The 56,247-nt window shown below is 55.9% G+C and carries 55 protein-coding genes, 1 tRNA gene and 2 pseudogenes (2 of these 58 cut by a window edge); 24 read left to right on the plus strand and 34 right to left on the minus strand.

What is annotated here, in order from left to right:
- A protein-coding gene (gene metC / locus SK51_RS07910) for a cystathionine beta-lyase (protein WP_023306940.1) crosses the window boundary here: on the minus strand, window positions 1-1,099 show its 5' portion. 89 nt of this gene lie to the left of the window's left edge; 1,099 of the gene's 1,188 nt are visible here — the first part of the coding sequence; the start codon lies at window positions 1,097-1,099; its stop codon lies beyond the left edge, outside the window.
- A 251-nt stretch (window positions 1,100-1,350) separates the two neighbouring features.
- Between metC and exbB the strand changes: the two genes are divergently transcribed.
- Together exbB and exbD are read left to right on the plus strand one after the other, a co-directional pair.
- Window positions 1,351-2,082 carry a tol-pal system-associated acyl-CoA thioesterase gene (gene exbB, locus SK51_RS07915; RefSeq protein ID WP_023306939.1) on the plus strand — a complete coding sequence of 244 codons (732 nt, stop codon included), beginning with the start codon at window positions 1,351-1,353 and terminating at the stop codon, window positions 2,080-2,082.
- Window positions 2,083-2,086: 4 nt separating this feature from the next.
- Window positions 2,087-2,512: a TonB system transport protein ExbD gene (exbD, locus tag SK51_RS07920; RefSeq protein WP_023298601.1), complete on the plus strand. Its 426-nt coding sequence runs from the start codon at window positions 2,087-2,089 to the stop codon at window positions 2,510-2,512.
- Between the two features lie 91 nt (window positions 2,513-2,603).
- On the opposite strand, the gene SK51_RS07925 is transcribed toward exbD, so the two are convergent.
- Window positions 2,604-3,041, minus strand: a complete 438-nt coding sequence (locus tag SK51_RS07925; protein WP_023298600.1) for a hypothetical protein — start codon at window positions 3,039-3,041, stop codon at window positions 2,604-2,606.
- Entirely contained in the window at window positions 3,034-3,438 is a 405-nt protein-coding gene (locus tag SK51_RS07930) for a hypothetical protein (RefSeq protein ID WP_023306938.1), read from the minus strand. The genes SK51_RS07925 and SK51_RS07930 overlap by 8 nt, the downstream gene beginning before the upstream one ends.
- A 102-nt stretch (window positions 3,439-3,540) precedes the next feature.
- On the opposite strand from SK51_RS07930, the gene SK51_RS07935 reads away from it, so the two are divergent.
- Window positions 3,541-4,044, plus strand: coding sequence for an ESA_00282 family adhesion-associated protein (locus SK51_RS07935; protein ID WP_048206639.1), 504 nt, complete (start codon window positions 3,541-3,543; stop codon window positions 4,042-4,044).
- Between the two features lie 43 nt (window positions 4,045-4,087).
- On the plus strand, window positions 4,088-4,576 hold the full coding sequence (locus SK51_RS07940) for a TIGR00645 family protein (protein WP_006811956.1): 489 nt from the start codon (window positions 4,088-4,090) through the stop codon (window positions 4,574-4,576).
- Between the two features lie 80 nt (window positions 4,577-4,656).
- On the opposite strand, the gene SK51_RS07945 is transcribed toward SK51_RS07940, so the two are convergent.
- A complete protein-coding gene (locus tag SK51_RS07945; protein ID WP_023306937.1) occupies window positions 4,657-5,697 on the minus strand; it encodes an aldo/keto reductase in 1,041 nt (346 codons plus the stop codon).
- An 82-nt stretch (window positions 5,698-5,779) separates the two neighbouring features.
- Between SK51_RS07945 and yghX the strand changes: the two genes are divergently transcribed.
- Window positions 5,780-6,667 (plus strand): YghX family hydrolase, encoded by an 888-nt coding sequence (gene yghX, locus SK51_RS07950; protein ID WP_023306936.1) that lies wholly within the window; start codon window positions 5,780-5,782, stop codon window positions 6,665-6,667.
- Window positions 6,668-6,780: 113 nt separating this feature from the next.
- Window positions 6,781-8,328, plus strand: coding sequence for a methyl-accepting chemotaxis protein (locus SK51_RS07955; protein ID WP_023306935.1), 1,548 nt, complete (start codon window positions 6,781-6,783; stop codon window positions 8,326-8,328).
- Between the two features lie 2 nt (window positions 8,329-8,330).
- Here the strand turns inward: SK51_RS07955 and fucR are convergent, their stop codons facing one another.
- On the minus strand, window positions 8,331-9,080 hold the full coding sequence (gene fucR, locus SK51_RS07960) for an L-fucose operon activator (protein WP_023298593.1): 750 nt from the start codon (window positions 9,078-9,080) through the stop codon (window positions 8,331-8,333).
- 76 nt (window positions 9,081-9,156) lie between these two features.
- Window positions 9,157-10,023, minus strand: coding sequence for a glutathione-dependent disulfide-bond oxidoreductase (gene yghU / locus SK51_RS07965; protein WP_023306934.1), 867 nt, complete (start codon window positions 10,021-10,023; stop codon window positions 9,157-9,159).
- A 183-nt stretch (window positions 10,024-10,206) separates the two neighbouring features.
- On the opposite strand from yghU, the gene gss reads away from it, so the two are divergent.
- Window positions 10,207-12,069 (plus strand): bifunctional glutathionylspermidine amidase/synthase, encoded by a 1,863-nt coding sequence (gss, locus tag SK51_RS07970; protein ID WP_023306933.1) that lies wholly within the window; start codon window positions 10,207-10,209, stop codon window positions 12,067-12,069.
- Between the two features lie 52 nt (window positions 12,070-12,121).
- Here the strand turns inward: gss and pgaD are convergent, their stop codons facing one another.
- From pgaD to pgaA, 4 genes are read right to left on the minus strand one after another with little or no spacing between them, the layout of a single operon-like run.
- Entirely contained in the window at window positions 12,122-12,556 is a 435-nt protein-coding gene (gene pgaD / locus SK51_RS07975) for a poly-beta-1,6-N-acetyl-D-glucosamine biosynthesis protein PgaD (protein WP_023306932.1), read from the minus strand.
- Entirely contained in the window at window positions 12,553-13,884 is a 1,332-nt protein-coding gene (gene pgaC / locus SK51_RS07980; protein ID WP_022649386.1) for a poly-beta-1,6-N-acetyl-D-glucosamine synthase, read from the minus strand. Before pgaC ends, pgaD begins: the two co-directional genes overlap by 4 nt.
- On the minus strand, window positions 13,877-15,814 hold the full coding sequence (pgaB, locus tag SK51_RS07985; RefSeq protein WP_023306931.1) for a poly-beta-1,6-N-acetyl-D-glucosamine N-deacetylase PgaB: 1,938 nt from the start codon (window positions 15,812-15,814) through the stop codon (window positions 13,877-13,879). The genes pgaC and pgaB overlap by 8 nt, the downstream gene beginning before the upstream one ends.
- 8 nt (window positions 15,815-15,822) lie before the next feature.
- The gene (gene pgaA, locus SK51_RS07990; RefSeq protein WP_032676509.1) at window positions 15,823-18,261 is read right to left on the minus strand and encodes a poly-beta-1,6 N-acetyl-D-glucosamine export porin PgaA; all 2,439 of its coding nucleotides are present in this window, start codon (window positions 18,259-18,261) and stop codon (window positions 15,823-15,825) included.
- 668 nt (window positions 18,262-18,929) lie between these two features.
- On the opposite strand from pgaA, the gene SK51_RS07995 reads away from it, so the two are divergent.
- Window positions 18,930-19,457 carry a helix-turn-helix transcriptional regulator gene (locus SK51_RS07995; RefSeq protein ID WP_045308383.1) on the plus strand — a complete coding sequence of 176 codons (528 nt, stop codon included), beginning with the start codon at window positions 18,930-18,932 and terminating at the stop codon, window positions 19,455-19,457.
- 61 nt (window positions 19,458-19,518) lie between these two features.
- On the opposite strand, the gene SK51_RS08000 is transcribed toward SK51_RS07995, so the two are convergent.
- Together SK51_RS08000 and SK51_RS08005 are read right to left on the minus strand one after the other, a co-directional pair.
- Entirely contained in the window at window positions 19,519-22,566 is a 3,048-nt protein-coding gene (locus SK51_RS08000) for an autotransporter family protein (protein ID WP_023306928.1), read from the minus strand.
- 114 nt (window positions 22,567-22,680) lie between these two features.
- Window positions 22,681-22,995 carry a lipoprotein gene (locus SK51_RS08005; RefSeq protein WP_003862457.1) on the minus strand — a complete coding sequence of 105 codons (315 nt, stop codon included), beginning with the start codon at window positions 22,993-22,995 and terminating at the stop codon, window positions 22,681-22,683.
- A gap of 175 nt (window positions 22,996-23,170) precedes the next feature.
- On the opposite strand from SK51_RS08005, the gene SK51_RS08010 reads away from it, so the two are divergent.
- The 3 genes from SK51_RS08010 (at window position 23,171) to SK51_RS08020 (ending at window position 26,315) form a co-directional block, all read left to right on the plus strand.
- Entirely contained in the window at window positions 23,171-23,803 is a 633-nt protein-coding gene (locus tag SK51_RS08010; protein ID WP_003862456.1) for a response regulator transcription factor, read from the plus strand.
- A complete protein-coding gene (locus tag SK51_RS08015; RefSeq protein WP_048206640.1) occupies window positions 23,800-25,587 on the plus strand; it encodes a hybrid sensor histidine kinase/response regulator in 1,788 nt (595 codons plus the stop codon). The genes SK51_RS08010 and SK51_RS08015 overlap by 4 nt, the downstream gene beginning before the upstream one ends.
- 401 nt (window positions 25,588-25,988) lie before the next feature.
- Entirely contained in the window at window positions 25,989-26,315 is a 327-nt protein-coding gene (locus SK51_RS08020) for a hypothetical protein (RefSeq protein ID WP_023298582.1), read from the plus strand.
- On the opposite strand, the pseudogene SK51_RS08025 reads toward SK51_RS08020, so the two are convergent.
- The 3 genes and pseudogenes from SK51_RS08025 to SK51_RS08040 form a co-directional block, all read right to left on the minus strand.
- Window positions 26,293-27,111, minus strand: a pseudogene (locus SK51_RS08025) (DUF4225 domain-containing protein). The gene SK51_RS08020 and the pseudogene SK51_RS08025 overlap by 23 nt on opposite strands.
- Window positions 27,112-27,632: 521 nt before the next feature.
- Window positions 27,633-27,708, minus strand: a tRNA-Phe gene (locus tag SK51_RS08035).
- Window positions 27,709-27,803: 95 nt separating this feature from the next.
- Window positions 27,804-28,517 (minus strand): DUF554 domain-containing protein, encoded by a 714-nt coding sequence (locus tag SK51_RS08040; protein WP_003862452.1) that lies wholly within the window; start codon window positions 28,515-28,517, stop codon window positions 27,804-27,806.
- Window positions 28,518-28,698: 181 nt separating this feature from the next.
- Here SK51_RS08040 and SK51_RS08045 point away from each other — a divergent pair, with 181 nt between their 5' ends.
- On the plus strand, window positions 28,699-30,834 hold the full coding sequence (locus tag SK51_RS08045; RefSeq protein WP_023306924.1) for an ornithine decarboxylase: 2,136 nt from the start codon (window positions 28,699-28,701) through the stop codon (window positions 30,832-30,834).
- Window positions 30,835-30,933: 99 nt separating this feature from the next.
- Here SK51_RS08045 and SK51_RS08050 read toward each other — a convergent pair whose 3' ends face one another.
- Complete coding sequence (locus SK51_RS08050; protein ID WP_023306923.1) at window positions 30,934-31,626, minus strand: response regulator; 693 nt, start codon at window positions 31,624-31,626, stop codon at window positions 30,934-30,936.
- Complete coding sequence (locus SK51_RS08055) at window positions 31,616-33,253, minus strand: ATP-binding protein (RefSeq protein WP_022649372.1); 1,638 nt, start codon at window positions 33,251-33,253, stop codon at window positions 31,616-31,618. The genes SK51_RS08050 and SK51_RS08055 overlap by 11 nt, the downstream gene beginning before the upstream one ends.
- A 345-nt stretch (window positions 33,254-33,598) precedes the next feature.
- On the opposite strand from SK51_RS08055, the gene SK51_RS08060 reads away from it, so the two are divergent.
- From SK51_RS08060 to citG, 8 genes and pseudogenes are all read left to right on the plus strand, one after another.
- Entirely contained in the window at window positions 33,599-34,960 is a 1,362-nt protein-coding gene (locus tag SK51_RS08060) for a 2-hydroxycarboxylate transporter family protein (protein WP_022649371.1), read from the plus strand.
- A gap of 17 nt (window positions 34,961-34,977) precedes the next feature.
- Entirely contained in the window at window positions 34,978-35,841 is an 864-nt protein-coding gene (locus SK51_RS08065; protein WP_048206641.1) for a fumarylacetoacetate hydrolase family protein, read from the plus strand.
- Between the two features lie 13 nt (window positions 35,842-35,854).
- Window positions 35,855-36,877: a [citrate (pro-3S)-lyase] ligase gene (gene citC / locus SK51_RS08070; protein ID WP_023306922.1), complete on the plus strand. Its 1,023-nt coding sequence runs from the start codon at window positions 35,855-35,857 to the stop codon at window positions 36,875-36,877.
- Window positions 36,878-36,893: 16 nt separating this feature from the next.
- Window positions 36,894-37,187: a citrate lyase acyl carrier protein gene (gene citD / locus SK51_RS08075; protein ID WP_017382935.1), complete on the plus strand. Its 294-nt coding sequence runs from the start codon at window positions 36,894-36,896 to the stop codon at window positions 37,185-37,187.
- A complete protein-coding gene (gene citE, locus SK51_RS08080) occupies window positions 37,184-38,059 on the plus strand; it encodes a citrate (pro-3S)-lyase subunit beta (protein ID WP_023306921.1) in 876 nt (291 codons plus the stop codon). The genes citD and citE overlap by 4 nt, the downstream gene beginning before the upstream one ends.
- Window positions 38,060-38,069: 10 nt before the next feature.
- The gene (citF, locus tag SK51_RS08085) at window positions 38,070-39,587 is read left to right on the plus strand and encodes a citrate lyase subunit alpha (RefSeq protein ID WP_032676503.1); all 1,518 of its coding nucleotides are present in this window, start codon (window positions 38,070-38,072) and stop codon (window positions 39,585-39,587) included.
- A gap of 2 nt (window positions 39,588-39,589) precedes the next feature.
- Window positions 39,590-40,129 (plus strand): annotated as a pseudogene (citX, locus tag SK51_RS08090) (citrate lyase holo-[acyl-carrier protein] synthase).
- Complete coding sequence (citG, locus tag SK51_RS08095; RefSeq protein ID WP_023306918.1) at window positions 40,107-40,910, plus strand: triphosphoribosyl-dephospho-CoA synthase CitG; 804 nt, start codon at window positions 40,107-40,109, stop codon at window positions 40,908-40,910. Before citX ends, citG begins: the two are co-directional and overlap by 23 nt.
- Window positions 40,911-40,991: 81 nt before the next feature.
- On the opposite strand, the gene SK51_RS08100 is transcribed toward citG, so the two are convergent.
- From SK51_RS08100 to mutY, 4 genes are all read right to left on the minus strand, one after another.
- Window positions 40,992-42,248: a nucleoside permease gene (locus SK51_RS08100; RefSeq protein ID WP_022649364.1), complete on the minus strand. Its 1,257-nt coding sequence runs from the start codon at window positions 42,246-42,248 to the stop codon at window positions 40,992-40,994.
- A gap of 260 nt (window positions 42,249-42,508) precedes the next feature.
- On the minus strand, window positions 42,509-43,585 hold the full coding sequence (gene mltC / locus SK51_RS08105) for a membrane-bound lytic murein transglycosylase MltC (RefSeq protein ID WP_032621902.1): 1,077 nt from the start codon (window positions 43,583-43,585) through the stop codon (window positions 42,509-42,511).
- A 124-nt stretch (window positions 43,586-43,709) separates the two neighbouring features.
- Window positions 43,710-43,982 carry an oxidative damage protection protein gene (locus SK51_RS08110; RefSeq protein ID WP_003862425.1) on the minus strand — a complete coding sequence of 91 codons (273 nt, stop codon included), beginning with the start codon at window positions 43,980-43,982 and terminating at the stop codon, window positions 43,710-43,712.
- 26 nt (window positions 43,983-44,008) lie between these two features.
- A complete protein-coding gene (gene mutY / locus SK51_RS08115; protein ID WP_023306917.1) occupies window positions 44,009-45,061 on the minus strand; it encodes an A/G-specific adenine glycosylase in 1,053 nt (350 codons plus the stop codon).
- A 144-nt stretch (window positions 45,062-45,205) separates the two neighbouring features.
- Here mutY and trmB point away from each other — a divergent pair, with 144 nt between their 5' ends.
- Genes trmB through SK51_RS08130 form a run of 3 tightly spaced genes read left to right on the plus strand, consistent with a single transcriptional unit; the run spans window position 45,206 to window position 47,025 of the window.
- Window positions 45,206-45,925, plus strand: coding sequence for a tRNA (guanosine(46)-N7)-methyltransferase TrmB (gene trmB / locus SK51_RS08120; protein WP_022649361.1), 720 nt, complete (start codon window positions 45,206-45,208; stop codon window positions 45,923-45,925).
- Window positions 45,925-46,251, plus strand: a complete 327-nt coding sequence (locus SK51_RS08125; protein WP_003862421.1) for a YggL family protein — start codon at window positions 45,925-45,927, stop codon at window positions 46,249-46,251. Before trmB ends, SK51_RS08125 begins: the two co-directional genes overlap by 1 nt.
- A gap of 57 nt (window positions 46,252-46,308) precedes the next feature.
- On the plus strand, window positions 46,309-47,025 hold the full coding sequence (locus tag SK51_RS08130) for a YggN family protein (RefSeq protein WP_022649360.1): 717 nt from the start codon (window positions 46,309-46,311) through the stop codon (window positions 47,023-47,025).
- Window positions 47,026-47,092: 67 nt separating this feature from the next.
- Here the strand turns inward: SK51_RS08130 and SK51_RS08135 are convergent, their stop codons facing one another.
- The 6 genes from SK51_RS08135 to SK51_RS08160 are packed head-to-tail and all read right to left on the minus strand — an operon-like array spanning window position 47,093 to window position 50,832.
- Window positions 47,093-47,455 (minus strand): endonuclease domain-containing protein, encoded by a 363-nt coding sequence (locus SK51_RS08135; RefSeq protein WP_023306916.1) that lies wholly within the window; start codon window positions 47,453-47,455, stop codon window positions 47,093-47,095.
- Window positions 47,456-47,511: 56 nt separating this feature from the next.
- Window positions 47,512-48,660 (minus strand): radical SAM family heme chaperone HemW, encoded by a 1,149-nt coding sequence (gene hemW, locus SK51_RS08140; RefSeq protein WP_023306915.1) that lies wholly within the window; start codon window positions 48,658-48,660, stop codon window positions 47,512-47,514.
- On the minus strand, window positions 48,653-49,246 hold the full coding sequence (locus SK51_RS08145; RefSeq protein ID WP_022649357.1) for an XTP/dITP diphosphatase: 594 nt from the start codon (window positions 49,244-49,246) through the stop codon (window positions 48,653-48,655). Before SK51_RS08145 ends, hemW begins: the two co-directional genes overlap by 8 nt.
- Window positions 49,247-49,249: 3 nt before the next feature.
- Window positions 49,250-49,546, minus strand: coding sequence for a DUF167 family protein YggU (yggU, locus tag SK51_RS08150; RefSeq protein WP_022649356.1), 297 nt, complete (start codon window positions 49,544-49,546; stop codon window positions 49,250-49,252).
- Window positions 49,543-50,109, minus strand: a complete 567-nt coding sequence (locus SK51_RS08155; RefSeq protein ID WP_003860024.1) for a YggT family protein — start codon at window positions 50,107-50,109, stop codon at window positions 49,543-49,545. Before SK51_RS08155 ends, yggU begins: the two co-directional genes overlap by 4 nt.
- A gap of 21 nt (window positions 50,110-50,130) precedes the next feature.
- Entirely contained in the window at window positions 50,131-50,832 is a 702-nt protein-coding gene (locus tag SK51_RS08160) for a YggS family pyridoxal phosphate-dependent enzyme (RefSeq protein ID WP_023298569.1), read from the minus strand.
- 17 nt (window positions 50,833-50,849) lie between these two features.
- Here SK51_RS08160 and SK51_RS08165 point away from each other — a divergent pair, with 17 nt between their 5' ends.
- Window positions 50,850-51,830, plus strand: a complete 981-nt coding sequence (locus SK51_RS08165; protein WP_032676501.1) for a type IV pilus twitching motility protein PilT — start codon at window positions 50,850-50,852, stop codon at window positions 51,828-51,830.
- A gap of 10 nt (window positions 51,831-51,840) precedes the next feature.
- Here the strand turns inward: SK51_RS08165 and ruvX are convergent, their stop codons facing one another.
- The 7 genes from ruvX to galP all read right to left on the minus strand — a co-directional run.
- The gene (gene ruvX, locus SK51_RS08170) at window positions 51,841-52,257 is read right to left on the minus strand and encodes a Holliday junction resolvase RuvX (protein ID WP_006811925.1); all 417 of its coding nucleotides are present in this window, start codon (window positions 52,255-52,257) and stop codon (window positions 51,841-51,843) included.
- Entirely contained in the window at window positions 52,257-52,817 is a 561-nt protein-coding gene (locus tag SK51_RS08175) for a YqgE/AlgH family protein (RefSeq protein ID WP_022649353.1), read from the minus strand. Before SK51_RS08175 ends, ruvX begins: the two co-directional genes overlap by 1 nt.
- A gap of 74 nt (window positions 52,818-52,891) precedes the next feature.
- Window positions 52,892-53,839 (minus strand): glutathione synthase, encoded by a 948-nt coding sequence (gene gshB / locus SK51_RS08180; RefSeq protein ID WP_023306913.1) that lies wholly within the window; start codon window positions 53,837-53,839, stop codon window positions 52,892-52,894.
- Between the two features lie 31 nt (window positions 53,840-53,870).
- Window positions 53,871-54,602, minus strand: a complete 732-nt coding sequence (rsmE, locus tag SK51_RS08185) for a 16S rRNA (uracil(1498)-N(3))-methyltransferase (protein WP_003860033.1) — start codon at window positions 54,600-54,602, stop codon at window positions 53,871-53,873.
- A 51-nt stretch (window positions 54,603-54,653) separates the two neighbouring features.
- Window positions 54,654-55,361, minus strand: coding sequence for a deoxyribonuclease I (gene endA, locus SK51_RS08190; protein ID WP_023306912.1), 708 nt, complete (start codon window positions 55,359-55,361; stop codon window positions 54,654-54,656).
- Between the two features lie 94 nt (window positions 55,362-55,455).
- The gene (locus tag SK51_RS08195; protein WP_032621896.1) at window positions 55,456-55,953 is read right to left on the minus strand and encodes a SprT family zinc-dependent metalloprotease; all 498 of its coding nucleotides are present in this window, start codon (window positions 55,951-55,953) and stop codon (window positions 55,456-55,458) included.
- Window positions 55,954-56,012: 59 nt separating this feature from the next.
- Window positions 56,013-56,247, minus strand: the final stretch of a protein-coding gene (gene galP / locus SK51_RS08200) for a galactose/proton symporter (protein ID WP_023306911.1). It continues 1,163 nt past the right edge of the window; 235 of the gene's 1,398 nt are visible here — the last part of the coding sequence; the start codon falls outside the window, past its right edge; its stop codon occupies window positions 56,013-56,015.

Raw genomic sequence — 56,247 nt, forward strand, 5'->3', positions numbered from 1 at the left:
CGAAGTCCACCTCGCCGCCCGGGCGCAGGGCCGCAATCTGCTCCGGCTGATTGGGCAGGATCAACGATTCAAACCCACCCCATGAATAGGCCATGCTGAAGAGGGTAAAGTTATCCAGATAGCTTGCCAGCTCGGCGTCATTCAGGCGCTTCTTAAGAACAAATGAGAACAACCCGCTGCTGCCCGTAAAGTCACGTTGCCAGTATTCGTGGCCCTTGCTGCCCGGCAGCGCCGGATGGTTAACGCGCTCCACCTGCGGATGCAGCGCCAGCCACTGAGCAATTTGCAGGCTGCTTTCGTGATGCTGACGCAGACGCACGCCGAGCGTACGGATGCCCCGGCTGGTCATGTAGGCGGTATCGGCATCCACCATCTGGCCCATCAGGTAGGCGTTTTCACGCAATTGCTCCCAGCAGCGGGCATTAGATACCGCCGTACCGATCATGCCGTCTGAGTGGCCAATCAGGTATTTGGTCGCCGCCTGAATGGAGATATCGATGTCAAATTCCAGGGCTTTAAACAGCACACCTGCCGCCCAGGTGTTGTCGATCATGATGATCGCTTCCGGCGCTATGCTGCGCACCGCCTTCACGATGGCCGGGACATCATGCACTTCCATGGTGATGGAGCCGGGAGATTCCAGGAACACAACGCGCGTGTTGGGCTGAATAAGCCCGGCAATACCGGCCCCAATCAGCGGATCGAACCAGCTGGTGGTGACGCCGAGCTTGCTGAGTATTTTGGTGCAGAAGTCCTGGCTTGGCTCGTAGGCGGTATTGGTCATCAGGATGTGGTCACCCTGTTCAACAAACGCCAGAATGGTATTGGCGACCGCCGCAGCACCGCACGGGAACAGCGCGCAGCCCGCGCCGCCCTCCAGTTCGCACATGGCTTCCTGCAACGAGAAATGGGTTAACGTGCCACGGCGACCGTAAAACAGCCCGCCCTTCGCGCGATTACGCGTGGCGATTTTTTTATCTTCGACGGTATCAAACACCAGCGAGGAGGCACGCTGGATCACGCTGTTGACCGAGCCCTGGGTGTATTTTTTACTGCGTCCTGCCTGCACCAGCGTGGTCTCAAGCTGCTTTTTAGTCATGTTCGCTAACCCTATTTTTATACGTCTGGACGTCCAGACTACCACGATTGTCAGAATGTGCATCCGGATGCTTATCGAATAAGCAGAAAATATTATCAAATATTCGCATAAGAAATTTTTACTGCGTAAGCGCAAGGAAAGTGAGCGAAAATTACGGCACTATGTAAATACTAATGAGAACTACTATCAATTCGACGACGTTTTGATATTATTACGTTCAGATTGTGTGATTTGCGTCCTGGAGATACAGAGTGGGTAATAATTTGATGCAGACGGATCTCTCCGTTTGGGGCATGTATCAACATGCTGACATCGTCGTTAAGGTTGTGATGATCGGCCTGATTCTGGCGTCCGTGATCACCTGGGCTATCTTCTTCAGCAAGAGCGCCGAACTTCTTTCACAAAAACGCCGCCTCAAGCGTGAGCAGAAGCAGCTGACGGAAGCCCGCTCTCTGGATCAGGCTTCTGATATCACCTCATCCTTCCATGCGAAAAGCCTGACTACCCTGTTAGTGAACGAAGCGCAGAACGAGCTGGAACTCTCCGCAGGCAGTGAAGATAACGAAGGCATTAAAGAGCGTACCGGCTTCCGTCTGGAGCGTCGCGTTGCGGCCGTGGGTCGTCATATGGGCCGCGGTAACGGCTACCTGGCGACTATCGGCGCTATCTCCCCGTTCGTCGGCCTGTTCGGTACCGTCTGGGGCATCATGAACAGCTTTATCGGTATCGCCCAGACGCAGACCACTAACCTTGCGGTCGTCGCGCCGGGTATCGCAGAAGCGCTGCTGGCAACGGCTATCGGTCTGGTTGCCGCTATCCCTGCGGTAGTTATCTATAACATCTTCGCGCGCATGATTGGCAGTTACAAAGCCACACTGGGTGACGTTGCCGCGCAGGTTCTGCTGCTGCAAAGCCGCGATCTGGACCTGAACGCCAGCGCCGTTAAACCGGTGCATGCGGCGTCCAAACTGCGCGTAGGTTGATTGTATGGCAATGCGTCTTAATGAAAATCTGGACGATAACGGTGAAATGCATGAGATCAACGTGACGCCGTTTATCGACGTCATGCTGGTTCTGCTGATTATCTTTATGGTTGCCGCGCCGCTGGCGACGGTGGACGTGAAGGTGAATCTGCCTGCGTCCTCCAGCCAGCCGCAGCCGCGTCCGGAAAAGCCTGTCTACCTGTCCGTGAAGGCCGATAAGTCCATGTTCCTGGGCAACGATCCGGTGACGGATGCCTCGGTTATTCCGGCGCTGGACCAGCTGACCGGCGGCAAGAAAGACACCACCGTCTTCTTCCGCGCGGATAAAACCGTCGATTATGAAACCATGATGAAGGTAATGGACACGCTGCATCAGGCGGGATACCTGAAGATTGGTCTGGTCGGCGAAGAGAAAGCGGCCGCGAAGTAAAACGAAGGCGAAGCCGCCTTCCGTGCCGGGTGGCGGCTTCGCCTTACCCGGCCTACAATCTCAGGCTAGCGCCGCCGGGCGAACCACGTTGTCAGCAGTTAGAAGATGTTGTTGACGCCTCTTCATCGAGCGCCACGCAGGTGACGTTTGATGTGCGATAGTTGCCTTCCGAGAGTTTACGGGTCAGGCGCAGGGTGGCTGTCTCGCGTGCCAGCAGGTACTGATAGTTCGTCTCCAGTCGCCCAAGGATCTTCTCTTTAAGCTCAGGGCGCAGCTCAATAATGGCGTTCATCACCGCGCCGTAAATCTCCTCTTTGGCCTGCAAGGCATAAATTTCCCGACGGTTCTGCCATTTCAGGCGCACCAGCGTGGCCGGAATCGAAACCAAGTCCTGCGTTATTCGCGTCATCTCGTCATTTTTTATCTTTTTCAGGGCGTCGAGATTCTGCTTTAAGATAAATTCATCGCTTTTCTTATCATCTAAAGTCAAATAAACGTTATTACCGCTATCATCATTCACGTTAATCATCCCCCAGGTTATAAAAAATGGGATTGCTTTTTTCACGCGTAATTAAGTTAAGCCAAATTTCATTGCCAGCTTCATTTATTTGCTTTGTTTTCTCGGCCATTATTTGACTTAGAGCCTGGGCATCTATTTCCCCTTCGGCCTGTAAATCATTTAGCAGATGAACTAAGGCTTCAATCTTGATGGCACGAAATAACCGTTCTTTTAAATGGCGATCGTGCTCTTCCAGCACCATATTACGGGATTTGCCGGTGCGTGAAACACCAATTAATATATCGGCTTCATAGTCGGAGAGTTTTCTTTTTCCTTGAGTGAAATTCGCCTCTTTATCTGCTTCCGTCGAAGGCTGTTCCACAGGCGTAATGTGGTACTTTGCCGGGACAAGATTGTCGGGCAGCATTTTAATTTCCTTTAATTTCAAAAGGGTGGGGTTGGAAAAAGGGTGAGATTCGTTGACAATATCATGAGGCAATTTTAAAATCAAAAAAAATGGAGCCTACCCATGAACAGCATTTTCTTCACGGTCGTAACGTTACTATTACTGACCGCTGGCGTGCTTTTATTGATGCAAGAGTTCAATAAAACGAAAGTGTCAAATGACGCCAGTGAACCACCGCAGCCTGAATTGATGTCCAAAGAGGAGGGGGAAGATCATTTCTCCGTCTTGATGAACGCCGTGACGCCAGTCTGGTACTGGCGGGTGAATCACGAATATATCGATTTTCTCCATGCGACAATTAAGCGAATGAAAATGGCCGAAATTAATGATACGCCCGGCCTGTTCGACGCGCAGCGCCGCTGTAGCGACCTTAATTCGGCGGTCTATAAATATTACGACAATATCAAAAAGCGCTGTCTGAATGGCGAGAAGGTGTCGTATTCCGATTTAGACGTATTAAATCTGCGCCAGTGTTTTCGCGAGTTTAGCCTGGAAGCCTACCCGGAACTGGTCGCACTGGTCTGGCCGGAGTATGCGTGTCCGGATGTGGATCCCAACGAGGTATAGTTGAGATATACTGAGCGCTGGTTTCGTTTGCAGACAGGATTTTATGGAACGCTTCTTTGAAAACGCAATGTATGCCTCTCGCTGGCTGCTCGCACCCGTCTATTTTGGTCTCTCTCTGGCGCTGGTCGCCCTGACGATCAAGTTCTTCCAGGAGATATTCCACGTCCTGCCAAACATTTTCTCCGTGGCAGAAGCCGATTTGATTCTGGTTCTGCTGTCGCTGGTGGATATGACGCTGGTAGGAGGATTACTGGTGATGGTGATGTTTTCCGGTTATGAGAATTTCGTCTCTCAGCTTGATATCGCCGAGCACAAAGAAAAGCTCAACTGGCTGGGGAAAATGGACGCCTCATCGCTGAAAAATAAAGTCGCGGCGTCGATTGTGGCGATTTCGTCTATTCACCTGTTACGTGTCTTTATGGATGCTAAAAACGTCCCGGATAATAAGCTGATGTGGTATGTGATTATCCACCTGACGTTTGTACTGTCGGCGTTTGTGATGGGATATCTGGATAAGATCAGTAAGAAATAATTTTACAGCGCCCCTCACCCTGCCCTCTCCCCAGAGGGGAGAGGGTTAGGGTGAGGGGCGAAAGCATCGGACCGCACTATTTATTTATCCGACGACGCCTGCCACAAATTCAGCTCACCATCCGCCACGTGCTGGTCAATCCGCGTCAGTTCATCTTCGGTAAAGCACAGGTTATTCAGCGCCTGAACGTTCTCTTCCAGTTGCTCCGGGCGGCTCGCGCCGATCAGCACCGACGTTACACGTGTATCTTTCAACAGCCAGCTTAGCGCCATCTGCGCCATCGTCTGCCCGCGCGCGTGCGCCATCTCGTTCAGCAGACGAAGGCTGCTCAGGTTGGCTTCGGTCAGCATTTTCTCCGTCAGGCCGCGTACTTTTTTCCCTTCGCGCTGCATACGTGAACCGTCCGGAATACCGTTCAGGTATTTCCCGGTCAGCAGGCCCTGCGCCAGCGGGGTAAAGGCGATACAGCCCGTTCCGTTTTTCTCCAGCGCGTCCAGCAGACCAGTCTTGTCGACCCAGCGGTTAAGCAGGTTGTAAGACGGCTGGTGGATCAAAAGCGGGATCTTCCACTCGCGCAGCAATTCGGCCATCGCCGTCGTGCGTTCCGTGGAGTAGGACGAAATGCCGACGTACAGCGCTTTTCCGCTCTGCACCGCGTGTGCCAACGCGGCGGCGGTCTCTTCCATCGGCGTGTTTTCGTCTACGCGGTGAGAATAGAAAATATCCACATACTCCACGCCCATGCGTTTCAGGCTCTGGTCGAGGCTGGCGAGCAGATACTTACGTGAACCACCCGAACCATACGGTCCTGGCCACATGTCGTAGCCCGCTTTGGTGGAGATGATCAGCTCGTCGCGATACCCGGCAAAATCTTCTCGCAGCAGGCGGCCAAAATTTTCTTCAGCGCTGCCTGGAGGGGGGCCGTAGTTGTTGGCAAGGTCAAAATGGGTAATGCCGAGATCGAAGGCCTTACGCAGCAGCGCGCGCTGGGAATCGAGCGCCTGAACGTGGCCAAAGCTGTGCCACAGACCCAGCGACAGCGCCGGTAAGCGCAGGCCGCTTTTGCCGCAGTATCGGTACTGCATGTTTTCGTATCGGCCGGTGTAAGGGTGCCAGGACATGATGTCTCCTTTCTTATCGGTGAATTTTCGAAACAGCGTTTTTATTCTAAGCTTATCAAATCATAAATCATGGAGATAAGCGATGACGCGCCTGACTGCCAAAGATTTTCCGCAAGAGCTGCTTGATTACTATGACTATTACGCCCACGGTAAAATCAGCAAACGCGAATTTCTGAATCTCGCGGCGCGCTATGCCGCAGGCGGCGTAACGGCGCTGATGCTGTTTAATATGCTTAAACCCAACTACGCCCTCGCGGAGCAGGTTAAATTCACCGATCCCGATATTCTTCCGGAATACATCACTTATCCCTCGCCCAATGGTCACGGCGAAGTGCGCGGTTACCTGGTGAAGCCGGCCAAAGCTACCGCGAAAACGCCCGCGGTAGTGGTCGTGCATGAGAACCGGGGGCTGAATCCGTATATTGAAGACGTGGCACGACGCGTGGCGAAAGCGGGGTATATCGCGCTGGCTCCCGACGGCCTGAGCTCGGTGGGGGGATACCCCGGCAACGACGACGAAGGAAAGGTTTTGCAGCAGAAGGTCGACCCGACAAGGCTGATGAACGACTTTTTTGCCGCCATAGAGTTTATGAAAAATCATCCGGAAGCCACCGGGAAGGTGGGGATTACCGGTTTTTGCTACGGCGGCGGCGTATCGAATGCCGCCGCCGTAGCGTATCCGGAACTCGACTGCGCGGTGCCCTTCTATGGTCGTCAGCCGCGGGTGGAGGATGTGCCAAAAATTAGCGCGCCGCTCCTGCTTCATTATGCCGAGCTGGACAAAAATATTAACGAGGGCTGGCCTGCCTATGAGGCCGCGCTGAAATCAAATAATAAGGTTTATGAAGCGTATATCTACCCCGGCGTAAACCATGGATTTCACAACGATTCTACCCCACGCTATGACCAGCCCGCAGCCGAGCTGGCCTGGTCAAGAACGTTAAGCTGGTTTAAAAAATATCTGGAATGATAAGCCCTGCTTAAATAAATCATCACAAAGGGTTATCTTTTCCCCTGTCCCTGCCGATAACGAGGGTAGTACTCGCCTCTGGGCGAATTCACCCTCACGGCAAGGAATACTCAATGAAGATGCTTCGTAATTTCACCATCCGTTTCGTCATGCTGACGGTACTGGGGATCTTTTGTGTCATGTGGGCAGGCGTGGGGCTTTACAGCACCTGGTCTCTGTCTCGTGTTTCTGATGGTAATGACGTTGACCGCCAGCTGGTCAGGCAAATGACGGTGCTGAGCCAGGGCAACGATCAGTATTTCCGTTTCGTCACCCGCCTGAGCCGGGCGATGGAAGCTAAAGCAGCGGGCGGCACGCCGGACCTGGCTCCTGCTCAGCAGGCGCTGGATAACATGAGTAAAAAGCTGGCAGAGATGAAGGCTATCTCCCCGGGCCCGATGGATGAAAAGGTCTCTGCGCAGGTGATTTCCACCTGGCAGGCGCTGCTCGATCGGGGCGTTACGCCTCAGATGGTGCAGGCAAAGCAGGCGACGCTCGAAGGCTATCGTCAGCATGCCAACAACGTTACGCCGCCGCTAAGCCGCGCGTTTGGCGCCGCGGTTGAGAACTTTAACAATTCTGCGGTGAAGGCGCTCGACAGTACGCGCGTTGTGGTCGACAGCCTGACCAGCATGACCCGGACGGTGATTATCACCGCCACGCTCGTGGGTCTGCTGATCCTGCTGTTCACCGACCGCTACCTGGTGGCGCTGCTGGTAAAACCGCTGGAGCGTATCCGTCAGCAGTTCCGCCAGATTGCGCAGGGCGATCTCAGCCAGCCGATTGAGCCCATTGGCCGCAACTGCGTGGGGCAACTGGTTCCGCTGCTGAGCGCCATGCAGGACAGCCTGCGGGAGGCGGTCAGCACGATTCGTTCCGGCAGCGAGAATATCTGGCGCGGGGCAACGGAGATCTCCAGCGGGAATAACGATCTCTCTTCGCGTACCGAAGAGCAGGCCGCTGCGCTGGAAGAGACCGCGGCCAGCATGGAACAGCTTACCGCAACGGTGAAGCTGAACGCCGAAAGCGCGCGCCAGGCCAGCCAGCTTGCGGATGTCGCCTCCAGTACGGCCAGCCGCGGCGGGTCGCTGGTAGACGATGTGGTCACGACCATGAGCGGCATTTCGGACAGCTCGAAGAAAATTGCTGAAATCACTACCGTTATCAACAGCATCGCCTTCCAGACCAATATTCTGGCGCTGAACGCCGCGGTGGAAGCGGCTCGGGCCGGGGAGCAGGGGCGCGGTTTTGCGGTCGTGGCGGGTGAGGTGCGTAATCTGGCCAGCCGCAGCGCGAATGCGGCAAAAGAGATCGAAGGGCTGATTGCGGATTCCGTTGCCCGCGTGGAGCAGGGGGCGCAGCTGGTGAACGATACCGGCACGACGATGGAAGCTATCCTGCGCGACGTGACGGAGGTGACCGTCATTATGAAGCAGATCGCCACCGCGTCAGAGGAGCAGAGCAAAGGTATTTCTCAGGTCGGCGTAGCCATCACGCAGATGGACGGCGTGACCCAGCAGAATGCCTCGCTGGTGGAGCAGGTTTCCGCCGCTGCGGCTGCACTGGAACGGCAGACCGAAGAACTCCAGCGCTCAGTGCAGAAGTTCCGTCTCTCCGCGTAACATCATCGCGTCAGGCCGTCTCTGGCGGCCTGACATTTATCGCTCTGAATAATCTGTGTCACCTGCGACAGCTGACCGATTTTCACTTCGCTTGCCCGCATAAATTTACTTTTGTCGATCAGCAGCAGCGACTGGCTGGCCCGGTTTAACAGCAGCGCCTTAAAGCCCGCGTTGTGCTCGGACGGATCCCAAAGGACGCCATGCTCATCAACCCCTTCACACGAGAAGATAAACAGATCGATCTCCAGCCCTTTAAGCTGCGTCACCAGCGCCGGATTAACATAGCAGCGATACTTACGCTCAAGCGTTCCGCCGGAGCAGATAAGCGTGATCCGCTCGCGCTTTGCCATCTCGTGGCAGACAGGCAGGCTATTGGTAAACACGGTGAGTTCGATATCCGGAAGCTGGCGCGCCAGATGAAAGCAGGTCGAGCTGGCGTCGAGGGCGATGGTCATCCCTTCGCTGATCCAGCCCAGCGCGTGTCGGGCAATATCGGCTTTGTCGGCATAATGGCTTTTCAGGCGTGCGCCAAAGGGTTCACCGCTGTCGCGGCTGTCCGGGTGAATCAGACGCGCACGCCCGTGCTGGCGCAGAAGTTTCCCCTGCTGCTGTAACGACTTCAGATCCCGGCGGATCGTCTCTTTGCTGACGGAGAGCTTTTCAGCCAGGGCATCGGTGGTCAGCCAGTCACTTTTACTCAGCAGGGTGATGATGCTCTGCTGTCGGGTCGCTTTTAGCGTCTGGTCTGACATTCGAGGATCCTTGCGCACGCGTGCTGACTGATTTTTCTCATCGCAAAAGATGGGCGGCGAACCGCCCGGTCATGGGTCAATCCTGACGTTTATCTTCCGTCTGGGTATCGAAGTCGCTCGCTGAATGGCGCTCATGCAGCTGCTCGTTCAGCTCGCCGTTGGTGCGGTTAACAATGCGCCCGCGTTTAACGGCCGGGCGATTCGCCACATCTTTTGCCCAGCGCTGCACGTTGGTGTACTTCCCGGCGTCGAGGAATTCGGCGGCGTTGTAGACGCTGCCCAGCGCCACGCAGCCAAACCATGGCCAGACTGCCATATCCGCAATGGTATATTCCTCACCCGCTACATAACGACCGCGCCCCAGCTGCTTGTCCAGCACGTCGAACAGGCGTTTAGCTTCCATGGTGAAGCGATCGATAGCGTACTCAATCTTCACCGGCGCGTAGTTATAGAAGTGGCCAAAACCGCCGCCGAGGAACGGGGCCGCGCCCTGTAACCAGAACAGCCAGTTCAGGGTTTCCGTTCGTCCTGCCGGATCTTTTGGCAGGAAGTGACCAAATTTCTCGGCCAGATAGAGCAGGATATTGCCGGATTCAAAGACGCGCGTCGGCGGGGTGGTGGAGTGGTCACGCAGCGCCGGGATCTTCGAGTTCGGGTTCACGTCGACAAAACCGCTGGAGAACTGATCGCCCTCACCGATGCGGATTAACCATGCGTCGTATTCCGCGCCCGTCACGCCCAGCGCCAGCAGCTCTTCCAGCATGATGGTAACTTTCTGTCCATTCGGCGTACCCAGAGAGTACAGCTGGAGCGGGTGCTCGCCCACAGGCAGCTCTTTCTCGTGCGTAGCGCCCGAGACGGGACGGTTGATATTGGCGAACGCGCCGCCGTTATTCTGTTTCCATTCCCACACTTTCGGTGGCTGATAGGTGTTATCTGACATGTTGGCCTGCCTTTTTGGTGTTGTGTTGAGGCAGTGTAGCAGGAGATAGGGGAACCGTTTAACGATGCGAGCGTAATGGGCAGGGCGGGTGTATGATAACGCCACCTCTGTCAGTTAATTACAACGTGCAGACGACGACAACCCCACAAAAAAATTGCCGCCTGCCTGTTTTAGGTTGGACACATGCGTAAAGGAACGTTAAGCAGTGACGCACCCTTCGGGACGTTATTAGGTTATGCGCCGGGTGGCGTGGCGATTTACTCTTCAAATTACGGCAGTCTCGATCCGCGGCACTACCCGGAAGACGCGGAATTCCGCAGCTATATCGGCAACGAATACATGGGCCATAAATGGCAGTGCGTTGAGTTTGCGCGCCGTTTCCTGTTTCTCAACCACGGGTTTGTCTTTACCGATGTCGGGATGGCGTGGGAGATCTTCTCCCTGCGTTTTTTACGCCAGGTGGTGAATGACAACATCCTGCCGCTACAGGCCTTTGCTAATGGCTCGAAGCGCGCGCCGCAGGCCGGTGCATTGCTCATCTGGCAAAAGGGCGGTGAATTTCAAGAGACCGGCCACGTCGCCGTCATCACCCAGTTGCTGGACGACAAAGTGCGCATTGCCGAGCAGAACGTTATTCACTCCCCGCTGCCGATGGGGCAGCAGTGGACGCGCGAGCTGCGTCTGAGCGTTGAGAACGGTTGCTATACGCTTCATGATACGTTCAGCGATACCGAGATCCTCGGCTGGATGATCCAGACGGAGGAGACGGAACACAGTATACCTCAGCCGGAGATCGACGGTGAGCTGCTGAAAATCAGCGGCGCGCGGTTGAAGAACAACCGTCAGTTCGACGGAAAATGGCTCAATGAAAACGACGCCCTGCAACAGGCGTACGTTCGCGCGAACGGCCACGTTATTAACAACGATCCCTGCCAGTACTTCACCATTACCGAAAGTGCCGAGCAGGAGCTGATCAAAGCCACCAACGAACTGCACCTGATGTACCTTCATGCCACCGACAAGGTGCTGAAAGACGACAGCTTACTCGCGCTTTTCGACATCCCGAAAATTCTCTGGCCGCGTCTGCGCCTCTCGTGGCAGTGGCGTCGTCACCATATGATCACCGGTCGTATGGATTTCTGCATGGATGAGCGCGGCATTAAGGTTTACGAGTACAACGCGGACTCCGCCTCCTGCCATACCGAGGGCGGGCTGATTCTTGAAGAGTGGGTGAAAAACGGCTATCGCGGCACCGGCCACAATCCGGCGGAAGGCTTGCTGGAGGAGCTGACCGGCGCCTGGAAGCACAGCCACGCGCGGCCGTTCGTCCATATCATGCAGGACAACGATATCGAAGAGGATTACCACGCGCTCTTTATTCAGCGCTCGCTGATCCTGGCCGGGTTTGAAACCAAAATCCTGCATGGACTGGGCGCGCTGAGCTGGGATGCTGCCGGGCAACTGATTGATGATGAAGGCCGTCACGTCAACTGCGTATGGAAAACCTGGGCGTGGGAAACGGCGATCGAGCAGATCCGCGAGGTGAGCGAAACCGAGTACGCCGCCGTGCCCATCCGTACCGGTCACCCGCAAGGTGAAGTGCGCCTGATTGACGTCCTGCTGCGCCCGGAAGTGCTGGTCTTTGAACCGCTGTGGACGGTGATCCCAGGTAACAAGGCGATCCTGCCGGTGCTGTGGCAGCTGTTCCCGAACCACCGTTACCTGCTGGATACCGATTTTGAGGTGAATGCGCTGCTGAAACGGACAGGCTATGCCGTTAAACCGATAGCCGGACGCTGCGGGAGCAATATCGATCTGATCGGCGCCCAGGATCAACTGCTGGACCAGTCCAGCGGCAAGTTTGTTGACCGCAAAAATATCTACCAGCAGCTATGGTGCCTGCCAAAGGTTGACGGCAGATACATACAGGTCTGCACCTTTACCGTGGGCGGAAACTATGGCGGAACCTGTCTGCGTGGGGATGACTCGCTGGTGGTGAAGAAAGAGAGCGATATTGAACCGCTGATTGTGGTGAAGGATAAATAACGTCTCCCTGTTATAAAAAAGCCCCCGCAGGGTATGCTGCGGGGGCTTTTTATTACTCTTCTTCCTCGACCTGCTGCTCGCTGATCTTCAGATCAATGATGCGGCCGATCTGGTCATGATAGACCGTCAGCAGGTTGTACTGGCTCATCTCGGACATAATTTGCGGCGTGACGTTAAAACTTTGGGCAAGCTCGTCATGGCGCAACATTTGCGGATGACGCCGCCTCACATGCGCGCGGCGGCGATTGTACTGATACCACAGGATCAGCAGCCAGCCGTTGAACGCGGCAATCAGCAGATAGACCAGTACTGTATTAAAAGAGGCGATAATCACGCTCCAGCGGTGATCGCTCGCCTCGGTTAACTGCATCCACAGCCTGGCATACAGGAAAAACAGGAATCCTCCCCAGGCTATCAGCGTTAGTGCGGCATCGAAAAGACGCGGTGCCAGCCGATGTTCAGTCAAAATTAACGTATTCTCGTTCATTGAATGCTCCCTTTTCCCCGGTCCGGACTGATCCAGCGCGCGCGGGCGCGTTTACGTTTAAGCATGACTTTCGGAAATGCCACGAGGGTGGTAAACAGGCCAATCATCCAGTACACCATCGGGAACCAAATCACCCAGAACAGCGAGCCTGCCACTTTCCGCTCGTAGCGCCGCTCGATATACAAACTGACGAGGAATTGCAGCAGGCACATCACCCCCAGCAGCAGCCCGGTAAACGCCGGGGGAAACAGACTCGCAACGGCCAGGTTCGCGGGAAGAGGGATAATATGGCTAAGAATGAACAACACCACGGTCGCTCCATAGGCAAACGCCCACAGCGTTGATAGCGCGTATTCGAGAAACAGGGGCCACATCCGATGATGCTCCCAGCGGGCCATTTTGCGCAGGTTAACCAGAAACACCTCTGCACCGCCCTGAGCCCAGCGCAGACGCTGTTTCCACAGCCCCTTGAGCGTCTCCGGCATCAGGATCCAGCACAGCGCCCGCGGCTCGAAAAAGATATCCCAGTGGCGCAGCTGAAGCTTCCAGCTTATGTCAATGTCCTCTGTGATCATATCCGGGCTCCAGTACCCGACATCCGCCAGCGCCTGTCGGCGAAAGGCGGCGATGACGCCGGAGACCGTAAAGACCCGGCCATAGATCCGCTGCGTTCGCTTGATAAGACCAATAATGGAAGAAAACTCGCCCACCTGAATACGACCAATCAGCGTTGAGCGCGTGCGAATACGCGGATTTCCGGTGACGGCCCCAACGTGGGGATACTGAATCAGCGGTGCCACCAGATACGCGGCCGTATCGCGATCGAGCAGGGCGTCGCCGTCAATGCAGACCAGCAGATCGCCCCGGGCCGCCGCCGCACCAGCCTTGAGCGCCACGGCTTTCCCCTGATTCTCAGCGAGATTAATCACCCGCAGGCGCGGCTGCTCCTGCGCCAGTTGATGCAGCACCTGCGCGGTATTGTCCGAAGAGCCGTCGTTGATGGCGATAACCTCAACATTCCAGTACCGCTGACCCAGCGCGGCGCTAATGGTCTCCCGTGCGTTGCGTTCCTCATTAAAGCAGGGAATAAGAATCGAGATTAACGGTTCACCGGCTAAGGCAGGCGCGGGTGTTGCGTTATCCCACGACCAGTGCCGTTCAAGCTGAAACCAGAAATAGAGGCCGCCGGTTACCCAGAGCACGGACATAAACAGCGGCCAGAAAAAGACAAAGTCCAGAATCAGTTCGCCGGTAAACAGCGCGGCTACGCCTAACGGCAACCCGAATACCAGACACAAAATAGAGAAGGCGATAATGCGATCAGTCATTGTCAGGATACCAGTACGAAGAAAATTCAGGCCTGATACGCGAAATATCAGGTTGGTTGTTGAGGAAGTCGTCGGGGTAATAACCGTAATTTTTGATGCCGTTCAGCTGGAGCACCTGCATCCACTCCACCAGACGTTCATCGGCTACGGCACGCTGCGGTTTCTGCGCCCAGTCCCTGGCCTGTAGCTCAAAAATCGTTTTATTCAGCGCGCCGGGGCGTGCGGCGACGGCGTTGACTAAACGCGTCAGCCAGGCATTGCTCTCTTCTGCCGGGACGGACTCCATCAGTGGCATTGCCATCGGCACCGTCCAGTCGTAGGCCGACAGAAAATCATCCAGATTTTGCGCAAACCACGCTTCGCTTTCGGGCTGCAGAATGGGGAGGGCGAACATATTGCGCGCGGTTTTGATCTGCGGGCCACGGATGTTTTTCACCGCCTGGCTCAGGGTGCGGGTAAAGCCGATAAGCTGCTGGCTTTTCTGGCGCGTCGTCTCCTGCCCGGCATCGTCAACGTCCGTCAGCACCGCGTCGTCATGGAACAAGATCCCGTTGAAGCTGGCATAGCGGGCCAGATCTTCATAGATCTCCGTCACCTGTTGGCGAACCTGTGGACTCCAGGGGGAGAGCCGGATATAGGGCTCGGCGGCCACGGTCAACTCTCCCGTTTGGCGATCCCGGCGCTGCACGCGCGGCAGGGCTGGACTGAGATCGAAAGAGAGGACCGGCATCCACGCAAAGACTTTCACTCCCGCGCGGGTTTGTAGCTGCCAGGCGACAAAATTAAAAAGATCGGCCCGGACCGGAAGACGACGGTTGGGGAAATAGAGCGCGCCGATCCTGCCGTCGCCCCGCGGATCCGAAAACGCCTGGAGAAACACATGGCTGATTTTCATGTCGTAGACCCGCTGGACGAGTTTGTTGATGTTTTTCGTCTGCTGGGCCGGATCGGGATCGTAGACATAATCGAGATCAACATGCATGACGCGCACCGGGTCAAACTCCTGAACGCGGCTAACCGTGTTGGCAAAGGTTTTTATCGACGGATTTCCGGCAATCAGCAGGCGCGGGATGTTGCCGAGGTCGCGCACGTTTGCCAGCCCGTCCTCCAGGGTAAAGGCCAGCTGATAGCCCTGTTTCTGGGCGATAGCGAGCGATGTACCGTTGGCAGCCCCATAGGGCCACACCCAGGCACGCGGCGCTTTTCCCGTCACCTGGGTGATTTTTTCGGTGACTTTCCGTACGTCTGCGGCGATCCGCTGGTTGAAGTGTTCATCGGTTTCGTAATGCCCCGTCACGTTATCGAAAAAACGGTTGGCGATAGCGGGTTCACGGCTTCCCTGCGGGTTGGCCGGGATGCCGTAATGCGAGGCCCAGGTATGCGAGCCGATTTCAACCAGCGGGGAGCGGCTGAGCTCGCGTACCATGTCCCATGTCGCGAACCGATCGCGGGGCGTCATCAGACCGCCGAAGTTAACTTTTTGATTTGCCGGCGTATCCACCCAACTGCCCACCGGCGCCCACAGCGCAGGAACGTTCCAGGCCTGAAGCAGGGGCCAGACCCGGGTGTAAAAACTGCTGTAGCCGTCGTCGAAGCTGAGCAAAACGGCTTTCGGCGGCAGCGCTTTTTTTCCTTCATGCGCATCCACAATGTCCTGCACGCTGATGGCGTGATAGCCGTTGTGCAAAAGCCAGCTTATCTGCTCGTTTAACGCGCTGGTGCGAACGGAGAGGTAGCGCTGATCGGCAGCATCATCTTCGACGTCGTGGTAGGCCAGGACCAGAAACTGATTCTCCGGCCAGGGTTTGCTGGCCTCCAGCTGCGGCCTCTCTTCAGGAGCCATAAAGGAGAGCGGCTGCGCGCAGAGACTCGCGCTGAGGCAGAGCCAGCCGATGACGATCAGGCTTACAGAAAAACGTGTATTCAGCATATTCATCCTTAAAAGCGTAAAGTCGCATCTAACGTGACGGAGAGATTGCTCTCGCGTTTGCCGTCGTAAGGGCGTTTATCCCAGTTCAGCATCACGCCAGTATCGACAACGTTGTTCCACTGAATGCGTTGCCCGTAACCCAGCAGGGTAATGGCGCCAGGCGACTGATTTTTCTGCCAGTAGCTGCCGCCGCCTGCCACGAACAGCTGGCTCCAGAGGGTGTCGTAGTGGCGGTACATCTCATGGTCAACGGACAGGGCTGCCGTCACGGACAGATCCCGTGCCGGGTTGTAATAGAGCGTATTCCGCAGGCTGTTTTTACTGGCGGCGATCCCCGGTTCGAGATCCAGCGTCAGGGTCGGGGTCTGCCAGAGACGCTCTTTCCCAGAGAGGGTGTATTCCTGACGGCGGTTGTGGTCTGAGAAGCGGCTGACGGCGGCGTTGAACTGGTATTCACGTCGCTCGTTTTGATACCAGCGCACCCCACCTTCACCCCGGTTGGCACTGATCCCATTGCGTAATGCCCGTAAGGGTGTCGCGCGTGATAAGCGCTCGAGGCTACCGCTGACCTGCCAGTTATCACTCAGGCTGTAGGTTGTTGAGAGCCGTGCGCCCGGCCTGTTTGTGCCGTGATAGCGGTTGCTGGAGAGCTCGGCTTCGAGCGTGAGGTCACGTGGGCGCCACTCAACGCCGCCCAACAGGTGGCGGCTGATGCCTTTACCTTCGTCGAAATTCCCCTGTGCATAGCGGGCGCCAGCAAATAGCCGCCAGTTATCTGCCACGGGTGGGCCATAGAGCGTGGCGTCCCAGCTCATGTCGTGGCTACCGCTGACGGGGTTATCTGAGTGCAATCCTTTACCCGCGTTCAGACGCAGCTCTGACATATGGTGGACCGCTCTGAGCCTGTCCAGGCGGCGGGCGCTGCGATCGGCGGGGGCGCGAGCAATTACGTCATCAGCCAGTAAATCCATCTGGCGCCACTCCTGAAGGTCCATTGCGACGTAAGCCTGCTGTTTTTCAAGCTCCAGATTCGTGGGTTCGAGCGCCTCTGCTCGTTTAAGCTTTTGCTCGGCCGCGCGCGGCAGGCCCCTGGCCTGAAGCAGGGCGGCATAATCAATCTGTAATCCCTGATTTCCCGGCGCCGTTGACGCCAGACGATACGACAGCTTTTCGGCTTCCGGCAGGGCGTTGGTCGCCAGCAAATAGTTAAGTTTGAGTGACTGTCCGGTGAGCCACCGATCGTTCGGCTGAGCGGTCGGGGATCCGAAATCGTAGCGGGTCCAGGGAACGCTGCGGGTCTCGCGCTCAACGTAGCGGCGGGCGGTTTGATACTGCCCCGTATCCAGCCAGGCGTAGAAAAGCGCATGCTCCTCATCCTGCGGATCGGAGGCGTAGTGTGGATAGCGTTGTACAAGCGAGAAGGCGGCGACGGTGTTTTTCTCCTGCAAATATGCAGAGATCACCCAGCCGATGGCCCAGTCCGGCACCGGATGCTGTGCGGTCGTCAGCGCCTCATATTCGCTAATAACCTGCCGGTAATCACCCTGCGCATACAGCGCGCCAAGCCGATCGATACGGGCAAGGATGACGTCTTCAGCCGCCTGCGGTTCGTTTTGCCAGCGGGAAAGCAGGACGTGATAGCGATCTAATGCGTTTTGTGCCAGCCGCAGCCGCTCTTTCTCCGTTCTGCCAGGCACATCCGCCAGGCGTACCTTTTCAGCCGCGGCGTTACGCTCAAGGCGGCGACGCTCCGCGGGGGACATCGCTGCGCTTTGCGACAGCCAGAGTGCGGGTGTGCTTACCCGGTTATCCGTTAACGCATCGATCGTCTCGCGAAGAAGGGCGTTATTCCCCGGTGCGGCGTTTAGCGCGCGCATGTCCGCCAGCAGCCGGTCCGCGTTTTTTCCCTGGCGCATCCAGACATAGGAGAGCGTCTCAAGGTGCGCGGGAGAAGGATCGTCCTTAACCAGCTGCCGGGCTTTCGAAAGCGCGAGGCGATCTCTGCGGGCATCGGCCAGGGTCTTAACATAGCCGATGCGGTAATCGTCGTTATCCGGCGCAAGGCTGAGCGCCTCTTTCCACAGCGATAAGGCGGATGGCCAGGCTTTTTGGTTTCTTCTGGACTGGGCGACAGCAGCGATGGCGCGAGCGGGCAGCGGCATATAAATACCATAACGCTGCCAGACTCGAATAACCTCATCATCGCGTCCTGCCCAGGAGGCTACCTGTAACCAGTCCGCAACCTGTCCAGGTGTTAAAGCATGCTGTTGCTCATAGCGCTGTAGGTAATCAAGAAACAGAGCGTAATTACCGTTACGTGCCTGTTGTATCTGATGCTCATAAACGGATTCATCAGCCTGAACCAGAACAGGAAAGAGTAAAAGCAGGAACAATAATATTGTGGTGCGATAAAAGAATAACGTAGTGAAGCTAAGCGATCTTTCCATATCTATTTGCCATTTGTTTATCGTGAATCCATTGCATAACACGGCCGCCTTTTAACTCTGCGTTAAAGGGCATAAAGGAGAACATTAAATCTGAATGATGCTACGTTATGGGGTACTTACTTAAAGGTAATTATGCGCCCTCATCTCAGTGGTCTGATTGGGCTTAATGTACACCCGATGTGTTGGGGGATAAATAAGTTGAAAAGCGGCCGGGAGGTTTTGAGATAATTCTGGAAGAAGTAAGTTTTTTAGATAATTCAGTGCAGGATTGTTCTTTTTAACTGATTGATATTAAATGTTTTTCCTTTTGCTGTTTGCAGTTTTTTTATATTTGAAATGAAGTTCTGCTGAGTTAATTAAAGTACTTTCTGGGGCATGTTTGGGAAGTTTCATGACAAAAATTCTTAATGTTCGGAGAAGTGACTTTTCTGAAATTCTTTTTTATTTATAATTAACGACAGGCATTGAGTGATAGTCTGCAAAAAGTCTAGCTCACCAATGTCATATTGAGGGATGATCAAAGCCAGAAAACATTTGCCGTTAATGTAAAGCGCTATAAACGAAAGCGTCCTTGTTTCTTAAGAGGCGGGCTTGCTTTAATCTAAAAGGGATGATTAGTGGCGACTTCAATAGTGTTAGTGACTCAGGATTGTTTCCTTGTCAGGGGGATGCGGCTATTTTTCCCGGATATAATTTGCCTCTGTTCGATAGACAGAAACATATTTGATACCGACGCAAATGAATATACTGTACTGATTGATAGCCGTACGCCGCTCCGTTTATATGATTACCTGATACGCCATCCGGCCAGAACGAGAAAAACCATCTGCTGCGTTATGCTGGATATGCGCCCTCGAGAGGAGGATCTGCACAGTATGAAGCTGTTTATGAACACGTCGCTTACGCCTCCGGATATGGCGTCGTTATTCAATCTGGTGCTTGATATGAAAGGCTGGCGTCTGACAACCAAATGGCTGCTTAACTTACGGCTGAGTAGACATGAAGCGATAATGCTCCGGTTGCTGAAGGCAGGGAGGTCAATGGAAGAGATTGCAGATAAGCTGAATATGTCGGTTAAAAGCCTCTATCGCAAGCGAACGGCGCTATCGGAGCGGTTAGGGGCAGGGAACTTCAACGAGGCGTGTTTGTTTATCTTCAAAAACAAACTGCTGGACGCGGCTGGGAACGATCCCTAGCTTCGTCAGAAGCCAAAAGCACAAACCCGCCACGAGGGCGGGTTCTTTTAATGGAAATAATTCAGAACGACCAGCGCAGATTGGCGTTCACCGAGTTGACGCGGGTATCCGCACCATATTGTCCCTGGTAACCCACATCCAGCGTCGCAGCACGCGACAGCTGTACGCTCACGCCGATATCACCCACCATTACGTCCTCATCCACGGCTTGCCCCTGAGTAATGAACGCGTCGCTGCCCGCAAACGCCATGCGCGAAGAGGTATTCTTATCGCCATAAGCGTGCTGCCAGCCCAGCGAACCGTAGAGGTTAACGTTCTTCGGCAGCTCGGTCACACCGCGCACCCCGAGTGTGGAATAGAAGGTGTTCATCGTTTCGTTACGGACGCTCAGCGCAGCGGCACCGCCGTCTTCCCTGAAGCTGTCGGTATGCAGCCGGATGTACGATAAATTGACGAACGGCTCAATATTCCTGTCTGGCTGGCCGAAACGGTAGCCCGCTTCGGTAAACGCCAGCAGCGAGTTAGCGTCGTAATCTGACTTCAGCCGATCCGAGAAGCCGCTGAAATCAACATTGCGCTCGCCCTCGATCTTGTGCCAGGTGTAACCCAGCGCGCCGCGAAGGGAGAACGCATCCTGTTGACCCGCCGCATACAGGCCAAGGTGATAGTTGTCGGTATCCGTTGAGGAGCGACGGCTGTCGACGTCGTAATCACCCCGGCTGTAGCCGAAGTAGCCGCCGACACGCACGTTATGGTCCGCAAGCTTGCGATCTGCCCCCAGCAGGAAGCCGGTGGTGTTGCCGTCCAGCTTGCCCACGTTTCCGTCGCCGCTGTTTCGGCTCCAGGAGCTGAAGGTCTGGCCCCAGACGCCATTGTTTTGCGGCTCCGGCTGCTGCACCAGCGACATGGCTAACGGTGGGATCGGCAGGCTGTCGTTATCAAACGCGCGCTGCATACGCTGGTTTAACACGTTAAACACCTGCGTGCTGCCAGCGATCAGGTTGGACTGCATTGATGGATAAACTTCGCCAGACAGCTGGTTGAACGCCTCGCGCGCTTCCGGCGCGCTCAGCAGCAACAGCGAGTTATACAGCGCCAGCGACGGGCCACTTTGCGTCAGCGTGGAGAGCGCGCCAGCGGTATTCCACTGGTTGCTGCTTTGGGCCACGGTCTGGAAAATGCCCGGCTTGCCGCTGCCCGGGTTTTCGCCGCCAGGATTCTCACCACCCGGGTTTTCGCCTCCGGGATTTTCACCGCCCGGGTTCTCGCCTCCGGGATTCTCACCGCCCGGGTTTTCGCCTCCGGGATTCTCACCGCCAGGGTTCTCGCCCCCAGGATTTTCGCCACCGGTTTCTTTCTGCGCGATGGTCAGATCGACAGCGTTGGTGCTTTGCTCAAGCGCCACGTTCAGGAAGGCGGATTTGGAAATCGCTCCGGCGAACTCACCGTCAATTCCCCCGTCGGAGGTCAAAATGCGGTAGCTTTGGCCCGTTTTATAGCTGGTTTGCGGATCCAGCGCGGTGACCTGTACCTTAGCCCGATCGCTGATGGTGGTTTTGCCCGATACCAGCAGTTCGTCGCTGCTGCCATCTCCCGCGATATCTACGTCATAGAAGGATTCGCCGATAAAGTTCAGATAGCGTTTCAGCGTCAACGTACCGATATTGCCGTCGCCCGGCGAGATATGCCCGCCAGACAGGATCTCGGTCTGGCCCAGCGTGCCGTTGCCGCCCAGCGTGCCGCCGGACTTGATTGACGCGGCGCTGCTGTAACCGACCCCGTCGCTGACGTCTGAACCCGCCGTCGCATTGAGGATCAGCGTACCGCCGTTCTCGGCGCTAAGCGTCTGAACATCAAAAATATCGTCTTCTGGCTGGGTATTAATATTGCTGGCAATGATAACTTTACCGCCCCGCGCGGTTACGTTCGCCTTGAGTGCGGAAAGATCGCCGTTCAGCGTCGTTTGCCCGGAGGTGTTGATCACATCACCTTCACCGCTCATCGTGTTGCTGAAGATGTAATTTCCGTCGGTATGGTTGAAGTAGACATAGCTGCCGAACAGTCCGCCACGCAGGCTGATTGCCGTCTTCGCATCGAGGGTACCTGCGCCGCCCGCCGTGCCAGGCGTTGGCTCAGTTAAACCCGTGCCGGTGTCCATATTGCCGCGGCTGCCGATGATGAGCGCACCCCGGTTCGAGCCGGAACCCGATGTCCCCACGATCAGCGCATTGCTGCCAGCGGAAAATGAACCGCCGTCAATCACAGACAGCACGCCATTGCCGTAATCGCCCACGCTCACGCTGCTGCCGCTGGTAAAGCGCGAGTCCTTGCCCGCAATAACCAATTCGGCGGTTTTCCCTGCGCCGGAGACGCCTGCCACCTGCACGCCGCCAACGTTAACCGCTCCGCCGTTCAGTACGTCCAGGTCGCCATTAAGCGTCAACGTACGGCCAACGTTCCACTGTGAGCCACTCCCCGTGACGGTGGCTTTCGGGCTCAGCGTGTCGGTTTCACCCGGCCCGGTACCATTCCCGATGCGCGCATCGTAGGCGGTATTGAGCGCCGCACCGTCCTCAATTGCCAGCGTGGAGCGTGCGCCCAGATCGGTGCCTACGCTCAGAAAATTACTGGTCACGCGAGAGCCGGCACCCGTGGCGATAAGGTGGCTGTCGTAGCCCCGGGTGGTGCCGACAACGATCTCCTTTGCGCTCGCCAGCGCGCCCTCTTCGACTCGCAGGGTGCCGAGGCCAAGATTCAGGTCGCCGCGCAGGACGTACCGATCGTTCACCGCGTTAAGCTCAGCGTCTGGCCCACGGACCGTGACCACGCTTTCATTAATTTTGCCGTCGAACAGCCGACCGATATTGATGTTATAGGCGGTGATTTTGCCATTATCGATCAGCAGGTTTCCGCGTTGATTACGTCCAACATAAACATCTCCGGTGTAACCCAGCGTTTCGGTAATACGCGAGTCGCCATCAAAAAAGGCATCGGCTGCACGCGCGATATCGGCAGGTAAAAACAGTAACAGCGGCGCGGAAAATAGAGCGAGGTAAAGTCTGGAAAGCGGCGTCTTAACCGCTAAAGCATGCGATGTAGAGTTATTCACGGGCTATCTCCGTACTCATTAGCGTGATGTCTGGAAAATCGTTTTTATGAAAACTCAGATACGTCAGAAAATGTAAAAGGCGTTATTTATGTACGCCTTTTGATGCGGCGTTAATTATTTATGTGTGACAACAGGTGTACAGGTAGGCGCGCTTAGCGTCGGTGCGGATCCTAAAATCCCCGGCATCATCATTGATGAACAATCGAAAATACGCCCTTTTTCTGTCGTGGCGCGATAAGACAGTTTTTGTCCTCCCAGTGCGTCCGGCTGGGCGCCATTAACGTTGGTCACGGTTATTTCATCCGATGAGCCCAGTCCCAGCATTTTAGCGGTCTCCGCTTGCAGGAGTGGAATAGCCTGATCGGTTTTCAACGTGGAACAACCGGCTAGCATCAACGTAACGGTTAAAACGATTAGTGGTTTTTTCATAAATTATCCTTGATATCCAACCAGTTAATTTCACTGATTGTATTTATGTTTTCTTTTACCCAAATCAGCGAATAATATATTTCTCTTTCCTAATCGAAAAAACCCTCCTAAAGTAGGGTGGGTAGATAATAATTCATCTGTACTCTAAGATATGCGAAGGTAAAAGGAGGCTCCTTTGGGACAGAATTATGCGTTAGTCGTTGATGACCATCCATTGGTAGCAAGCGGCATCGCCAATTTTCTGATTACACATTGCCAGTTTAAACAGGCGTGTGTGGTGACGAATGAGGATGATTGCTACCGCCAAATTAGGGATCATGGCCCGCCACGTTTGCTGGTAATCGATTTTTGGCTCTCTTCCGGAACGGCCCTGAAATTACTCAAAGAAGTAAAACAACTTTACCCACAGGTACGACTCCTGGTGGTCAGCGGGGATGACAATAATGACATCTGGCGCAAAGTTAATGCCGCCGGGGGCCACGGTTTTGTATTGAAAAGCGAGCCACCTGAGATGTTCTCGCGGGCCGTTTTCGCACTCACTGATAATCAGACCTGGTTTCCTGAGGGAAACGAAATTTCCGTTAAGGCAAATAATGAGAAGTTAAGTAAATTTAACTTAACGCCGCGACAAATAGACGTATTAAATATGATTATGCGTGGCCTGCCAAATAAACGAATCGCCGCGCAGCTTTCAATTTCTGAGCCCACGGTCAAAGAACACATCAGCAATATATTGAAAAAGATAGGTGTTAACAGCCGGGTCGAAGCCATCACGCTTCTGCACGGCAAGCAGGAACCGTCAGAATGAGGTTTTTCCAGAGCTTACAAAACGAAGGTATCTCTGCTCCGGCGCAGATCCGTTTGCTAAACAACACCTTTCTGCGGCTGGTATTTAGCTTTAGTGCTGTGCCCTTTGTGGGTATTCCTTTCGCCATCTGGATTTATATGCTTGGGGACGACCTCGGCCCAACGATTATCTGGATAATTATTTATCTGCTATGTGCCGTGGCGATACGACTATTGCACCGACGCTATCAGCGTGAAGCGAAAGAAAACGGTGATAGGGACGTCCTGCGACGCTGGCTTCCGCGTATTAATAATATCGCCTTTATTCACGGGCTGGGCATTTCTTCGCTCTATTTAATTACTCCACAGACGCAGAATTTTGACTTTTTCCTGTTACTTAATATCAGCATCGCCGCTATCGTCGCCGCCAATGCGACGCATCTGACGCCGGTCATCAGCACCTTTACGCGCTTTTTCTTCGCCTCCTGGGGGGTGCTGAACCTCGGTATTATCTGGCGGCTGGATGAGTTGATGTTCATCGTGCTCATGCTGAATCTGCTTTACGGCTTCGCAATTTACCGCCATGCGTTAACTTCCCATGCGTTCTTTATTCAGCAGGCACTGCTTGAGGAAAAAAGCTCACGCCTGGCGGAACAGTTTCGTCAGGCCAAAGAGGACGCGGAGCAGGCACTGCTGGATAAAAATCAGTTTCTGACCACCGCCAGCCACGATCTGCGCCAGCCCGTACACGCTATGGGCTTTCTGATCGAAGCCATCCTCCACCGAAACCGGGACGACAGCCTGTCGCCACAGCTTCTTGACCTGCAGCAGAGCGTTCGCTCGGTACATTTAATGCTCAACTCTCTGCTCGATCTCAGCAAAATAGAATCCGGGAATGTCCTCTCTGCCCCGGCCAAAGTGGATATCGGTGCTCTGCTCGACACGGTCATCACGCTGTTTCGCGAAGAGGCCAACAGCCGCGCGCTTAGGCTGTGCATCCGGCGGCCTAAACGCCGTATCTACGTGATGGGCGATTCGCTGCTGGTGCGACAGTCCCTGATTAACCTGATTCAAAACGCCCTTCGTTACACGCTCCAGGGCGGGGTGCTGGTTGCCATCCGACCGCGCGGTGACGAGTGTATGGTGGAGGTGTGGGACACGGGAGTCGGTATCGCCGATGAAGAGAAGGGCAAAATCTTCTCACCTTACTACCGCCCCGAGCTGGCATGGAAGATCGACAGCGCCGGACACGGGCTGGGACTGGCCGTAGTCGCCCGCTGTGCCAAGCTGATGAAGGTGAAATACGAGATGCAATCCATTGAAGGTAAAGGCTCACGCTTCTGGATGCGCTTCACCCAATATGCTGGCGAAGATAGCGCCCTGGATATCCCGCCCGCCGCTGACAACACCGCCACGCCGGTACGCTATGCGCCCCTGCACGGTTCCTGCCTGGTCGTCGATGACGACCCGCTGGTGACGTCTGCCTGGGAGAGCCTGATGAACATCTGGGGAATCGACGTACGCTGTGCGGCCTCGGCTGAAGAAGCGTTTGCCATAATCGACGACGGCTTTACGCCGTTCGCCGTGCTGTGCGACCAGCGTCTGCGATCCGGCGAAAGCGGCTTCGATATCCTGAAAGCGCTTTTTGACCGTCTGCCGGATATGAGCGGCGCGATAGTCAGCGGCGAATTTAATTCACCGGTTCTGCTGGAGGCGGAGCAGGAGGGGTATCTGGTGCTCCGCAAGCCTCTTGAGCCGGCTAATCTGCATGCGCTGCTGACGCAGTGGTCGGGGTGTCGTGGATAGGGGAATAGATAATAGCAGCATTGCGCTTCACTGTAGGGCCAGATAGTACGCGGTGTCCTGCTGTGACGCCAATGTGTCGGTATGGTTGAGCCGCTGAGGGAGGATTTCGCGGGCCTGATTAATGATTTCATCGTGCATGATTCAGCCTCCTGTGGTGATCTGCATGTTGCTTCTACCGGGCAGGGCGGGAGATGTTGGAAACGGCCCCGAAGGAGTCATTAGAGTTGCTACCAGCGAAGTTCCGCAGTGGGCAATAATGTCAGTTTTCGAGCGTATACTCTAAGATATCTTCAACTCGTTGATATATATAAATTTGACGAATATCGTCAGGTAGCGATTTATCCGCCAAATTAAGTTAAACTTCGTCACAGGTTTCAGTGAGTTATGGGACGGATAACAGAATGACCAGCGAAGAGGCACTTTTAAAATCAGGTTTTAGCAAACGAGATCTTCAAAAGTTAAAAAACAATATTGAAAATTACGGTGGTTCGTTTGATAGCGTAACTCATGATCTGGCCAATCGTTTTAAGGCTATGAAGTGGATAACTATTATTGCCTTCATCATACTGGCTTTAACTCTTTTACTTGCATCCAAGGATACAAGCCTGACACTTGCGCTCACATTATTGATTGTACTACCTTTCATCTGGTATATAACGCCAGCAAAACTTGGCTACAAATCCTGGCGTTATCGTAAAATGCTGACTAATTCTGGGACGGGTCGCTGACGGACAACAGATCAAAAATAATCTTAGCTTTCACGCCATAACCCGCTATTTTCATTGTAAGCTGCGGGCGGCTCAGTGTGCTCACCTTTCGGTAATAGTCAGCAGGGAGATAACGAAACAGTCGCCAGGTACCAGGTCGCCGTAACAAGCCAAAAATGGTGTACGCATTAGCGGCCAGTGAAATTGATTTGTAGACACCTAACCCATTCTCACGACTAAAGCCCATAAACTCAGCTGTAGACATCGCGGCATTCGCGACCAGCCCTTCACTGGTAGTGTTGTTAGTTGCGTAGCGAGCCACTTCTTTACTGATGCTGTTTGTCCCGTCAGTAACCAGAATCGCACCAGCAAGAACCCCGAGAGGGGTCATAGTGCCTATGAGGGTAAATCCTGCGGCTATTTCAGCACCGGCCAGGACAACACTAACAGCCGAGATCACATACCCAACAATTTTGTTATTCTCTCGGATAAACTCGACTTTAGCGTAAAGCTTCGCTGCCTTCGTTCTTAATAAACGCGCTTGTTCCAGCATGTTACTGTTTTCTTCTCTGAGAATTTTAACGCATTACATGCATTCTTCATCTGATTTAGCCCGACGAGCTAACGTAAACTGATGTTCTATGAGGTCCCGAATTTCCTGAACAAACTTCATTCGAGTCAAACTATCGCTGAGATGAAAAGCCGACAGAGTGTTGGCTGTATTTACCAGTTTCCTGGCTTCCATATTCACCATAGTTTCCGCCCAGGCTTTATTTCTTCCATCTGAGCGCATCATGTTAAGTAATGCTGCATCCATTGTAGTTCCTCTCAATTGCTTTACCGGCCTCTGCTTAGACTGATAAACGCCCCCATGACAGCCATGCGTGCCAACGCACACACAATATAGTAGCAATGTGGTTACGGTGTCTGAAGTAGAAGTCGCTTTTTACAGCTTCGTTCCTCGGCCTACTTTACTGCGGTTAGCCAGGGCCTGTTCCAGCAGTGTACGGAACGCCGAAAGGTCACTTTTCAGGATGTCCCGGATGGATTTACCACCGATGAATCTAATAAAACAGTTAGCCGATGGGGGGTAATCACGGATACGTGATGCCGCTCTGTCGGGCTCTGTCCAATTGATATGTGCATTTGTAATGCTCAAATAGATCGGTGAAGGTCAGGTTTTTCTGCTTCTGTGTGGCGGTAAAGGCGGTAAACAACGCCAGTTGTACCACCGGGAAGCGGGGCCGGAGGAGAGATAAGGGCGGTAATTACTGTTCAAACAACGAGTTGCTGACTCAGAAAGCAAAAACCCCCGCCGAAGCGAGGGTTATAAATAAGTGGTGCCCGGACTCGGAATCGAACCAAGGACACGGGGATTTTCAATCCCCTGCTCTACCGACTGAGCTATCCGGGCAACGGGGCGCATTAAACCCGATCCTCCCTCCGACGTCAACGAAATTTGTTGTTTTCGTTGCAGACTGCACACTCTCTCACCATTTCGTCGCAAACTTAAGCGAAAAAGTGCGTCCAGAGCGCGGAAAGCGGCATCGCGAGCAGCAGGGCAGGGAGCATGTTCACCACTGCAAACATCTTGATGCCACAGATGCGCAGCCCTGTCGCCAGCAGCAGCAGGCCGCCGACGGCGGTAAAGTCCGCCATCATCGCAGGCGTCGTCAGCGGCAAGATCAGCGTGGCGCAGGTGGCCAGCGCTAGCTGAATAAGCAACATCGGTACGCAAATCGCGGCGACGGCGATGCCGAGAGTGGTGGCAAAGATGGTGGCAGTAAAGAAATCCAGAAACGCTTTCGCAATCAGTATGCTGGGATCGCCGGTCATCCCTTCCTGCATCGAACCGAATATCCCCGTGCCGCTGGCGCAGAACAGAATAATGATCGCAACGTAGTTCTGAATAAACGACTCGTGCGTGCCGTGCTTTGCCTTGCCCGGTCGGGCAATCAGATTTTTGGCTTTGCCTACCGCGTGATTAATGCCTTTTTCCAGATAGCAAAACTCGCCGATCAGCGCGCCGAGCAGTGTCGCCAGTACCATCACCGGCAGGTTGGCGCATTTCACCACTAAAAGGATACCAATCCCTAACGACGCCAGGCCAAAAATGGAGGGCATGGAGACGCGAATACGCTCCGGCAACCGCTGGCTTAATACTGCCCCAAGTACACCGCCCAGCAATACGGCTCCCGCATTGATAAAGGGTCCAATCACCACGTTTAACTCCTGTTATTTAAGCACTGGCATTGCATGATTATGGCACGTCCGTCCCTGATTATGCTTAGCTTTGGGAGGCGTAACGCATACTGATTCCTTCTTGCACCTGAAAATAAAAGGTGACATGATTGCGCGAATTTTCTCCTTCCTGTCTCACCGTTCGGTGAGGGTATTTGCGCTTATGAAAACCATGAAAATTGCCGTCAGCCGTGAGCTGGTATCCAAAGTTTCTACGCATCGCGAAAAGGTTATGCTGGATAACACCGATTTCACCGATGTGGCGGCAGTCGTCATTACGGTTGTTGAAAGCTACAGCGGCATTCTTGCGTTGCTGAAGCGTACGGGCTTTCAGCTACCGGTATTTATGTTCTCAACAGAGCCAGGAGAGGTGCCAGAGGGTGTCACGGCGATCATCTCGGGTAAAGCACAAGAATTGCTGGAACTGGAATCTGCCGCCTGCCGGTATGAAGAGAACCTGCTGCCACCCTTTTTTGACACCCTGAGCCAGTATGTGGCGATGGGAAACAGCACCTTTGCCTGTCCGGGTCACCAGCACGGCGCCTTTTTCAAAAAACATCCCGCCGGGCGGCAGTTTTACGACTTCTTCGGTGAAAACGTGTTTCGTGCCGATATGTGCAATGCCGACGTGAAGCTCGGTGATTTGCTGATCCACGAAGGTTCTGCCAAGCACGCGCAAAAGTTCGCGGCGAAAGTGTTCAACGCGGATAAAACCTACTTCGTGCTGAACGGCACGTCGGCGGCCAATAAAGTGGTGGCCAATGCGCTGCTGACCCGTGGCGATCTGGTGCTGTTCGATCGTAACAACCATAAGTCCAACCATCATGGGGCGCTGATCCAGGCCGGGGCAACGCCTGTCTATCTTGAGGCAGCCCGTAATCCGTTTGGTTTTATCGGCGGGATCGATGAACACTGCTTTGATGAGGCCTGGCTGCGGGAACTGATCCGTGACGTCGCGCCGCAGAAAGCCGCCGAGGCGCGCCCGTTCCGTCTGGCGATCATTCAGCTCGGCACCTACGACGGCACGATCTACAACGCCCGTCAGGTGATCGACAAGATCGGTCACCTTTGCGACTACATCCTCTTTGACTCCGCCTGGGTCGGCTACGAGCAATTTATCCCGATGATGGCGGAAACGTCTCCGCTTCTGCTGGAACTGAACGAGAACGATCCGGGAATTTTCGTGACCCAGTCGGTCCACAAACAGCAGGCCGGGTTCTCGCAAACCTCACAGATCCATAAAAAGGATAACCATATTCGCGGTCAATCGCGCTTCTGCCCGCACAAGCGGCTGAACAATGCGTTCATGCTGCATGCCTCCACCAGCCCGTTTTACCCGCTGTTTGCGGCGCTGGACGTGAACGCCAAGATCCACGAGGGTGAGAGCGGACGCAGGTTGTGGGCTGAATGCGTCGAGCTGGGCATTGAAGCGCGCAAGGCCATCATCGCCAACTGCAATATGATCAAACCCTTTATCCCACCGGTGGTGGCGGGTCGGCCATGGCAGGATCACCCCACGCAGGCTATCGCCAGCGAGCGTCGCTTCTTTAGTTTTGAACCGGGTGCAAAATGGCACGGTTTTGAAGGCTATGCCCGCGAGCAGTATTTCGTCGATCCGTGCAAGCTGCTGCTGACCACGCCGGGCATTGATGCGGAAACAGGGCACTATACCGATTTCGGCATTCCGGCGACCATTCTCGCCCACTACCTGCGCGAAAACGGCATTGTGCCGGAGAAGTGCGATCTCAACTCCATCCTGTTCCTGCTGACGCCAGCCGAGAGCGCGGAGAAGCTAATGCAGCTGGTGGCGATGCTGGGGCAGTTTGAACAGCATATTGAAGACGATACGCCGCTCGTGGATGTGCTGCCGACCATCTATCAGAAATACCCGGTGCGTTACCGCGACTATACGATCCGTCAGCTGTGCCAGGAGATGCACGATCTCTACGTCAGCTTTAACGTGAAGGATTTACAGAAGGCGATGTTCCGCCAGGAGAGCCTGCCTGCCGTGGTGATGAACCCGCAGGATGCCAACCAGGAGTACATTCGCGGGAACGTCGAACTGGTGCGTATTCGTGACGCCGAAGGACGCATTGCCGCCGAAGGTGCGCTGCCATACCCGCCGGGCGTGCTGTGCGTGGTACCGGGGGAAGTCTGGGGTGGAGCAGTACAGCGCTACTTCCTGGCGCTGGAAGAGGGCATTAATATGCTGCCGGGTTTCTCGCCAGAGTTGCAGGGCGTTTACAGCGAGAAGGATGCCGACGGGATCAAGCGACTGTATGGGTACGTGTTAAAGTAGGGCCCCTCACCCTAACCCTCTCCCCAAAGGGGAGAGGGGATTGCACGGAGCCGTCTTTTCACCCTCGCCCCTTTGGGGAGAGGGCCGGGGTGAGGGGAGTTAAGTCGCACTACGCCGGTACATCCTTCTCGGATGCCCAATCTTCCCGTACAGCATCTCCACCGTCAGAAAACCCACCTCCACGCAGTGTTCCAGATAGCGCCGGGTGGTGGTTTTACTCAGGCCCGTCTCGCTCACCACCTCATCCACCGTAAAGCAGTGCGCCGCCTTGTTGTTAAACAACGTTTGCACCCGCGCCAGCGTGTTCTCCTCTATCCCTTTGCTGCCGTAGTCCAGTCGATAATTTTTCGCCTGTAGCTGATAGAGTGAATCCACGTTCTGCTGGTCGACAATCTTCCAGACGCGCTGCTGTTCGGCAAACTGCACAAAACGTTCCAGCGACTGGCTCAGGCGCTTCCAGGAAACCGGCTTGAGGATGTAGTCGAACGCGCCGTTACGAATGGCCTGGCTACAGGTGTCCATATCGCTGGCGGCGGTGATGAAAATCACCGAGCAGTTGGCGCGGGTGAGCATCGGGTTGCTGATAAGGGTGATGCCTTTGCCGTCCGGCAGATAGTTATCCAGCAGCATCAGCTTCGGCTGTTTGCTCTCCAGTTGTACCTGCGCGTCGGCCAGTGACGCGGCAATCCCCACCAGCCTCAGGCGCGGATGTTTACCGATAAGCTCCGCGTGCAGTTGCGCCAGTTCGTTCTCGTCTTCAACAATCAGTACGTCGATAAGTTCATGTTGCATAGTCGGTATCTTCCAGTTCCTGTACGGGGTGCCGGACCGTTCCCGTGGCGGGAATAAACAGTGAGAAAATGGCACCGCGTGGGGTGTTATCGGCAACTTCAATTGCACCGCCAGCCTGCGTGACGTAGCTTTCAATCAGATACAGGCCAATACCGTGATCGCCGCGCGTTTTGGTAGTGATGCCGCGCTCAAAGATCCGGTCGCGGATCTCCGGTGTGATGCCGACGCCCTGGTCGGCGACTTCAATAATCAGTTCCTGCTCGTTCAACTTTATTAGCACGTCTACCGGGGCATGCGGGAGCGGGGCGCGCTGGGTCGCTTCGATGGCGTTATCCAGCAAGTTCCCGATGATCGAGACTAGTTCCGATTCGAGCAGCGGCAGGAAGGGTTTGTCCACCCGGCAGGCTGGATCGAAGCTCAGCTCAACGCCTTTTTCACGCGCTCGGGCGGCCTTTCCAAGCAGCAAACCGCACAGCGTCGGGGAGCTAAAGCGGGACGAGATAAAGTCCAGCAGCTCCTGAGCGTGTTCCGACTGCGCCTGTATATAGCGAATTGCCTCGTCATAACGGCCCATATGCAGCAGGCCGGACAGCGTGGTCATGCGGTTCAGCTGTTCATGTCGCATGATGCGCAGGTTATCAACATAGCGCTTCACCTGGCTGAGCTGGGCGCTGAGCGAGTCGATCTCGTTGCGATCGCGAAAGGTGATCACCCAGCCCTGCAACGCATCTTCCAGCATGATCCGCACCCGGCTGGCAATGACCGTGAGATCGTTAAAGCGACAGATCTCATCGTGGGTGTCTTTCGCAAGCATGGTTTGCGCGTTAAAGAACGGGACGGGCGCGATCACCTGGCTGATGAGTTGACCCCGCAGTTCGCGGGCGGGCTGGCGTAAGCCTAATAATTTACGCGCCGCCTGGTTAATCACCTCAATGCGGAGATCGTCGTCGATGGCAATCACCCCTTCATAAATGGATTCCATCATCGCCTTTTGCTGACGTACCAGCAGGCCGATTTCGCGCGGCTCCAGAGAGAATATCTGCTTCTTGATGCTGCGGGTGAAGAACCAGGAGAAAATAAACAGGGCGATAAGCAGCAGCACGGCGGCAATCAGGATATTAACCACCTTGCTGACGGTGATGGTGTCCAGATAGCTTGTGAGATAGCCTACCGAAACAATCCCCACCACCTGCCCGGCATCATTAAAAATGGGCGCTTTGCTGCGCAGCGAAATGCCTAACCCGCCCTTGCGGATGGTGATGGTGCTTTTGCCGTGTAATACCTCGTCGTTGTCTCCGCCAACCAGCGTTTTGCCTACCCGGTCGGCAAACACGGAATGGAAAAGATGCAGCCCTTTATTGTCACCAATCACAATAAAACTGGCGTCGCTGCGGGCGGCTATTTTCTGCATAAAGTCATGGATGCCCTGGATATCCTTTTGTTCGACTTCTTTTCGCAGAGAAGGAATAAGCGCAATTTCTTCGGCCTGTATTTTTGCGCGCGCGCTCATTTCCTGATAAAGCTGCCTGCCGACATCGACATAATAATATCCGCCCAGTAATGCGAACAGCACTGAGAAAAAGGCGACCAGCGAAATAAACAGCTTGATCTGAAACGATACTTTCATAACTATCACGCGAGATATCAACAGGTCGGCTGAATATATCATCTTTTAAGGCCAGGATGCCCGCTTTGCCGAAAACTTGTGATCCCTTGCACAGCGCAGCCTGTAAAAGATTTTTCCGAAAGTCTCATCCTCTTAAGGTTAAATGAATAAATGTTATTTCTTTGTTCAGTTTAGAAAAGAAACCATAAAAACCACGGCAATAAATAAGGCATAAATCACATTAAATAAAAGAAACCATTAAAACCATAGCGGCCATTAAAACTTCGCTTTTAATATGCCATCCCTCACATAAAGTAAGCCTTTGTGACTCTAAGCTGGACGCACAAAATAACTAAGGGGCTTATTATGAGCACAACTGACGATTCATTCTCTGTTACCCACGATCCGATTGATATTCAGCGGCCATCGCTCAAAGAGCGCTGGTGGCATATTATGGATACCTGGAAAATCGGCATTATTCCTCTGCCACTGTTCGTTCTGGCGGGCGCGCTGATTGCGATAGATTGCCTGGGCGGAAAACTGCCGAGCGACATCGTAGTCATGGTGGCCACGCTGGCCTTCTTCGGCTTTGCCTGCGGTGAGTTCGGCAAACGCCTGCCGATTGTCGGCAAGCTCGGCGCGGCGGCAATTTGCGCCACCTTTATCCCTTCCGCGTTGGTCTATTACGGCCTGCTGCCGGACGTGGTGGTAGAGTCCACGACCAAATTCTATAAATCCACCAATATTCTCTACCTCTATATCTGCTGCATTATCGTCGGCAGCATCATGAGCATGAACCGCACCGTGCTGATCCAGGGCTTCCTGCGCATCTTCTTCCCGATGCTGTGCGGTGAAATCGTCGGCATGATTGTCGGCATGGGCGTTGGACTAGCGCTGGGCCTTGAGCCGTTCCAGATCTTCTTCTTTATCATTCTGCCGATCATGGCGGGCGGCGTCGGAGAAGGGGCGATCCCGCTCTCTATCGGCTATGCCACCCTGCTGCACATGGATCAGGGCGTGGCGCTCGGCCGCGTGCTGCCGATGGTAATGCTCGGCGGCCTGACGGCGATCATCATCTCCGGTTGCCTCAACCAGCTCGGTAAACGCTATCCGCACCTGACCGGTGAAGGCCAGCTGATGCCTAACCGCGCCAACGCCGATGCCACCGTCTCTCAACCCGCGTTCTCCGGCAAAGCGGATGTGACCACCATCGCCTCCGGCGCGCTGCTGGCGGTGCTGCTGTACATGCTGGGCATGCTCGGTCACAAGCTGATTGGTCTGCCAGCGCCGGTCGGTATGCTGTTTATGGCGGTGCTGGTGAAGCTCTGCAATGGCGCCTCTCCGCGTCTGCTGGAGGGTTCTCAGGTGGTGTACAAATTCTTCCAGACCTCCGTGACCTACCCGATTCTCTTCGCCGTTGGCGTGGCGATTACCCCATGGCATGAACTGGTGGCGGCGTTCACCGTCAGCAACCTGCTGGTGATTATCAGCACCGTTTCCGCGCTGGTGGCAACCGGCTTCTTCGTTGGCAAAAAGATTGGTATGCACCCGATTGATGTCGCCATCGTCTCCTGCTGTCAGAGCGGGCAGGGCGGTACCGGTGACGTGGCGATCCTGACCGCAGGCAACCGCATGAGCCTGATGCCATTCGCCCAGATTGCTACCCGTATCGGCGGGGCGATTAACGTCTCTGTCTCACTGCTGATTCTGGGCAACTTCCTCGTTTAAGTTTTCAGGAAAGAACAATGAAACTCGCAAGCTTTTTATACCAGGGTAAACGCAGCTACGGCATCGTTCAGGCCGGGGGCGTGATTGATTTAGGCCGCCGCCTGGGCGACCGCTATGGCGACCTTAAAGCGCTGTTGCAGGGGAACGGGCTGGCGCAGGCCACCCGTTTTCTGAACGACGTGGTGGATGTACCGCTGAACGCCATCACCTTCTTACCGGTGATTGTCCAGCCGGAAAAAATTCTCTGCGTGGGCATGAACTATGCCGACAAGCGCAAGGAGTTTGATCAGCATAACCCGGCCCCGACCCTGTTTGTCCGCTTCCCGGATTCACAGACCGGCCACAACGAGCCGGTGCTGAAGCCGCGCCACTCCAGCGAGTTCGACTACGAAGGCGAGCTGGCGGTGATCATCGGCAAAGGCGGGGAGAACATCAGCCGCGACGACGCCCTGCGCCACGTGGCGGGCTACAGCTGCTACATGGACGGCTCCGCCCGCGACTGGCAGCACACCTGGTTCACCGCCGGGAAAAACTGGCGGCAGACCGGGGCGTTCGGCCCGTGGATGGCGACGGCGGACGAGATCCCGGACCCGCACAGCCTGGCGATCCGCACCTGGCTGAACGGCCGCATGGTGCAGGAGGACAACACCAGCAGCATGATCCACAAGGTGGCGGAGCTGATCGAGTACATCAGCACCTTCACCCGTCTCAGCCCGGGCGACGTGATCATCACCGGCTCGCCTGGCGGGGTGGGTAAAAAGCGCAACCCGCCACTGTTTATGAAGGAGGGGGATCGCATTGAGGTAGAGATCGAGCATATCGGTCATCTGAGCAACGTGATCGTGGAAGCGCCAGCCGTCGGGCTCGCGGCAGCGCACTGAGTAAGGCGGCAGCATGCAATCGCAACCCATTGATTTTCGCCACACCGTTGTGGCGAAACACCCGGAACGCTTAAGCCAGATCCGCTACCTGCTGGCAGACAGCGGCCTTGGCCTGGACAACGACATCACGCTGTTTGTTGAAGCCTGGTCCGGCGCGCAGCTGGTGGGTTGCGCCGGGCTTGCTGCCAACGTCATCAAGTGCGTGGCGGTCAACGAGCAGCTTCGTGGGGAAAACCTCAGCGCGCGTCTGCTGGCAGAGGTGGAAAATGCGGCGCTGGAGCGCGGCCATTTTCACCTCTTCCTCTGCACCCGTCCGTGCAATAAGGAACGCTTTGGCCGCAGCGGTTTCTGGCCGGTTGCCCAGAGCGGGAACAACGCGGTGCTAATGGAGAACACTCCGCAAGGGATCGTGCGCTACTGCCGATCCCTGCGCGCTAGCCGCAAGTGTGGGGAGAAGATTGGTGCCATCGTGATGAACGCCAACCCGTTCACCCTCGGTCACCGTCATCTGGTGGAGCAGGCGGCGGCGCAGTGCGATGCTCTGCATCTGTTCGTGGTGCGTGAAGACGCCTCGTTCTTCCCGTTCAGCGCGCGCCTTGAGATGGTGCGCGCGGGCGTGGCGCATCTGTCGAACGTGGTGGTGCATGAAGGCTCGCAGTACATCATCTCCCGCGCCACGTTTCCGGCCTACTTCCTGAAGGAGACCGGCAAAGTGCAGCAGGCGTGGAGCGAGATCGACGTGCTGATCTTCCGGGACTTTATCGCCCCGGCGCTGGGCATCACGCACCGCTTCATCGGCTCGGAGCCGTTCTGCGATATCACCCGCCAGTACAACCAGACGCTGCACGACCTGCTGGCCTCGCACATCGACGTGGTGGAGATGCCGCGCATCAAAGCCACCGGCAACGCTATTTCGGCCTCGGAAGTGCGCCGTTTACTCAAGACACAGCAGTTTTCCCGGATCCGGGAGATTGTCCCGGACTCCACCTTCGCGCACCTCGAAGCACATTATCGTGCGAGTGCGGAAGTCGCATAACTATCAGGAATTTATCATGAATATTGTAAGGGAGGCGCTGGCCGGAACGCAGGAGTCCAGCGACCTGATGGTGAAAATCGCCCCCGCTCACGGTGAGCTGGAGATTGTCATCCACAGTGAAGTGATTAAGCAGTTTGGCGAGCAAATACGCCAGGTGGTCAACGACACATTGCGCGCCATGAACGTGCACCAGGGATTAATCATTATTGAAGACAAAGGGGCGCTGGACTGTGTGATCCGCGCCCGCCTGCAAAGCGCGCTTCTGCGTGCAGCCGATGAACAGGCCATCAACTGGGGGGCGCTGAAATGAGCAAACTCCGCCGCAGTATGCTGTTCCTGCCGGGCGCCAATGCCGCCATGCTCTCCACCGCCTTTATCTACCGCCCCGACTCCATCATGTTTGACCTTGAGGACGCCGTGGCCCTGCGCGAGAAAGACACCGCACGCATGCTGGTGTTCCACGCGTTGCAGCACCCGATGTATCAGGATATCGAAACCGTGGTGCGTATTAACCCGCTGAGCACGCCGTTTGGCCTGCTGGATCTGGAGGCCGCCGTGCGCGCGGGCGTAGACGTGATTCGCCTGCCGAAAACCGACACCCCGGACGATATCTACGAGCTGGAAGGCCACCTCGAGCGCATTGAGCAGGAGTGCGGGCGTGAAGTAGGTTCCACCCGCGTGATGGCGGCGATTGAATCGGCCATTGGCGTCATCAACGCCGTGGCGATTGCCCGCAGCTCCCCGCGCCTGATCGGCATCGCGCTGGCCGCCTTTGACTACGTAATGGACATGCAGACCGAGCGCGGCGACGGCACCGAGCTGTTCTACGCCCGCTGCGCCGTGCTGCACGCCGCCCGCGCGGCAGGCATCGACGCCTTCGACGTGGTGTGGTCAGACGTTAACGACGAAGCCGGGTTCCTGCGCGAGGTCGATCTGATCCGCAAGATGGGCTTTAACGGCAAATCGCTGATTAACCCGCGCCAGATTGACCTGCTGCACAACGCCTACGCCCCGACTCAGGAAGAGGTGGATCACGCGAAACGGGTGATTGAAGCGGCAGAAGAGGGCGAGCGTAACGGCCTGGGCGTGGTCTCGCTCAACGGCAAAATGGTGGATGCACCGATTATTAACCACGCGCAGGTGGTGCTGGAGCGCGCGGCGGCCTCCGGCGTGCGTCGGTAAGGATGACATAATGAATCAGACAGAACTTCTCCATGTGAATTTCCCCCATCTGCGGGATCTGAAGCCTTTTGATACCGCCCACAGCGCGACGCCGTGGCTGGCGGACAGCGAGGCGAAACACAACCGTAAGCTTTGCGCCTCCCTCGAAGAAGCCGTCATGCGCAGCGGCTTGCAGGACGGGATGACCATCTCTTTCCACCATGCCTTTCGCGAAGGCGACCGGGTGATCAACACCGTTGTGGCGCTGCTGGCGCGGATGGGTTTTAAAAATTTGACCCTGGCCTCCAGCTCGCTGATGACCTGCAACGACGCGCTGATCGAGCATATTCAAAACGGCGTGATCGCCCGAATTTATACCTCCGGTATGCGCGGCTGGCTGGCGGAGGCCATCTCCCACGGGCTGATGGACGAGCCGGTACAAATTCACTCCCACGGGGGGCGCGTGAAGCTGCTCCAGGATGGCGAGCTGAATATCGACGTGGCATTTCTCGGCGTGCCGTGCAGCGATGAGTTTGGCAACGCCAACGGCACGCAGGGCAAATCGTGCTGCGGTTCGCTGGGCTACGCCATGGTGGACGCACACTTTGCCCGTAAGGTGGTGCTGCTGACCGAAGAGCTGGTGCCGTTCCCGAATATGCCCGCCAGCCTGGTGCAGGATCAGGTGGACTACATCGTGCAGGTGGAGAGCGTGGGCGACCCGGCGAAAATCAGCGTCGGTGCGGCGCGCGTCACCAGCAACCCGCGCGAGCTGATGATTGCCCGCTATGCGGCGGACGTGATTGAACACTCTGGTTACTTTAAACCGGGCTTCTCGATGCAGACCGGCTCCGGCGCGGCGGCGACCGCCTGCACCCGCTTTATGGAAGAGAAGATGGAGCGCAGCGGCGTGAAGGCGCGCTTCGCCCTTGGCGGTATCACCGGCAGCCTGGTGGATTTGCACGAGAAGGGGCTCATCGAAAAGCTGCTCGACACCCAGTGCTTTGACGGCCAGGCGGCGGCCTCGCTGGCGCGCAACCCGAACCACGTGGAGATCTCCACCAACGTCTACGCCAACCCCGGCAGCAAGGCGGCAAGCTGCGACCAGCTCGACGTGGTGATCCTCAGCGCGCTGGAAATCGACGTCGATTTTAACGTCAACGTCATCACCGGATCCGACGGCGTGATGCGCGGCGCATCCGGCGGGCACTGCGACGTGGCGTCGGCAGCCAACCTGACCATTGTGGTCGCGCCGCTGCTGCGAAGCCGCATCCCGACCGTTGTGAAGCGCGTTACCACGCGCCTCACGCCGGGGGAGAGCATTGACGTGCTGGTCACCGACCACGGTATTGCGGTCAACCCGGCGCGCCCGGAGATCCGCGAACGACTCATGGAAGCAGGCCTGAAGGTTGTAGATATCAACGCGCTCTATGAGCGGGCGATTTCCCTGACCGGCGTACCGAAACCGATTGAGTTCACCGACAAAATTGTCGGGGTGATCCGCTACCGCGACGGCAGCGTGATCGACACCGTTCGACAGGTAAAGGAGTGAATATGACTACTGCGACACCCGTGCGGACGGGTGTCAGCCTGGACGCGCTGCTGGCGGCGAAAGAGCGCCGCGCAGCCCGTCAGGCTGACTGGCTTACGCACCATCAACAACCGGTGATCTCCCTAACGCTGGTCACGCCCGGGCAAATCAAAGACAGCCTGCGCTATCGCAACACCATGGGCGTGGCGTTACAGATGTGCGACCAGCTGCTGTGGGAAAACCGCTGGCAGGTGCTGGATCGCCAGGTGCTCTGGCTACCCACCGGACCTGAAGCGCTGTGATGCGTCGCGCATCCGGCGGCGGAAATTAAAGCGCACTGTGCTGAACTGGAGCAGACGCACCCGCTCGGCAGACTGTGGGATCTGGATGTGATCTGCCCTGAAAACGGCCACGTTGGCCGTCAGTCGTTGGGTTCACACCTCAGGCGCTGTCTGATTTGCGACGAGCCTGCCCACGCTTGTTCCCGTTCTCGGCACCATCCCGTTGAGCAGGTGGTTTCCCGCGTGGAGAAGATGATAGATGACTGGTTTGGTCGCGACTAAACCGCGCCCGGTTGATGTTCCTGCGCTTGCCGCAGAGGCGCTGTGGCAGGAGCTGGAGCTGACGCCCAAACCGGGGCTGGTGGACAGGCTCAATAACGGCTCCCATCGCGATATGGACCATACCTTATTCCTCCGCAGCATTGCGGCGATTACGCCGTGGTTTGCCCGTTTTGCGGAACTGGGTGAAGCACATGCGGAAAAACCTGCTGGAGAGCAGCTACGGATTATCCGCCCGATGGGAATGGCCTGTGAGCAGGCGATGTACGCCGCCACGGGCGGGGTGAACACGCACAAGGGCGGGATTTTTGCCCTTGGTTTGCTCTGCTTCGCCGCCGGACGTGTGAAAAATATCTCTGCGGATAGCCTCTGTTGTGAGGTAAGTAACATCTGTCGTGGGCTCGTGGCGCGGGAACTGGGCGGGCGCAGCGGGCAGGCAACGGCGGGAGAGCGACAGTTTCAACAGTACGGTTTAACCGGCGCGCGCGGTGAGGCAGAAAGCGGCTTCAGCACGGTGCGTAAGGCGCTGGCGCAGTGGAAGGGAAACACCCTTCATGACCTGTTATTGCGCCTGATGGCCATCAACCAGGACAGTAATCTCGTTTCGCGCGGCGGCACTGAAGGGCTGCGCTACGTCCAGGGTTATGCGCAGGAGCTGCTGGCGAACGGCTGGGATCAGGATGCGTTGCTTAGGATGGATAACGCGTTGATTGAACGAAACCTGAGTCCGGGCGGCAGCGCGGATTTGCTGTCGGTGGGGTGGGTGTTGTCTGGAATAAAATAGCCGGGTGGCGCTAACGCTTACCCGGCCTACGGTTTGCGGTTTGTAGGCCCGGTAAGGCGAAGCCGCCACCGGGCACAACAATCAATGCGCGATCGGCTGTGCACCGTGTGGTTCGCGTACGTGCTTGTACTTGAACAGCACGATGAACGCGAAGAAAAGCACCAGTGAGTACCCGGCGAAGATCAGCCACACTGGCTGCCAGTTGGTGATGCCGTTGGTGGTATACATCTCAACCACTTTACCGCTCACCACGCCGCCCAGAATACAGCCGAAGCCGTTGGTCATCATCAGGAACATGCCCTGCGCGCTGGCGCGAATTTCAGGTTTCACCTCTTTTTCTACAAACACCGAGCCGGAGATATTGAAGAAGTCGAAGGCGCAGCCGTAAACAATCATCGACAGAACCAGCAGCACGGTACCGAACGCGCTTGGGTCGCCGTAGGCGAACAGACCGAAGCGCAACATCCAGGCAGCGATACTGATCAGCATGACGTTCTTGATGCCGTAGCGGCTCAGGAAGAACGGGATGGTCAGGATGAACAGCGTCTCAGAGATCTGCGAGATGGACATCATCACCGACGCGTGTTCAACGATAAAGCTCCCGGCAAACAGCGGATCGTTATCGAAGCTGTGCAGGAAGGTATTACCGAACATGTTGGTGATTTGCAGTTCCGCCCCCAGCAGCATGGAGAAAATAAAGAAGATCGCCATGCGCTTGTTTTTGAACAGGGCGAAGGCATCCAGGCCAAGCATGGTGCTCCAGCTCTGGTTTTTCTGCTGGTTAGAAACCGGAATGGTGGGCAGCGTCAGGGTGAACAGCGCCAGCAGCACGGAGAGCGCGGCACCAATATACAGCTGCATGTGGCTCAGCTCGAAGCCCGCGAAGCTCACGCCCCACATTGCCATGATAAAGCCGATGGTGCCCCAGATACGGATTGGCGGGAAGTCGGTGACGATATCCAGACCGGCAGATTTCAGGCGGTAGTAGGAGATGGTGTTGATCAGGCCAAGCGTTGGCATATACGCCAGCGAGTTAAGCAGGATCACCATAAACATCGCCCCCGGCGTGGTCACTTCGGCCGCCATAAACAGCGTCCCCGCACCCACCAGATGGCAAAGCATATACAGCCATTTCGCACTTAACCATTTATCCGCCACGATACCGAGCAGCGTTGGCATGAAAACAGCCGCAATACCCAGCGAGCTGTAGACGGCACCGATTGACGCACCATCGAACTTGAGCGTCACAAACATATAGGAGCCGAGTGTAGTCAGCCAGCTACCCCACAGGCAGAACTGCAGAAACGACAAGATTTTAAGCTGCAGCTTAAGGTTCATGTTACTTTCCTCACAAGTGAGCGGGAGATATGTTGTTATAGGAACATTCAGGGTTGTTATTTGATGCAATTCTATCAGTTGGCAACGATATGTTTTGTTACCTCCCGCAAAAAAATGCAATCCACATTAATTTGCAGTTTGGATTGTGATGCAAATAGCATTTTTGTATGGGTGGGATGAGATGGGTGCGGTCTGATGCCCCCTCACCCTAACCCTCTCCCCTTTGGGGAGAGGGTTAGGGTGAGGGGTGGTGTTGGTTTCTAGCGACGACGATAGTTCTTCTGCGCCGTATTCACCTTATACAGATAGCGGCGGGATTCCGCAGACGGGTGGCGAGTGGTGAGGGTTGAGTAGACATCCCCCGGCGCCATGCTGTTGATGATGTTCGCGGCCTGCACTTTATCGTTCGAGAAGACGCGCAGGACGCTGCCCGCTCCGCCGTTGTAGGCGGTGATCACCGCATAGCGACGTGAAGTCGGGTTATCAATCCCGCCGAGATAAACATTGTTCAGCATCGCCAGATATGCGGTACCGGTATCAATGTTGCTTTGCGGGTCAAACAGGTAGCTGCGGCTCGGCGTACCGGATTTCCCCTGCGCGCGGAACACGTCTTTACCGGCGCTGTGCTGCACAACCTGCATCAGCCCCAGCGCGTCGGAACGGCTCACCGCATACGGGTTGAACGAGGATTCGGTCTGCATAATCGCCAGGATCAGCGACTCATCCACGCCATACTTACGCGACGCCTGACGCACCATGCCCAGATACTTATGCGCACGCTTGTCGAGGTGGTTCGGCACCAGGTTTATCGTAACGCTATAGATCACCTTCAGGCCATTGGTGCGGCTTTTCAGGCGCGTTTGCAGCAAATAGTCTGCGAAGTTCGTCGCGCGACCTTCCCAGCGAATCGGCTGACCGGTCTGGTCAACGACCTGCCCATACAGGAACGGCTCTTTGGAGATAGTAATGTCATCGGCATCAGAGTAGAGATCGATAGAGCCCGGATCGTCGCCCATCAGCAGGGTTTTGATGATGGCCTGACGTAAATGCGCCGCAGGTTCAGTCCCCGCGATGGTTTCAATCGTAATCGTACCGTCATCGAAGTTGATGTGGCTACGGGTCTGATAGGCGTCGGTATACTTAACGTAGTCCTTCGGTCCGGCAATAAGAACTTCGTTAAATCCCCATATGTTCTCGATGTTATGGGCAAACTGCCCCATCAAAATGTCAAAACCGTTGGTGTCCTTAACCCAGGCTTCGTTATAGCTATCGCCCTTTTTGGAAGAACAAGACACAAGCAACGGCGCAACAAGTGCTAGCGCTAATAGTTTTTTCATCATTCCGGGAGTGCGTGTTGTGTTTGCTTTGAGGTTGCTGTTGCCGGGTGGCGCTGCGCTTACCCGGCCTACATAACCGTAGGCCCGTGCAAGCGCAGCGCCGCCGGGCAGCAGCCGCAGAGTATTATTTTTCCGGTGGCGTATAGCCTTCGATGTGGACGTCTTTACCCTCGAACAGGAAGTTCACCATCTCCTGCTCCAGCAGCTTGCGGTGTTCCGGGTTCATCATGCTGAGCTTTTTCTCGTTGATCAGCATGGTCTGTTTTTTCTGCCACTGTCCCCAGGCTTCTTTGGAGATCTCGTTGTAAATGCGTTTACCCAGGTCGCCCGGGTAGAGCTGGAAATCCTGGCCTTCAGCGTCGCGCTGCAGGAAAGTACAAAAAATGGTTCTGGCCATACTCATTCCTCTTTGTCTTGCCGATGCTAAACCATTGCACCGACACGTAATTGCTGTAACAGGCGCTCCACGGGAGCCGCCAGCCCGACTGATGGCGGTTGCGCTAAGTTATACCAGAGAGCGGTGCCTTCATCCATGCAGGAGGTGAATGAGGACACGGGAAGCCACATAGGCACAATATCCAGATGGAAATGGCTGAAGGTATGACGGAACGCGTTGAGTTGCGTCAGGGTATCGGCCGCAATGCCGCGCTGTTCAAGCCATGCCCGAAGCGAAGCTTCATCCTCAAACTGTGGGAAGCAGTATAGACCACCCCACAGGCCACTCGGCGGGCGCTGGGCGAGAAACACCTCGTCGCCATGCTGCATCAGCAGCATGTACCCGGTGCGTTCAGGCAGCGTCTGCTTCGGTTTTTTCCCCGGATACTGCGCCCAGGAGTGGTTCGCATAGGCCACGCAGAGGTTATTTACCGGGCAGAGTTCGCACTTCGGTTTTGAACGGGTGCAGACCATCGCGCCCAGATCCATCATCGCCTGGTTAAAACGCTCCACCCCTTTCGCCGGAGTGACCGCTTCACTGATCTCCCACAGGCGCTTCTCAACCTCTTTCTTGCCCGGCCAGCCTTCTACGGCGTAGCAGCGTGCCAGCACGCGCTTGACGTTGCCGTCGAGAATAGGGAAATGCTTGCCTAAAGACAGGGAAAGGATTGCGCCTGCGGTTGAACGCCCGACGCCGGGCAAATCCGCCACCTCGTCAAAGGTCTCCGGGAATTTACCGTTGTGGCGGGTGGCGACCTGCTGTGCGGCTTTGTGCAGGTTGCGCGCGCGGGCGTAATAGCCGAGGCCTGTCCACAGGTGCAGTACCTCGTCTAACGGCGCGTTGGCCAGATCGGTGATTGTCGGGAAGCGCGCCATAAAACGCTCGAAGTAAGGAATGACCGTCGCGACCTGCGTTTGTTGCAACATCACCTCGGAGAGCCATACTTTGTAAGGCGTTTTTTCAATTTGCCAAGGCAGGGTTTTACGCCCGTATTTGTCGTACCAGTCCAGCACCTGGGCTGAAAATTGAGAGGCTTGCATGGTCATCGATTCGCTTAATCAGGGAGGCAGATTGCAGCACAGCGTCAATCTGCTGTAAACCGGATCTTTCCCATGCTTGCATAGAAGCCTTAACTTTGGATAATGCCCGTTTCCCGTACACTCTCACAAGCAGACAACTCTTTTATGAAAAACGACGTCATTTCACCGGAATTTGATGAAAACGGTCGCCCGCTGCGCCGTATTCGCAGCTTTGTCCGCCGTCAGGGCCGCCTGACAAAAGGGCAGCAACACGCGCTGGACAACTACTGGCCGGTGATGGGCGTTGAGTTCAGCGAGCAGCCGCTCGACTTTACCGAGCTGTTTGGCCGCGATGCGCCAGTGACGCTGGAGATCGGTTTTGGCATGGGCACCTCGCTGGTCACTATGGCGAAAGCGCGACCAGAGCAGAACTTCCTCGGTATTGAAGTGCACTCGCCAGGCGTCGGTGCGTGTCTGGCAACGGCCCATGAAGAGGGCGTTGAGAACCTGCGCGTTATGTGTCACGACGCGGTGGAAGTGCTGCATAAAATGATTCCTGACAATTCTTTGAACATGGTTCAGCTCTTTTTCCCTGACCCGTGGCACAAAGCGCGTCATAATAAACGCCGTATCGTTCAGGCGCCGTTTGCCGAGCTGGTGAAAAGTAAGCTTAAGCTGGGCGGCGTCTTCCACATGGCGACCGACTGGGAACCTTATGCGGAACACATGCTGGAAGTGATGTCGTCGCTGGACGGGTATAAAAACCAGTCTGAAAGCAACGACTACGTACCGCGTCCGGATTCACGTCCGGTGACAAAATTTGAACAGCGTGGCCATCGTCTTGGTCACGGCGTATGGGACTTAATGTTCGAGAGGGTGAAATAATGGCAAAGAATCGTAGCCGTCGTCTGCGTAAAAAGATGCACATCGAAGAATTCCAGGAAGTGGGTTTCTCCGTTGCCTGGCGTTTCCCGGAAGGCACCAGCGTTGAGCAGATCGATCAGGACGTTGATGCGTTCATCAACGAGGTGATCGAACCCAACAAGCTGGCCTTCGACGGTAGCGGCTATCTGGCGTGGGAAGGTCTGATTTGCACCCAGGAAGTGGGGAAATGCACCGAAGAACATCAGGCGCTGGTACGCAAATGGCTTGAAGACCACAAACTGGAAGATGTCCGCGTCAGCGAACTTTTCGACGTTTGGTGGGACTAATAAAGCAAGAACGGGGCCAGCATTAGCTGGCCCATTTTGTCTGAGGGAGTGTTGAAGATGCGTAAAACGTTGCTGGCGGTTGCTTTACTGGCAATCGGAACCACCGCCCATGCGGAGTATAAATGTAGCGTCACCCCGCGTGACGACGTGGTATTAAGCCCGCAAACCGTGCAGGTTAAGGGCGAGAATGGCAATCTGGTGATCACGCCGGATGGCAACGTGACGTTTAACGGCAAACAGCAAAACCTGACGGCCGCCCAGCGCGAGCAGGCGATGGACTACCAGGCCGAGTTGCGTACCGCGCTGCCATGGATAAACGATGGCGCGCTGACCCGCGTTGAGAAGGGCCGCGTGGCGCTGGATAAAATCATCACCAAAGAGGTGGGGGAGAGCAGCAATATGCGCACCCGCCTGACGAAGCTGGATAAACAGCTGAAAGAACAGATGAACCGCATTATTGAGACGCGCTCTGATGGCCTGACGTTCCACTATAAGGCGATCGATCAGGTGCGAGCCGACGGTCAGCAGCTGGTGAACCAGGCGATGGGCGGCATTCTCCAGGACAGCATCAACGAGATGGGCGCCAAAGCGGTGCTGAAAGGCGGCGGTAATCCGTTGCAGGGTGTACTGGGTAGCCTGGGCGGACTGCAAACCTCGATTCAGAACGAGTGGAAGAATCAGGAAGCCGATTTCCAGCAGTTCGGCAAAGACGTGTGTAAACGCGTGGTGTCCCTGGAAGACAGCCGGAAGGCGCTGGTGGGGACGCTGAAGTAATTTACTTCACCCCTCACCCTAACCCTCTCCCCAAAGGGGCGAGGGGATGGTTTGCTCCCTCTCCCTTTCAGGGAGAGGGCCGGGGTGAGGGTTGCAGCATTTGCAGTGTTTCAAGGATCTTTTCTAACACCACCTCTTCGTTATCCCAGAGTTCGTTGTTCCAGAAACGAATGACGTACCAGCCCTTTCGATTTAGCCAGAGCGTCCTTTGACGATCGTATTCCTGATTCTCATCATGTTGCCCGCCATCCAGCTCAACAGCCAGACGAGCCGCGCAGCAGGCGAAATCCAGAATGTAATTACCTACCGGATGCTGTCGACGAAATTTATAATTTTCGAAACGGCGGCTGCGCAGTAGATACCAAAGCCGCCTTTCTTCTTTTGTCAGCTCACGTCTGAGCTGTTTTGCATAAGAACGAGTAATTTCCATCCCCACACTCTGCCAGCCTTTCCCTCAACCAGCAGAACGGGATGTAAAATCCTGAATCAGCCTTCAGGATTTTCAGCGAGGAACAGCTCAAGAAGGGAGTTTAGGAACAGCTTACCGTGCTCGGTGATCTGCCAGTACTCATTACACTCGGTCAGATACCCCTGCGCCAACGCCTCGTCAATCTGCGGACGAATCACCGACTCTGACAACCCGGTGTAGAGCGCAAACTCCGCGCGCGGTGCGGCTTCCAGCAGACGGAAGCGGTTCATAAAGAACTCAAACGGCTTATCCACCGCCTCGACGTCATGCTGACGCTCCAGGTAGCGGCCTTCCATAAAACCGCGCGGATGACGCGTTTTTGCAGTGCGCAGAATGCGCCCGTCCGGGAAGGTCACTTTGCCGTGTGCCCCGCAGCCAATCCCCAGATAATCACCAAAGCGCCAGTAGTTCAGGTTGTGCTGACACTGATAGCCCGGCTTCGCATACGCCGAGGTTTCGTATTGCTGATACCCCGCCGCGGTCAAAAGCTGGTGGCCCTGCTCGAAGATATCCCACAGCGCATCATCGTCCGGCAGCACCGGAGGACGGGAACCAAACAGGGTGTTCGGTTCAATGGTCAACTGATACCACGACAGATGCGGCGGGTTCAGTTCAATTGCCTGACGCAAATCGTCCAGCGCTTCTTCCAGCGACTGATCCGGCAGGCCGTGCATCAAATCGAGGTTAAAACTGCGCAGCCCAAGCCCCGTTGCCAGGTTCGCCGCGCGCTTTGCCTCTTCCGGGCCGTGAATGCGCCCCAGACGCTTCAGCTTTGGCTCGCTAAAGCTCTGCACGCCGATGGAGATACGGTTCACGCCCGCGCGCTGATACTCGACAAAACGGTCGGCCTCAACGGTGCCCGGGTTGGCTTCCATCGTAATTTCAGCATCCGCTGCCAGCTTCAGACGTGCGCGCACACCGTCCAGCAAAGTCTGCATCGCCGGGCCTGAAAGCAGGCTCGGCGTACCGCCACCAATAAAAATGGTCTTCACTTCACGTCCCTGTGCGTACGGTACATCGGCATCCAGATCGGCCAGCAGATGCGCGACGTAATCATCGTGCGGCACTTCGCCCTTCAGCGCGTGCGAGTTGAAATCGCAGTACGGGCATTTCTGCACGCACCATGGGATGTGAATATAAAGACTCAGAGGTGGCAAATTAGCCATTACGCAGTGCTTCCAGTAACAGTTTCAGGGCGCGTCCACGGTGGGAGATCGCGCTTTTCTCTTCGCGGGTGAGTTCCGCAGCGGTTTTGCCCTCGGTCGGGACAAAGAAAATCGGGTCGTAACCAAAGCCGCCGTTGCCCGCCGCTTCACGGGTGATCACGCCCGGCCAGCTGCCGTGACAGACAATCGGCGTGGGATCTTCCGCGTGACGCATGTAGACCAGCACGCAGTGGAACTGTGCGGTACGCTGTTCGTCAGGGACGTCGTTCAGGGCCACAAGCAGCTTTTCCAGGTTCTGCTGGTCGGTGGCGTCCACCCCGGAATAGCGGGCGGAGTAAATCCCCGGCGCACCGCCCAGAAAATCCACGGCCAGACCGGAGTCATCGGCAATCGCGGGCAGCCCGGTGATCTGCGCCGCATGGCGCGCTTTCAGAATGGCGTTTTCGATAAACGTCAGGCCGGTTTCTTCGGCGGAGTCCACGCCCAGCTCGGTCTGAGCCACCACGTCCAGCCCAAAATCATGTAATAGCGAGGCCAGCTCGCGCACTTTACCGGCGTTACCGGTGGCGAGAACAACTTTCTGCATGGTTTAGTCCTGTTTTGTCAGAGCCGCGACTTCCGTCGGGATAGATTGCGGGTTAAGGATTTTTACCTGTTTATGCCGGCCAAGTTCACCTTTCTCAATGATGACCTGGCTTTTAGCGACGCGAAACTGTTTTGCCAGATATTTAGTCAGATGCGCATTCGCCTGGCCGTCAACGGGCGGGGCAGTGATGGCGACTTTTAGCTCGTCGCCATGCAGCCCAACAATGCTGTCGCGGCTGGCTTTCGGCTGAATGTACAGCCGTAAAACCAGCCCGTCGGCGCAGGGGCTAACTGCACTCATAACGCCATCCACAGCCCCGGCAGCAGCATATTACCCGTCGCCTGTAACAGTTCCGCGATACCCATATTCAGCACGTACAGCAGCAAAACGAGAAGCATCGGGGAGAAGTCGATTCCGCCCATCGCAGGCAGCAGGCTACGGATCGGACGCAGCAATGGTTCAGTCAGCTGAATCAACGCGTACTCCACCGGGCTACGGCCCCGGCTTACCCAGCTCATAATCGCCATCACCAGCAGGACCCAGAAGATCAGCGAGCCGACGGTTTTAACCAGGATCAGAACGGCTGAAATCCAGATAATCGGCTGGAAAGTGATGACCATAAACAGCACGATCGCTTTGATAACGCTCAGAATAAACGCCATCAGCAGAGATGAACTGTCAATCGGCCCCATTGCCGGAATGATGCGGCGAAGCGGCCCCACAATGGGCTGCGTGATTTTCACGATAAATTGTGAGAATGGATTGTAAAAATCACAACGGGCCCACTGCATCCAGACGCGCAGTAGCAGCGCCATCGTATACAGTTCAATGACCGTTGAAAGCAGGAAAGTCAACGTCTTCATGGCGTTCCTCAGGTTTCCTTATTATTGGGTGTAATCGCGCGCACCGAAAATTGCTGTGCCGATGCGCACCATGGTGCTGCCTGCCGCGATGGCGGCTTCCATATCGTCCGACATGCCCAGAGAAAGCGTGTCTACCGTGTCATAGCGCGCTTTAAGCGCCTCAAATGCTACAGCCATTTGCTGTGCTACGGCAAACTGCCTTTCATAACTTGACTCTGGTGCCGGAATGGCCATCAGTCCGCGCAGGGTTAAGCGCGGCAGCGCCGCCACGTCCGCCGCCAGCGCATCCAGTTCGCTCAGCGTAATGCCGGACTTGCTGTTTTCATCACTGATGTTGATTTGAATCAGCACGTTAAGCGCTGGCATCTCCATAGGGCGCTGGTCGCTCAAACGGGTAGCGATACGCAGACGATCGATGGTGTGACACCAGTCGAAGTGCTCTGCTACCAGACGGCTTTTGTTCGACTGTAGCGGACCGATAAAGTGCCACTGCAGGTCTGTATTTCCCCGCTCCCGGAAAGCGCGAATCTTATCTACGCCTTCCTGCACATAGTTTTCACCAAAGGCACGATGACCGGCGGCTATCGCTTCTGCGATGGCGCTCGCAGGCTTGGTCTTGCTGACTGCAAGCAACGTAATTTCTTCTGAAGCACGGCCGCAACGCGTTGCCGCGGCTGAGATTTTGTCCCGGACCTGTGCCAGGTTATGCGCAATGTCGTTCATTTTCCGAGGAGTTGTCTATGGATGTGGAAGAAATTGTGGCCCTTAGTGTAAAGCATAACGTCTCCGATCTACACCTGTGCAGTGATTCACCACCGCGCTGGCGCAGGTCAGGCCGTCTTGAACCTGCGCCGTTTCCGCCCCCGGATGTGGAGGCGTTATTAAAAGCGTGGCTCAATGACGAACAGCAGGGCGCCTGGTGGGCAAACGGGCAGGTAGATTTTGCCGTTACCCTCACAGGCGGTCAGCGGCTGCGCGGCAGTGCGTTTAAGCATATGCACGGCGTTTCGATCGCGCTACGCCTGTTGCCGCTGACGTGTCCGCAGCTCTCTGCGCTAGGCGTGCCGCGCGCGATCCCGGAGCTTTTGTCCAATGACAATGGCCTGATTCTGGTCACCGGCGCCACCGGCAGCGGGAAATCGACCACCCTGGCCGCGATGGTCGATTTTCTCAATCACCATACGGACGGGCACATTCTGACCCTGGAAGATCCGGTGGAGTTTATGTACCAGAGCCAACGTTGCCTCATCCGGCAGCGGGAGATAGGCCAGCATAGCCCGTCCTTTGCCGAGGCCCTGCGCAGTGCGCTGCGTGAAGATCCGGATGTGATTCTGCTTGGTGAGCTGCGCGACAGCGAGACGATACGCCTGGCGCTGACGGCGGCTGAGACTGGCCATCTGGTGTTGGCCACGCTGCACACGCGCGGTGCGGCGCAGGCGATCGAGCGCCTGGTCGATACCTTCCCGGCGCAGGAGAAAGATCCGGTTCGTAATCAGCTGGCGGGAAGCCTGCGTGCGGTACTGGCGCAGAAGCTGCGTCAGGATGTCCAGGGCGGGCGCGTGGCGCTGTATGAGCTACTGGTGAATACGTCGGCGGCGGCAAACCTGATCCGCGAAGGTAAAACCTGGCAACTGCCGGGCATTATTCAAACGGGGCAGCAGGCGGGGATGCAGAACTTTGAGCAGAGTCTGGCGGAGCGACGGGCGCAGGGGCGGCTGTAGGCCCCGGCGCTCAGTAACCCTGTTCGAAATAGCTTTCGAGGATAATGACGGCTGAAGCTGAATCCACGCTGCCTTTGTTCAACGCCCGGAAGCCACCGTGCTCGAACAGGCCAGCGCGTGCCTCGACGGTGCTCAAACGTTCATCGTGCAGCTTAACGGAGACGCCAAATCGGCCATGAATTTTGTTCGCGAACTTGCGTGCGCGGGCGGTAAGCGGCTGCTCGGTGCCGTCCATGTTCAACGGCAGACCGACAATCACGTCGTCCGGCTGCCACTCTTTGAGCAAGCGCTCAATAAGGTTCCAGTCCGGCGTGCCGTCGTTAGCTTTCAGCGCCGTGAGCGGGCGGGCGGTGCCGGTGATCCGTTGACCCACAGCGACGCCGATGCTTTTGGTGCCGAAGTCAAAGGCGAGAAGGGTGCCGCTCATTACGCGTGCCCCGCAACGCCAGGCATGGTCAGAATATCAATGCCAATCAGTTTTGCCGCGTCACGCCAGCGATCGGCGATAGGGGTTTTAAACAGGATATTCATATCCGCAGGGGCCGTCAGCCAGGCGTTGTCCAGAATTTCTTGTTCCAGCTGCCCTTTTTCCCAGGAAGCGTAGCCGAGCGCAACCAGCACCTCAGAAGGCTGATTTGCCGTGCCCAGTGTTTCGAGCACATCGCGAGAGGTGGTGACGACGGTGTTATCGGAGATACGAATGCTGGACGAGAAAACCGGCGGGGTATGCAGGATAAAGCCACGATCTTCTGCAAGCGGTCCGCCGAGCATCACCGGTTTATCAAGACGGATTTCCGGCAGCCGCGCTTCAGCAGGGATTTTCAGCTTGTCCAGAATGCCTTCAACCTGAAGGTTTTCCAGCGGCTTATTGATGATAATCCCCATTGCGCCGTCTTCGTTGTATTCGCAAATATAGACCACGGCGCGGCGGAAAATCGGATCCTGGAGAGCAGGCATGGCAATAAGAAAGTGATGCTGTAAATTCATTGTCAGAGGTACTGTTTCCTGGTTTAAAAAGCGACAGCGCCCAGTATGGGGATAAACACAGGCGCTGTCACAGGTTATTTCTGTAAACGTTTTTCGATAGCGTCCATCAGCATTCCGGTGATCGAGATCGGGAATTCCGCTTCGATCTCACGAATGCAGGTCGGGCTGGTGACGTTCACTTCGGTCAGACGATCGCCGATAATATCGAGGCCAACGAAGATCAGGCCTTTGGCTTTCAGCGTAGGGCCGACGCGGCGGGCAATTTCCCAGTCGCTTTCGCTTAACGGACGCGGTTCGCCACGGCCTCCGGCCGCCAGGTTGCCACGGGCTTCACCACCCTGCGGGATACGCGCCAGGCAGTAAGGCACCGGCTCGCCGTCTACAACCAGCACACGCTTGTCGCCGTCTTTAATGGCCGGCAGATAGTTTTGCGCCATGCAGTAGCGGGTTCCCAGCTCGGTCAGCGTTTCGGCAATTACGCCAATGTTCGGGTCGCCCTCTTTCACGCGGAAGATCGATGCGCCGCCCATGCCGTCCAGCGGCTTCATGATGATGTCGCCGTGCTTCTGCCAGAATTCTTTCAGCTGCGTTTTGCTGCGGGTGACCAGCGTTTCCGGCGTCAGGTCAGAGAACCATGCGGTATAGAGCTTCTCGTTGCAGTCGCGCAGGCTCTGCGGCTTGTTGACGATCAGCGTGCCTTTCTCTTCGGCACGCTCAAGGATATAGGTGGAGTAAATGTATTCGGTGTCGAACGGCGGATCTTTACGCATCAGGATGACGTTAAGGTCGGCCAGGGCAATATCCTGCTCGGTGCCGAATTCGTACCATTTTTCGTAGTTCTGCTCGACGTTAACGATGCGGGTACGTGCGCGGGCTTCACCGTTGATCAGGTACAGATCGTTCATCTCCATATAGTGGAGTTCATAGCCGCGACGCTGCGCTTCCAGCAGCATAGCGAAGCTGGAATCTTTCTTAATGTTAATGTTTGCGATGGGGTCCATCACGATGCCGAGCTTAATCATGTTCTTCTCCGGTTATGGGTCAGGCTTTGCTTCAACCCAGATCGCCAAATCGCACCTGTAGGGCGGTAATGGCGGTGAGTGCCGTTGTCTCAGTGCGCAGAACGCGAGGTCCCAACAGAATATCAGTAAACTGGTAACGCGCCGTCATGGCGATTTCGTCAGCCGACAGGCCGCCTTCCGGGCCAATCAGCAGGCGTACACGCTCAACGGGCAGCGGCAGCGTATTGATGCTGGCGCTGGCGCGCGGATGAAGATTAAGCTTAAGCCCGCTTTCCTCTTCTGCACACCAGTCCTCCAGATCCATCGCCGGGCGGATCTCCGGGATGCGGTTGCGGCCACTCTGTTCACAGGCTGCAATGGCAATTTTCTGCCACTGCTGGATCTTTTTGTTGAGACGTTCCGCATCCAGTTTAACGCCGCAGCGCTCAGAAAAAAGTGGCGTAATGAGGCTTACACCCAGTTCAATGGATTTCTGAATGGTGAACTCCATCTTTTCCCCGCGCGACATCACCTGGCCAAGGTGAATGTGCAGCGGGGATTCCCGGTCGTCCACGTCGCCACGCAGCACCTTCACGTGCACGCTTTTTTTATCGGCGCGCGTAATTTCAGCGTCAAAAATCTGATTAGAGCCGTCAAAGAGCTGAATCGCCTGGCCTGCGCCCATGCGCAGCACGCGGCCTACGTGGTTTGCGGCATCATCAGACAGGGCGATTTCGCCGCCTGGGGTAATCAGTTCAGGGTGATAGATGCGAGGGATGCGCATAGTCAGAAATTCCATGTGTCATGCGATATAAGCGAATTGCCGTAGTGTAGGTTAGCTCTTTTGCGCCTGGCAAGCCCGCTGGACGTAAGGGTTGTGATTCCCCTGGACTTTGGCGATACGTTCGTCGCGCTGGCATTCCCAGTCCGTCACCGGGTAGAGCTTGTCCCAGGCATTGAAGAGCTGCGTCTGCTGGCGGGAAAGGTTGAGATCGTAGCGGTCGCGCATATAGAAGTAAGTGCGGGCGATGCTGCCGCGCGCGCGGGCAGGCGGTTCGGCGAGTTTCTCTTTGAAATCGACCTTCATGGCGCACTGACCGTACTGGCCTTCGCCACCGTTCCACTGGCTGTACATGAAGTTTCCGCGGTCGCCATTGACTTCACCCACGGCGGGTTGCAGGTTGTGCATATCGCTTTCCATCTGGCGGTAGACCGGATCTTTTGCGCAATTTTTACGTCCACCGTCCTGCCAGCACTGGCGCTGGTGGCCAAACTGCCAGGCCGGAACAACGTGTTCCCATTCGATTCGGCTGGCGCGGTTCTCGTTCTTGCGCACCTTATAGCCGCAGGATCCCAGATCCACGACCCCTTTCTTACCCTGCCAGTTAATTTTACAGCCGCAGTAGAAATCACCCGGTACGTCGGCGTTAATCTTTACGCCTGCGGTTTTTGCCTGTGAGAAACTGTGAATACCGTCGGCCAGAGCATGGCCGGAGAGCGCCGCCGCCAGAAAAGCGACTGCGAGAGAAACATTACGGGACATCTTACACTCCGTGTCAAAACGAGCCCGCAACGTAACGAATGTTGTTCCCGTATGCAATCAGTCAGATCAGGAAAGTTCCTGAAAGTTCGAGTGATTATTCCGCCACCAGTGGTTCGCCGCACTTTACGCAGCGATAGGTCGCCTCGCCGCGCACCACGCGGTTGTGACGGCGCACGGTAAGCTGGTGCTGCTGGCACTGGCAGCGGTAGGGAAATGTATTGCGGCGTACCGATTCCAGCTCGAACTGGTGGGTGCGGCGAGCCGGAACGCCGAGCACCGCCTCCATCATCCATTTCCACTCTTTGCCGTGCGGCGCGACGCGGCCAAAGTGTTTCCACACCAGAAGGTGGGCCAGCTCGTGCGGCACCACTTCTTCGATAAACGCCTGCTGATTTTCCATCATCAACACCGGATTCAGGCGGATCTCATACGATTCCAGCCACGCGGTGCCTGCCGCGGTGCCACGCTGCTGATAGACCAGCTTCGGTTCAGGATAATCGCGGCCGAGCTTCAGGTTGGCCTGGGCGAGTTTTTCCCGCAGGCTGCGCATAACGGCTTGCTGAATGGCGATGGGGAGACGGGGAGATTTCATAGGGGCAGAGCATAAAGCGGGAAGCGGGGAGGCGCAAGAGGCGCCTCCCCGCAGGAGGATCAGTCGTGTGCGCCGATTTCGCGCAGAGGACGACCTTTCATCAGGTTACGTTCAATGTGTTCCAGTGAAACATGTTTGGTTTCAGGAACCAGCCAGATCGTGAGAACAATAAAGAACAGGTTAAGACCGGCGTAGACCCAGAAGGTATTGGCATTACCCAGGGTATTGAGCATGGTCAGGAACGTTGCGCCGACGATCATGTTGGCAATCCAGTTGGTTGCGGTAGAGCAGGTG

The sequence above is a fragment of the Enterobacter sp. MGH85 genome, assembly GCF_001037655.1.
Classification (GTDB): domain Bacteria; phylum Pseudomonadota; class Gammaproteobacteria; order Enterobacterales; family Enterobacteriaceae; genus Enterobacter; species Enterobacter intestinihominis.

Bases quoted from the DNA above. Each gene is read 5' to 3' on its own strand.
- yggU (WP_022649356.1), bottom strand. From the start codon at position 49,546: ATGAGTGCAGTTAGCCCCTGCGCCGACGGGCTGGTTTTACGGCTGTAC.
- SK51_RS08060 (WP_022649371.1), top strand. From the start codon at position 33,599: ATGAGCACAACTGACGATTCATTCTCTGTTACCCACGATCCGATTGAT.
- citF (WP_032676503.1), top strand. From the start codon at position 38,070: ATGAATCAGACAGAACTTCTCCATGTGAATTTCCCCCATCTGCGGGAT.
- pgaC (WP_022649386.1), bottom strand. From the start codon at position 13,884: ATGACTGATCGCATTATCGCCTTCTCTATTTTGTGTCTGGTATTCGGG.
- citC (WP_023306922.1), top strand. From the start codon at position 35,855: ATGCAATCGCAACCCATTGATTTTCGCCACACCGTTGTGGCGAAACAC.
- hemW (WP_023306915.1), bottom strand. From the start codon at position 48,660: ATGGCTAATTTGCCACCTCTGAGTCTTTATATTCACATCCCATGGTGC.
- SK51_RS08055 (WP_022649372.1), bottom strand. From the start codon at position 33,253: ATGAAAGTATCGTTTCAGATCAAGCTGTTTATTTCGCTGGTCGCCTTT.
- SK51_RS08015 (WP_048206640.1), top strand. From the start codon at position 23,800: ATGAGGTTTTTCCAGAGCTTACAAAACGAAGGTATCTCTGCTCCGGCG.
- SK51_RS08110 (WP_003862425.1), bottom strand. From the start codon at position 43,982: ATGGCCAGAACCATTTTTTGTACTTTCCTGCAGCGCGACGCTGAAGGC.
- mltC (WP_032621902.1), bottom strand. From the start codon at position 43,585: ATGAAAAAACTATTAGCGCTAGCACTTGTTGCGCCGTTGCTTGTGTCT.
- SK51_RS08130 (WP_022649360.1), top strand. From the start codon at position 46,309: ATGCGTAAAACGTTGCTGGCGGTTGCTTTACTGGCAATCGGAACCACC.
- SK51_RS08045 (WP_023306924.1), top strand. From the start codon at position 28,699: ATGAAAACCATGAAAATTGCCGTCAGCCGTGAGCTGGTATCCAAAGTT.
- yghU (WP_023306934.1), bottom strand. From the start codon at position 10,023: ATGTCAGATAACACCTATCAGCCACCGAAAGTGTGGGAATGGAAACAG.
- SK51_RS08020 (WP_023298582.1), top strand. From the start codon at position 25,989: ATGACCAGCGAAGAGGCACTTTTAAAATCAGGTTTTAGCAAACGAGAT.
- rsmE (WP_003860033.1), bottom strand. From the start codon at position 54,602: ATGCGCATCCCTCGCATCTATCACCCTGAACTGATTACCCCAGGCGGC.
- SK51_RS07930 (WP_023306938.1), bottom strand. From the start codon at position 3,438: ATGCTGCCCGACAATCTTGTCCCGGCAAAGTACCACATTACGCCTGTG.
- pgaB (WP_023306931.1), bottom strand. From the start codon at position 15,814: ATGCTGAATACACGTTTTTCTGTAAGCCTGATCGTCATCGGCTGGCTC.
- SK51_RS07925 (WP_023298600.1), bottom strand. From the start codon at position 3,041: ATGATTAACGTGAATGATGATAGCGGTAATAACGTTTATTTGACTTTA.
- SK51_RS07955 (WP_023306935.1), top strand. From the start codon at position 6,781: ATGAAGATGCTTCGTAATTTCACCATCCGTTTCGTCATGCTGACGGTA.
- SK51_RS08005 (WP_003862457.1), bottom strand. From the start codon at position 22,995: ATGAAAAAACCACTAATCGTTTTAACCGTTACGTTGATGCTAGCCGGT.
- SK51_RS07940 (WP_006811956.1), top strand. From the start codon at position 4,088: ATGGAACGCTTCTTTGAAAACGCAATGTATGCCTCTCGCTGGCTGCTC.
- trmB (WP_022649361.1), top strand. From the start codon at position 45,206: ATGAAAAACGACGTCATTTCACCGGAATTTGATGAAAACGGTCGCCCG.
- SK51_RS07945 (WP_023306937.1), bottom strand. From the start codon at position 5,697: ATGTCCTGGCACCCTTACACCGGCCGATACGAAAACATGCAGTACCGA.
- yghX (WP_023306936.1), top strand. From the start codon at position 5,780: ATGACGCGCCTGACTGCCAAAGATTTTCCGCAAGAGCTGCTTGATTAC.
- gss (WP_023306933.1), top strand. From the start codon at position 10,207: ATGCGTAAAGGAACGTTAAGCAGTGACGCACCCTTCGGGACGTTATTA.
- citG (WP_023306918.1), top strand. From the start codon at position 40,107: ATGACTGGTTTGGTCGCGACTAAACCGCGCCCGGTTGATGTTCCTGCG.
- SK51_RS08195 (WP_032621896.1), bottom strand. From the start codon at position 55,953: ATGAAATCTCCCCGTCTCCCCATCGCCATTCAGCAAGCCGTTATGCGC.
- SK51_RS08135 (WP_023306916.1), bottom strand. From the start codon at position 47,455: ATGGAAATTACTCGTTCTTATGCAAAACAGCTCAGACGTGAGCTGACA.
- pgaD (WP_023306932.1), bottom strand. From the start codon at position 12,556: ATGAACGAGAATACGTTAATTTTGACTGAACATCGGCTGGCACCGCGT.
- citE (WP_023306921.1), top strand. From the start codon at position 37,184: ATGAGCAAACTCCGCCGCAGTATGCTGTTCCTGCCGGGCGCCAATGCC.
- gshB (WP_023306913.1), bottom strand. From the start codon at position 53,839: ATGATTAAGCTCGGCATCGTGATGGACCCCATCGCAAACATTAACATT.
- SK51_RS07995 (WP_045308383.1), top strand. From the start codon at position 18,930: ATGCGGCTATTTTTCCCGGATATAATTTGCCTCTGTTCGATAGACAGA.
- SK51_RS08160 (WP_023298569.1), bottom strand. From the start codon at position 50,832: ATGAACGACATTGCGCATAACCTGGCACAGGTCCGGGACAAAATCTCA.
- SK51_RS07935 (WP_048206639.1), top strand. From the start codon at position 3,541: ATGAACAGCATTTTCTTCACGGTCGTAACGTTACTATTACTGACCGCT.
- SK51_RS08165 (WP_032676501.1), top strand. From the start codon at position 50,850: ATGGATGTGGAAGAAATTGTGGCCCTTAGTGTAAAGCATAACGTCTCC.
- SK51_RS08050 (WP_023306923.1), bottom strand. From the start codon at position 31,626: ATGCAACATGAACTTATCGACGTACTGATTGTTGAAGACGAGAACGAA.
- fucR (WP_023298593.1), bottom strand. From the start codon at position 9,080: ATGTCAGACCAGACGCTAAAAGCGACCCGACAGCAGAGCATCATCACC.
- mutY (WP_023306917.1), bottom strand. From the start codon at position 45,061: ATGCAAGCCTCTCAATTTTCAGCCCAGGTGCTGGACTGGTACGACAAA.
- SK51_RS08065 (WP_048206641.1), top strand. From the start codon at position 34,978: ATGAAACTCGCAAGCTTTTTATACCAGGGTAAACGCAGCTACGGCATC.
- SK51_RS08100 (WP_022649364.1), bottom strand. From the start codon at position 42,248: ATGAACCTTAAGCTGCAGCTTAAAATCTTGTCGTTTCTGCAGTTCTGC.
- SK51_RS08145 (WP_022649357.1), bottom strand. From the start codon at position 49,246: ATGCAGAAAGTTGTTCTCGCCACCGGTAACGCCGGTAAAGTGCGCGAG.
- SK51_RS08155 (WP_003860024.1), bottom strand. From the start codon at position 50,109: ATGAAGACGTTGACTTTCCTGCTTTCAACGGTCATTGAACTGTATACG.
- exbD (WP_023298601.1), top strand. From the start codon at position 2,087: ATGGCAATGCGTCTTAATGAAAATCTGGACGATAACGGTGAAATGCAT.
- ruvX (WP_006811925.1), bottom strand. From the start codon at position 52,257: ATGAGCGGCACCCTTCTCGCCTTTGACTTCGGCACCAAAAGCATCGGC.
- SK51_RS08125 (WP_003862421.1), top strand. From the start codon at position 45,925: ATGGCAAAGAATCGTAGCCGTCGTCTGCGTAAAAAGATGCACATCGAA.
- citD (WP_017382935.1), top strand. From the start codon at position 36,894: ATGAATATTGTAAGGGAGGCGCTGGCCGGAACGCAGGAGTCCAGCGAC.
- SK51_RS08175 (WP_022649353.1), bottom strand. From the start codon at position 52,817: ATGAATTTACAGCATCACTTTCTTATTGCCATGCCTGCTCTCCAGGAT.
- pgaA (WP_032676509.1), bottom strand. From the start codon at position 18,261: ATGGAAAGATCGCTTAGCTTCACTACGTTATTCTTTTATCGCACCACA.
- endA (WP_023306912.1), bottom strand. From the start codon at position 55,361: ATGTCCCGTAATGTTTCTCTCGCAGTCGCTTTTCTGGCGGCGGCGCTC.